This window comes from Mesorhizobium carmichaelinearum (assembly GCF_900199455.1).
GTDB lineage: Bacteria > Pseudomonadota > Alphaproteobacteria > Rhizobiales > Rhizobiaceae > Mesorhizobium > Mesorhizobium carmichaelinearum.
Map to the genome: position 1 here is coordinate 625595 of NZ_FZQR01000002.1, position 56789 is coordinate 682383.

Annotated in this window: 55 protein-coding genes and 2 pseudogenes (2 of these 57 running past the window's edge); 35 read left to right on the forward strand and 22 right to left on the reverse strand. The window is 63.9% G+C overall.

Annotated elements, in window-relative coordinates; all coding sequences use genetic code 11:
• From CKW40_RS06230 to CKW40_RS06260, 7 genes are all read right to left on the reverse strand, one after another.
• Positions 1 to 671, reverse strand: the 5' portion of a protein-coding gene (locus tag CKW40_RS06230; protein ID WP_095199018.1) for an amino acid ABC transporter permease. 304 nt of this gene lie to the left of the window's left edge; 671 of the gene's 975 nt are visible here — the first part of the coding sequence; the start codon lies at positions 669 to 671; its stop codon lies off the left edge, out of view.
• A 56-nt stretch (positions 672 to 727) separates the two neighbouring features.
• Positions 728 to 1561, reverse strand: coding sequence for a transporter substrate-binding domain-containing protein (locus CKW40_RS06235; RefSeq protein ID WP_095199019.1), 834 nt, complete (start codon positions 1559 to 1561; stop codon positions 728 to 730).
• A 264-nt stretch (positions 1562 to 1825) separates the two neighbouring features.
• Entirely contained in the window at positions 1826 to 2650 is an 825-nt protein-coding gene (locus tag CKW40_RS06240) for an alpha/beta fold hydrolase (RefSeq protein ID WP_095199020.1), read from the reverse strand.
• Positions 2651 to 2652: 2 nt separating this feature from the next.
• Entirely contained in the window at positions 2653 to 3729 is a 1077-nt protein-coding gene (locus CKW40_RS06245) for an LLM class flavin-dependent oxidoreductase (protein WP_095199021.1), read from the reverse strand.
• 27 nt (positions 3730 to 3756) lie between these two features.
• Positions 3757 to 5268, reverse strand: coding sequence for an aldehyde dehydrogenase (locus tag CKW40_RS06250; protein WP_095199022.1), 1512 nt, complete (start codon positions 5266 to 5268; stop codon positions 3757 to 3759).
• A 22-nt stretch (positions 5269 to 5290) separates the two neighbouring features.
• Positions 5291 to 6268, reverse strand: coding sequence for a flavin reductase family protein (locus tag CKW40_RS06255; RefSeq protein WP_095199023.1), 978 nt, complete (start codon positions 6266 to 6268; stop codon positions 5291 to 5293).
• 176 nt (positions 6269 to 6444) lie between these two features.
• Complete coding sequence (locus tag CKW40_RS06260; protein ID WP_095199024.1) at positions 6445 to 8244, reverse strand: helix-turn-helix domain-containing protein; 1800 nt, start codon at positions 8242 to 8244, stop codon at positions 6445 to 6447.
• A 165-nt stretch (positions 8245 to 8409) separates the two neighbouring features.
• On the opposite strand from CKW40_RS06260, the gene CKW40_RS06265 reads away from it, so the two are divergent.
• Positions 8410 to 9000 (forward strand): amino acid synthesis family protein, encoded by a 591-nt coding sequence (locus CKW40_RS06265; RefSeq protein ID WP_095199025.1) that lies wholly within the window; start codon positions 8410 to 8412, stop codon positions 8998 to 9000.
• A 74-nt stretch (positions 9001 to 9074) separates the two neighbouring features.
• On the forward strand, positions 9075 to 9575 hold the full coding sequence (locus tag CKW40_RS06270; protein WP_095199026.1) for a peptide deformylase: 501 nt from the start codon (positions 9075 to 9077) through the stop codon (positions 9573 to 9575).
• A 60-nt stretch (positions 9576 to 9635) separates the two neighbouring features.
• Here the strand turns inward: CKW40_RS06270 and CKW40_RS06275 are convergent, their stop codons facing one another.
• Complete coding sequence (locus tag CKW40_RS06275) at positions 9636 to 10853, reverse strand: NAD(P)/FAD-dependent oxidoreductase (protein ID WP_095199027.1); 1218 nt, start codon at positions 10851 to 10853, stop codon at positions 9636 to 9638.
• A 14-nt stretch (positions 10854 to 10867) separates the two neighbouring features.
• On the reverse strand, positions 10868 to 11632 hold the full coding sequence (locus CKW40_RS06280; RefSeq protein ID WP_095199183.1) for an HpcH/HpaI aldolase family protein: 765 nt from the start codon (positions 11630 to 11632) through the stop codon (positions 10868 to 10870).
• Positions 11633 to 11751: 119 nt separating this feature from the next.
• Here CKW40_RS06280 and CKW40_RS06285 point away from each other — a divergent pair.
• The 18 genes and pseudogenes from CKW40_RS06285 to CKW40_RS06370 form a co-directional block, all read left to right on the forward strand.
• Positions 11752 to 11829 (forward strand): annotated as a pseudogene (locus CKW40_RS06285) (NAD(P)-binding domain-containing protein); the annotation flags it as partial.
• 46 nt (positions 11830 to 11875) lie between these two features.
• Positions 11876 to 12688, forward strand: coding sequence for a shikimate dehydrogenase family protein (locus CKW40_RS06290; RefSeq protein ID WP_095199029.1), 813 nt, complete (start codon positions 11876 to 11878; stop codon positions 12686 to 12688).
• Entirely contained in the window at positions 12681 to 13487 is an 807-nt protein-coding gene (locus CKW40_RS06295) for an SDR family NAD(P)-dependent oxidoreductase (RefSeq protein ID WP_095199030.1), read from the forward strand. The genes CKW40_RS06290 and CKW40_RS06295 overlap by 8 nt, the downstream gene beginning before the upstream one ends.
• A 14-nt stretch (positions 13488 to 13501) precedes the next feature.
• Entirely contained in the window at positions 13502 to 13849 is a 348-nt protein-coding gene (locus tag CKW40_RS06300; protein WP_095199184.1) for a RidA family protein, read from the forward strand.
• 50 nt (positions 13850 to 13899) lie between these two features.
• Positions 13900 to 14688 carry a FadR/GntR family transcriptional regulator gene (locus CKW40_RS06305; RefSeq protein WP_179297844.1) on the forward strand — a complete coding sequence of 263 codons (789 nt, stop codon included), beginning with the start codon at positions 13900 to 13902 and terminating at the stop codon, positions 14686 to 14688.
• A gap of 291 nt (positions 14689 to 14979) precedes the next feature.
• Positions 14980 to 15690: an SDR family oxidoreductase gene (locus CKW40_RS06310; protein WP_095199185.1), complete on the forward strand. Its 711-nt coding sequence runs from the start codon at positions 14980 to 14982 to the stop codon at positions 15688 to 15690.
• Between the two features lie 12 nt (positions 15691 to 15702).
• The gene (locus CKW40_RS06315; protein WP_095199032.1) at positions 15703 to 16452 is read left to right on the forward strand and encodes an SDR family NAD(P)-dependent oxidoreductase; all 750 of its coding nucleotides are present in this window, start codon (positions 15703 to 15705) and stop codon (positions 16450 to 16452) included.
• Positions 16453 to 16534: 82 nt separating this feature from the next.
• Positions 16535 to 17482: a LysR substrate-binding domain-containing protein gene (locus CKW40_RS06320; protein ID WP_095199033.1), complete on the forward strand. Its 948-nt coding sequence runs from the start codon at positions 16535 to 16537 to the stop codon at positions 17480 to 17482.
• 103 nt (positions 17483 to 17585) lie between these two features.
• Positions 17586 to 18605 carry an amino acid ABC transporter substrate-binding protein gene (locus CKW40_RS06325; protein WP_143748252.1) on the forward strand — a complete coding sequence of 340 codons (1020 nt, stop codon included), beginning with the start codon at positions 17586 to 17588 and terminating at the stop codon, positions 18603 to 18605.
• A gap of 81 nt (positions 18606 to 18686) precedes the next feature.
• On the forward strand, positions 18687 to 19850 hold the full coding sequence (locus CKW40_RS06330; RefSeq protein ID WP_095199034.1) for an ABC transporter permease subunit: 1164 nt from the start codon (positions 18687 to 18689) through the stop codon (positions 19848 to 19850).
• Positions 19851 to 19853: 3 nt separating this feature from the next.
• Entirely contained in the window at positions 19854 to 20927 is a 1074-nt protein-coding gene (locus CKW40_RS06335; RefSeq protein ID WP_095199035.1) for an amino acid ABC transporter permease, read from the forward strand.
• Positions 20928 to 20939: 12 nt separating this feature from the next.
• Positions 20940 to 21704, forward strand: a complete 765-nt coding sequence (locus CKW40_RS06340; protein ID WP_095199036.1) for an amino acid ABC transporter ATP-binding protein — start codon at positions 20940 to 20942, stop codon at positions 21702 to 21704.
• A gap of 55 nt (positions 21705 to 21759) precedes the next feature.
• The gene (locus CKW40_RS06345) at positions 21760 to 23166 is read left to right on the forward strand and encodes an FAD-binding oxidoreductase (protein WP_095199037.1); all 1407 of its coding nucleotides are present in this window, start codon (positions 21760 to 21762) and stop codon (positions 23164 to 23166) included.
• Between the two features lie 115 nt (positions 23167 to 23281).
• Entirely contained in the window at positions 23282 to 24952 is a 1671-nt protein-coding gene (locus CKW40_RS06350; protein ID WP_095199038.1) for a thiamine pyrophosphate-binding protein, read from the forward strand.
• Positions 24949 to 27045, forward strand: coding sequence for a hydantoinase/oxoprolinase family protein (locus CKW40_RS06355; protein WP_095199039.1), 2097 nt, complete (start codon positions 24949 to 24951; stop codon positions 27043 to 27045). The genes CKW40_RS06350 and CKW40_RS06355 overlap by 4 nt, the downstream gene beginning before the upstream one ends.
• Positions 27042 to 28661, forward strand: coding sequence for a hydantoinase B/oxoprolinase family protein (locus CKW40_RS06360; RefSeq protein WP_095199040.1), 1620 nt, complete (start codon positions 27042 to 27044; stop codon positions 28659 to 28661). The genes CKW40_RS06355 and CKW40_RS06360 overlap by 4 nt, the downstream gene beginning before the upstream one ends.
• Positions 28658 to 29859 (forward strand): annotated as a pseudogene (locus CKW40_RS06365) (pyridoxal phosphate-dependent aminotransferase). The gene CKW40_RS06360 and the pseudogene CKW40_RS06365 overlap by 4 nt, the downstream one beginning before the upstream one ends.
• A gap of 3 nt (positions 29860 to 29862) precedes the next feature.
• The gene (locus CKW40_RS06370) at positions 29863 to 30675 is read left to right on the forward strand and encodes an NAD-dependent epimerase/dehydratase family protein (RefSeq protein WP_095199186.1); all 813 of its coding nucleotides are present in this window, start codon (positions 29863 to 29865) and stop codon (positions 30673 to 30675) included.
• A gap of 64 nt (positions 30676 to 30739) precedes the next feature.
• Here the strand turns inward: CKW40_RS06370 and CKW40_RS06375 are convergent, their stop codons facing one another.
• Positions 30740 to 31774: an aldo/keto reductase gene (locus CKW40_RS06375; protein ID WP_095199041.1), complete on the reverse strand. Its 1035-nt coding sequence runs from the start codon at positions 31772 to 31774 to the stop codon at positions 30740 to 30742.
• 183 nt (positions 31775 to 31957) lie between these two features.
• Between CKW40_RS06375 and CKW40_RS06380 the strand changes: the two genes are divergently transcribed.
• The 4 genes from CKW40_RS06380 (at position 31958) to kdgD (ending at position 36095) form a co-directional block, all read left to right on the forward strand.
• Positions 31958 to 33049, forward strand: a complete 1092-nt coding sequence (locus CKW40_RS06380; RefSeq protein ID WP_095199042.1) for a sugar ABC transporter substrate-binding protein — start codon at positions 31958 to 31960, stop codon at positions 33047 to 33049.
• A 141-nt stretch (positions 33050 to 33190) separates the two neighbouring features.
• Positions 33191 to 34258: an ABC transporter permease gene (locus CKW40_RS06385; protein WP_179297845.1), complete on the forward strand. Its 1068-nt coding sequence runs from the start codon at positions 33191 to 33193 to the stop codon at positions 34256 to 34258.
• A complete protein-coding gene (locus CKW40_RS06390; protein ID WP_095199044.1) occupies positions 34255 to 35082 on the forward strand; it encodes an ATP-binding cassette domain-containing protein in 828 nt (275 codons plus the stop codon). Before CKW40_RS06385 ends, CKW40_RS06390 begins: the two co-directional genes overlap by 4 nt.
• An 80-nt stretch (positions 35083 to 35162) precedes the next feature.
• Positions 35163 to 36095: a 5-dehydro-4-deoxyglucarate dehydratase gene (kdgD, locus tag CKW40_RS06395; RefSeq protein ID WP_095199045.1), complete on the forward strand. Its 933-nt coding sequence runs from the start codon at positions 35163 to 35165 to the stop codon at positions 36093 to 36095.
• A 42-nt stretch (positions 36096 to 36137) separates the two neighbouring features.
• Here the strand turns inward: kdgD and CKW40_RS06400 are convergent, their stop codons facing one another.
• A complete protein-coding gene (locus CKW40_RS06400) occupies positions 36138 to 36869 on the reverse strand; it encodes a FadR/GntR family transcriptional regulator (protein WP_095199046.1) in 732 nt (243 codons plus the stop codon).
• A 137-nt stretch (positions 36870 to 37006) separates the two neighbouring features.
• Between CKW40_RS06400 and CKW40_RS06405 the strand changes: the two genes are divergently transcribed.
• Positions 37007 to 37855 carry an NAD-dependent epimerase/dehydratase family protein gene (locus tag CKW40_RS06405; RefSeq protein ID WP_244571097.1) on the forward strand — a complete coding sequence of 283 codons (849 nt, stop codon included), beginning with the start codon at positions 37007 to 37009 and terminating at the stop codon, positions 37853 to 37855.
• Here the strand turns inward: CKW40_RS06405 and CKW40_RS06410 are convergent.
• Positions 37852 to 39456 carry a GMC family oxidoreductase gene (locus CKW40_RS06410; protein WP_095199048.1) on the reverse strand — a complete coding sequence of 535 codons (1605 nt, stop codon included), beginning with the start codon at positions 39454 to 39456 and terminating at the stop codon, positions 37852 to 37854. The genes CKW40_RS06405 and CKW40_RS06410 overlap by 4 nt on opposite strands.
• A 215-nt stretch (positions 39457 to 39671) precedes the next feature.
• Here CKW40_RS06410 and CKW40_RS06415 point away from each other — a divergent pair, with 215 nt between their 5' ends.
• The 4 genes from CKW40_RS06415 (at position 39672) to CKW40_RS06430 (ending at position 44377) form a co-directional block, all read left to right on the forward strand.
• A complete protein-coding gene (locus CKW40_RS06415) occupies positions 39672 to 40754 on the forward strand; it encodes a sugar ABC transporter substrate-binding protein (protein WP_095199049.1) in 1083 nt (360 codons plus the stop codon).
• Between the two features lie 158 nt (positions 40755 to 40912).
• Positions 40913 to 41896, forward strand: coding sequence for an ABC transporter permease (locus CKW40_RS06420; RefSeq protein WP_095199187.1), 984 nt, complete (start codon positions 40913 to 40915; stop codon positions 41894 to 41896).
• A 5-nt stretch (positions 41897 to 41901) separates the two neighbouring features.
• Positions 41902 to 43404, forward strand: a complete 1503-nt coding sequence (locus CKW40_RS06425) for a sugar ABC transporter ATP-binding protein (protein ID WP_095199050.1) — start codon at positions 41902 to 41904, stop codon at positions 43402 to 43404.
• 4 nt (positions 43405 to 43408) lie between these two features.
• Entirely contained in the window at positions 43409 to 44377 is a 969-nt protein-coding gene (locus CKW40_RS06430; RefSeq protein WP_095199051.1) for an ABC transporter permease, read from the forward strand.
• Positions 44378 to 44460: 83 nt separating this feature from the next.
• Here the strand turns inward: CKW40_RS06430 and gloA are convergent, their stop codons facing one another.
• On the reverse strand, positions 44461 to 44871 hold the full coding sequence (gene gloA, locus CKW40_RS06435) for a lactoylglutathione lyase (RefSeq protein WP_095199052.1): 411 nt from the start codon (positions 44869 to 44871) through the stop codon (positions 44461 to 44463).
• Positions 44872 to 45032: 161 nt separating this feature from the next.
• Between gloA and CKW40_RS06440 the strand changes: the two genes are divergently transcribed.
• Positions 45033 to 46469, forward strand: coding sequence for an FAD-binding oxidoreductase (locus tag CKW40_RS06440; protein ID WP_095199053.1), 1437 nt, complete (start codon positions 45033 to 45035; stop codon positions 46467 to 46469).
• A 3-nt stretch (positions 46470 to 46472) separates the two neighbouring features.
• A complete protein-coding gene (locus CKW40_RS06445; RefSeq protein ID WP_095199054.1) occupies positions 46473 to 47279 on the forward strand; it encodes a FadR/GntR family transcriptional regulator in 807 nt (268 codons plus the stop codon).
• Positions 47280 to 47455: 176 nt separating this feature from the next.
• On the opposite strand, the gene CKW40_RS06450 is transcribed toward CKW40_RS06445, so the two are convergent.
• Complete coding sequence (locus tag CKW40_RS06450) at positions 47456 to 48283, reverse strand: S1 family serine peptidase (RefSeq protein WP_095199055.1); 828 nt, start codon at positions 48281 to 48283, stop codon at positions 47456 to 47458.
• Between the two features lie 457 nt (positions 48284 to 48740).
• On the opposite strand from CKW40_RS06450, the gene CKW40_RS06455 reads away from it, so the two are divergent.
• Positions 48741 to 49454, forward strand: a complete 714-nt coding sequence (locus CKW40_RS06455; RefSeq protein ID WP_095199188.1) for an SOS response-associated peptidase — start codon at positions 48741 to 48743, stop codon at positions 49452 to 49454.
• A gap of 19 nt (positions 49455 to 49473) precedes the next feature.
• On the opposite strand, the gene CKW40_RS42780 is transcribed toward CKW40_RS06455, so the two are convergent.
• A complete protein-coding gene (locus CKW40_RS42780; protein ID WP_143748253.1) occupies positions 49474 to 49938 on the reverse strand; it encodes a hypothetical protein in 465 nt (154 codons plus the stop codon).
• 395 nt (positions 49939 to 50333) lie between these two features.
• The gene (locus CKW40_RS06465) at positions 50334 to 50615 is read right to left on the reverse strand and encodes a hypothetical protein (RefSeq protein ID WP_244571098.1); all 282 of its coding nucleotides are present in this window, start codon (positions 50613 to 50615) and stop codon (positions 50334 to 50336) included.
• A 133-nt stretch (positions 50616 to 50748) separates the two neighbouring features.
• On the opposite strand from CKW40_RS06465, the gene CKW40_RS06470 reads away from it, so the two are divergent.
• Together CKW40_RS06470 and CKW40_RS06475 are read left to right on the forward strand one after the other, a co-directional pair.
• The gene (locus CKW40_RS06470) at positions 50749 to 50928 is read left to right on the forward strand and encodes a hypothetical protein (RefSeq protein ID WP_056584989.1); all 180 of its coding nucleotides are present in this window, start codon (positions 50749 to 50751) and stop codon (positions 50926 to 50928) included.
• A gap of 112 nt (positions 50929 to 51040) precedes the next feature.
• On the forward strand, positions 51041 to 51250 hold the full coding sequence (locus CKW40_RS06475) for a hypothetical protein (protein ID WP_020628784.1): 210 nt from the start codon (positions 51041 to 51043) through the stop codon (positions 51248 to 51250).
• Positions 51251 to 51287: 37 nt separating this feature from the next.
• Here the strand turns inward: CKW40_RS06475 and CKW40_RS06480 are convergent, their stop codons facing one another.
• Positions 51288 to 52193 (reverse strand): NAD(P)-dependent oxidoreductase, encoded by a 906-nt coding sequence (locus tag CKW40_RS06480; RefSeq protein WP_095199058.1) that lies wholly within the window; start codon positions 52191 to 52193, stop codon positions 51288 to 51290.
• A 124-nt stretch (positions 52194 to 52317) separates the two neighbouring features.
• On the opposite strand from CKW40_RS06480, the gene CKW40_RS06485 reads away from it, so the two are divergent.
• Entirely contained in the window at positions 52318 to 53058 is a 741-nt protein-coding gene (locus tag CKW40_RS06485) for a FadR/GntR family transcriptional regulator (RefSeq protein ID WP_095199059.1), read from the forward strand.
• Between the two features lie 17 nt (positions 53059 to 53075).
• On the opposite strand, the gene CKW40_RS06490 is transcribed toward CKW40_RS06485, so the two are convergent.
• The 5 genes from CKW40_RS06490 to CKW40_RS06510 form a co-directional block, all read right to left on the reverse strand.
• Entirely contained in the window at positions 53076 to 53798 is a 723-nt protein-coding gene (locus CKW40_RS06490; RefSeq protein ID WP_095199060.1) for an ABC transporter ATP-binding protein, read from the reverse strand.
• The gene (locus tag CKW40_RS06495; protein ID WP_095199061.1) at positions 53795 to 54517 is read right to left on the reverse strand and encodes an ABC transporter ATP-binding protein; all 723 of its coding nucleotides are present in this window, start codon (positions 54515 to 54517) and stop codon (positions 53795 to 53797) included. The genes CKW40_RS06490 and CKW40_RS06495 overlap by 4 nt, the downstream gene beginning before the upstream one ends.
• Positions 54514 to 55527: a branched-chain amino acid ABC transporter permease gene (locus CKW40_RS06500; RefSeq protein ID WP_095199062.1), complete on the reverse strand. Its 1014-nt coding sequence runs from the start codon at positions 55525 to 55527 to the stop codon at positions 54514 to 54516. The genes CKW40_RS06495 and CKW40_RS06500 overlap by 4 nt, the downstream gene beginning before the upstream one ends.
• Complete coding sequence (locus CKW40_RS06505; RefSeq protein WP_095199063.1) at positions 55524 to 56396, reverse strand: branched-chain amino acid ABC transporter permease; 873 nt, start codon at positions 56394 to 56396, stop codon at positions 55524 to 55526. Before CKW40_RS06505 ends, CKW40_RS06500 begins: the two co-directional genes overlap by 4 nt.
• A 79-nt stretch (positions 56397 to 56475) precedes the next feature.
• Positions 56476 to 56789, reverse strand: the final stretch of a protein-coding gene (locus tag CKW40_RS06510) for an ABC transporter substrate-binding protein (protein ID WP_244571106.1). It continues 892 nt past the right edge of the window; only the last 314 of its 1206 coding nucleotides appear in the window; its start codon lies beyond the right edge, outside the window; it ends in the stop codon at positions 56476 to 56478.

Genomic DNA, 56789 nt, shown 5'->3' on the forward strand with positions numbered 1-56789 from the left:
TCCCATTGGCCGCGATCGATGCTTTGTATGCCGGAGCGGAAGATCTCGGTCATGTAGGCGCCATAGCAGAGCGAAAGCGCCAGGATGCCGGCAGGCACGGCATTGATGACGAAGCCGAGTTGCGGCAGGCCGAGATAGATCAGGTAGACCTGCATGAGCAGCGGAAGGCCGCGGAAGAAGGAGGTGTAGAAGCTCGCGATCGCGTAGGCGAAGCCATTGCTGGAGAGCTTGGCGACCGCGCCCGCCACCGCGATGACCGAAGCGATGACGATGGAGATCGCCGAGACATAGAGCGTGGTGACAACGCCCTGGCTGATCAGGAACGGCAGTTTCTCGCGGATGAAAGGCAGGCTGAGATGAAACGTCTCGAAGAAGGCGATGAACAGGAGCAGCAGCTCCAGCCAGACGATGCCGATCTGGAACTTGATCGGCGCGAACCCGATCAGCACGACGTTCAAGGTGAAGATCACGGCTATGGCGAAGGCAATGGCAAAGCGGCCGTAGAGGCCACTCACCGACGGTTCGCCGATCACCGGACGCATCAGTTCGGCGAAGCTGGTGCCCGACATGTTGAAAGCCATGAAGAGCAGCAGAACGACGCCGAACATCGTCGCCACGAACCAGGGTTTGTGGACGAGGATTTCGGCTTCGACGGTATCCGGATAGAGCATCTTTGAGCACCGGCTGTTCGGCGGCCTGCCCGGGGGCAGGCCGCCTTTGAAGGGAGCTAGTTTGTCTTCGAATAATCCTGGCCGTACCACTTTTCGGAAAGCTTGCTCAGCGTGCCGTCCGCCTTCATCGCTTTCACGGCGTCGGCTATCTTGGCGGAGAGTTCGGGATCGCCGCGTTCGATGGCGATTGCCAGCGGCTCGTAGAATACCGGATCGCCGACCTGCTTGATCGGATAGCCTGCCTTTACCGCATCGAGGATCGAGGGCAGCGACGACACCACCGCGTCCAGGCGCACGCCGTCGCCGAGGCGAAGGTCGTCAAAGGCGGTCGTCGAATTCTCGTAGGAGTGGACTTCCTTCGGATTGAGCTTGTACTCGAATGGCGGCGCGCCGGCGGCATCGAGCGTCAGATCCTTCTTGGCATAGGCCTCGAAAGTGGAGGTGCTGGTGGCGCCGACCACCTTGCCGTCGAGATCGGCCAAAGTCTTCGCCTTGCTGTCCTTGTGCACGGCAACGGCCGCCGGTGTGTAGTAGTAGACCGCTGGAAAATCGAAGATCTCGGCGCGCTTCTTGGTCGGCGTCATCGAACCGGCATGCATGTCCCAGCGTCCCGCCCAATTGCCTGCCGTGATGATATCCCAGCCGGGCGTGACGAACTCGACCTTGACGCCAAGGTGCTTGCCGATCGCCTTGGCGACGTCGACATCGAAGCCGTCCAGCTCATTGCTGGCATTCACGAAGGACTGCGGCGCCCAGTTGGCGTCGGTCGCCACCTTGAGCGTGCCGGCCGCCATCACGCGGTCAAGCACAGCGCCGGCGTGAGCAGGATATGCGCCAAGCGCAAGCGCCATCGCGGCCATCGTCAGCTGTCGTCTGTTCCAGATTGTCATGTGCGTATTCCCCTGTTGTTGTTCATTCACTTGCGGTCACGATGGTTCAGCCGGTCGTGACGTCGCAATTTCGTGCCGGCCAGGCCGGCGTCTTCTCCCAAGGCTCGCGGATTTAGCGACGTCGCGGTCGCTCCGGTCTTCCGATGTCGCGGAGGATGTTTGCCGTCGCCATTCCCCCGATCACAGGGAAGGCCCCGGCCTGATGCCGGCGAAGTGTCATGTGAAGCTTGGGGCGGGCGTTGCTCTCCTGCCTCGCGAAGGTTGCTATCCATGGGCCGCCGCCCTCTTGCCACTTTGATCCAACAGGAAATCGCCCATCACGGCGGCAACCCGAGCCGGCGCCTCGATCAGGATCGAATGGCGAAGTCCGGGCAGGATGGCGAGTTGCGACCCTTGCAGCTGTTCGTGCATCAGCCGTGCCATGCGCGGGCTGGAACCCTGGTCATCCTCGCCGGTCACGATCAGCGTCGGGCAAGTGATGCGGTCGAGAATGCCGCCGAAATCGGTCTCGGCCAGAACACGATAGGCGGCCGCATAGCAGTCGCGATCGTTCTCGGCATCCCGCCGGCGCAGCTCCGCGATAATTTCCGGGTTGCTGTCCTGAAATTCTTCCGTCAGCCAGCGCGACAGCGAGGCGGCGTGATGCGCCGAGGCGTCGCTTGCCATCAGCGCCGCCAGCCGGCCGCGCACCGCGTTTCGTTCCTCGGGCGTGCGGCCGGCGACCGTCGACAGCAGCACCAGTTTTTGCAGGCGCTCGGCATGCGTCAAAGCCAGGCGCTGCGCGATCAGGCCACCCAGCGAAAACCCGGCCAGATGGAAGGTGGCAAACCCGACATGGTCGGCCAGCGCCAGCGTCTCCTTGACGAAATCATCGATCTCGTAGCGGCCTTTGACCCGACTGGAGCGGCCATGGCCGCGCAGATCGAAAGTGAGGACCGCGAAGCGATCCTTCAGCCGCCCGGCCACGCCATTCCAGGCTTCGAGGTAGGAGCCGACGCCATGGATGCAGACCAGCGGCAAGCCGCCCTCGCCGTCCAGGCGCCAGTTGAGCAGCACGCCCTCGACATCGAGCTGGCCGGAGCGCGCCATGGTCACGCCCTCGCCGCCTGGCGCACCTTGTCGCGCTCGCGCGCGGCAAAAACCGGCATCACCTCGTCGACCCACAGCTTGATCGTCTTCTTCTGCAATTCGAACGGCAGGTTGAAGGTCAGGCCGAGGCAATATTGGTCGACGCCCGCCGCTTCATAGTCGAGCAGCTTCTCGATCACCTCGTCCGGCGTGCCGAACATCAGGTTGCGGCGGATGTTCTCGGGATTGTAATTGTCCTTGCCCTTGACGCTCTCGTAGGGGACGGCTTCGGGAAAGCCGTTTTGCACGGTGCCGATGTTCTGGAACAGGTTCTCGAAGGCGCGGCCGTAGTCGATGGCGTGCCCGACCGCGATCTCCCAATCCTGCGCCCGTTCGTAGACGCAGGTGCGCCGCTGCATCATCAGGCGCGGGCGCGACACCTCAGGATGATCGGCGACGGCCTTGCGGAATTTCTCGCCGAGCACCGCGATTTCGGCCGCCGGCGCCGACAGGGGCGTCGACAGGATCGAGGCGCCGATGCCGACGGCCCAATCAAAGGTGCCCGGGTCTCGCGCCGCCACCCAGATCGGCGGATGCGGCTTCTGCAGCGGCTTCGGGACGCCGGCGGCGAGCGGGAACTTCCAGTAGTGGCCGTCATGGGCATAATCCTGCGCCCACAGTTTCTTCACCGCCGGCACCAGCTCCTTCAGATAGGCAACGCCTTCCTGCTGCGGCATGCCGCCGGCCATGCGGTCGAACTCATATTGGTACGAACCGCGCGCGATGCCGAACTCCAGCCGACCGCCGGTCAGGTGATCGCAAAGTGCCGCCTCCCCTGCCAACCGGATCGGGCTCCAGTAGGGCGCGACCAGCGTCGAGGTGCCGAGCCGGATCTGCTCGGTATGCTGGGCAAGCCAGGTCAGCGTCATCAGCGGGTTGGGCGAGATCGTGCATTCGATCGTATGATGCTCCGCCGTCCACAGCGTCTCGAAGCCGCCCAGGTCGGCCATGCGCGCCAACTCCAGGAGATTGCTCTTCACCTTCGACATCGGCATGTCGGGCGAAAAGCGCTCCATGGTCAGCGAAACGGCGAATTTCATGTCGGTCTCCCCAGTGCGTCGGGTTGGTCAGCGAAGGCGGATAATGAAGGGGTCCTGCATGGCGCCGGAGTAGTCGATGACGACGTTCTTCAGGCGCGAGAACTCCTCCATGGCGTCGAAGCCGCCGCGCCGGCCGTAGCCGCTCTCCTTGAAGCCGCCATTGGCGGACATGAAGGAGGAAGCGCGGTAGGTGTTGATCCAGACGGTGCCGGCCTCGACATTCCTGGCGAAACGCAGCGCGCGGTTGATGTCGCGTGTCCAGATGCCGGAGGCCAGCCCATAGCGTGTGTCGTTGGCGAGCCGGATCATCTCGTCTTCCGACGAGAACGGCATGACACCGACGACCGGGCCGAACAGCTCCTCCTGCATGAACTCCATGCCGTTGTCGGCATCAGTCATCACGGTCGGTTCGAAATACCAGCCGCCGGCAAGCTCATCCGCCTGCGGCCGTCTCCCGCCGGCCGCGATACGAGCGCCCTGGCGCACGCCAGAGGCGACATAGGTTTCCACCTTGGCAAGTTGGACCGACAGCGCCAGCGGTCCGATGTCGGTTTCTTCCAGCATCGGCAGCCCGACGCGCACGCGCCTCGTGCGCTCGACCAGCGCCTCGACGAAACGGTCATGGACGCTGGCCTCGACAAAACAGCGCGAACCGGCGACGCAGCTCTGCCCCGCGGCCGCGAAGACACCCGACACGACGCCGTTGACGGCATGGTCGATGTCGACATCGCCGAAGACGACGTGAGGGGATTTGCCGCCGAGTTCCATTGAGCAGGGAATGAGATTCTGCGCCGCATTGGCGGCTATCCGCCGCCCCGTCACCGTCGATCCGGTGAAGACGAGTTTTGCAATGCCAGGATGGCGCGTCAGCGCGTCGCCGGCCACAGCACCCGTGCCAGTCACGACGTTGACGACCCCGGCGGGAAAGCCTGCCTCCATGATCAGCTCGGCCAGAGCGAGCGTGGAAGCACTGGCATGCTCCGACGGCTTGACGACCACCGTGTTGCCCAGCGCCAGACATGGCGCCAGCGTGCCGGTGAGCAGCATCAGCGGCGAGTTCCACGGCGTGATCATGCCGACGACGCCGATCGGCTCGCGCAGGTTGAAGTTGAGCATGTCGAGCTTGTTCACCGGTATGGTGTCGCCGAGCAGCTTGTCGGCCATCCCGGCGAAATAGGTGTAGCTGTCGGGCATGGCGCGCATCTGCGCCCGCATTTCCTTGAGCAGCTTGCCATTGTCGCGCGTCTCGATCAGCGCCAGTTCGTCCGCATTTTCCAGCACAAGTTCCGCCAGCCGGCGAACGAGCTTGCCCCGATCGGTCTGGGTCATGCGCCGCCAGGCTGGATTAGCGAAAGCGGAACGCGCTGCCTCGACGGCCGCGCCGACATCCTCGGCGCCGGCCTCGGCGAACTGGTACCAGGGCTTGCCGGTGGTTGGGTCGAAACTGTCGATGTACTGCCCGCTCTTCGGCGACACGAACGCGCCATTGATGAACAGGTTCTGGCGCGAGCCTTCGAGCGATGCGACCGTCGTTTTCATGCTGTCTGTCCTGCGTGGAACATCATTCGGACGCGGCCTGCGTCCACGATTGCGACTGGCCGTCGATCATGGCGACGCGGCCGCCGTCGCCGGTGTCGATGTAGATGCCGAAGCGCTTGTCCTGGCGCTCGCGCGCATAGCGGCGCAGCATGGCGCGCAATTCATGCGTGGCGATCCGCTCATAAGGCAGCGCGTCGACGGAAAAGAAGGCATGACCATCCGGCAGCGCGGCCTGCGCGCTCTCACGGCTCAGTTCGGCGCGGTAGATCAGGTAACCGGGATCGCTGTCGGCGACGTCGAACACCGAATAGAGGAAGGTGTTTTCAGGGACGAGGCTCAGCGCCTCGCCGCCATCCAGCACAAGCTGGCTATCGGCCTTGCGCCGCCGCGCCGTCGGCAGCACCCAGCTTCCCTTGCCATCTGTGCGCAAGAGGATCCGGTCACCAGCCTCGACGAGATAGCCGATGATCATGTCCTGCGAGGCCAGCCAGCCGGCGGGCAGCGGATCCTTCACGCTGGCGTAACGGCCGCGGCAAAATCCGAGCGGCGCCGATGGACTGGTGCCGAAAGCCTGGACCTGGCCAATCAGGATGATGTGGTCGCCGGCCTCGATGCGGTTGTGAACGGTGCAGTCGAACCATGTCAGGCTGTCGGTGAGGACCGGCGCGCCGGTGTGGGCGCGGTCATGGTTGACCGACTGGAACTTGTCCGCCGCTTTCGACGCGAACACCGAAGAAACATCGGCCTGGCCTTCATGCAGGAAATTGACGGCGAAGGACCGCGTTTCGTTGAAAGCGGGAAAGCTCGCCGCCGCCTTGCCGACGCAGACCAGGAGCAGCGGCGGATCAAGCGAGACCGAGGTGAAGGAGTTGGCGGTCATGCCGCGCGGATTGCCGTCGCAGTCGCGCGTGGTGATGACGGTGACGCCGGTAACGAAAGTGCCGAAGGCACGACGCAAGGCGATCGGGTCGATCGTCCTTTGTGCCACCGCGTCCGCCATTGCTTATCTCCATAGTGTCGGATGAAAGCTAGGCAGGAGCCGGCCGGCGTTCTTCCTCCGGTCTGTAGGAAAGATGGCGTGGCGTGCTGCTGCCATCCCGAGCAAGCATGGGCACGGCGAGCCCGTGCCCGGCAGCGAATGCTTGGCAGCGGTAGCGATGTCGGGATGGAGTGGTTCTAGCGGACGGGCGGCATGCGGCTGTCGATGATGCCGCTGAGACGGATCGCCAGTTCGACCGCGAAGCGCTGTTCGGGCGTGTCGAGCCGGATCCCGAACAGTTCCTCCATGCGCGACAGGCGATAGCGCAAGGTGGTGACATGCAGGCCGATGGCGTCGGCGCAGGCCTGGCTGCGACAGCCCTCGCGCAGATAGGCAAACAGCGTGTCCAGATAGGGCGTGCCGTGCTCGCGATCATGCGCGATCAGGGCGCCGACACTGTCCTCGACGAAGCCGCGCACGTCGGGGGCGTCGGCGGCGGCGACCAATATCGGCAGCGGGCCGAAATCCTGGCCGGCAAAAACACCGGTGCGTCCAAAGGAGCGACCGATCCGGATCATGCGGCGGCACCGCTCCCAGGCGATGGGATAATCGGCCAGCGCGGCACAGGCTTCAGACAGCACCACCACCGGCTCGCGTTCGAAATAGCGGCCGAGCTCGGCCGCGATCCTGTGCGGCAATTTCGCGAAGCGCGCGCCGTCCTGTCCGGCATCGGCCGGGACGAGGCAGACAAGGCCGTCTTCCACCGCTATGGCCGTGCCGGCAATGCCGGCCTGCTGCAAAAGACGCACCAGCGCATGATGCGGATCGGCAAGACCGATGGCACCGTCCTTCACCTGCTCGGCGAGATCGACGACGATCATCTTGTGCGCAACCGTCAGGTCGAGCCCCAGCCGGCGGGCGCGATTGACGATATCGGCCTCGTCGCGCCAGCGGCGCTCCGTCACTTCCAGAAACAGTTCCGTGAGCGACCTGGTCTCGAAGCGAAAGCGGACGAAACTGCGCATCATCTGCACGCTGAGCGCAAATTTGGTGCTGTCGAGCAGCATCTGCTCGAGCTGGCCCGATGCCTGCGGCGTCGGGAAAATCATCAGCGCGCCAACCACTTCGGCGTCGATGGTAAGCGGTTCGATGCGCACCGAAAGCTTGAGCTGGCGCTTGCCGTCATCGACGAACAGCGTCTCGGTGTGGCGTCCGTCGGACGCGCCGCGCGCGATCTTGAAGATCTGCCGGCTCAGTGTTCCGCTCACCGCCTGCTGCCACGAGGCGATGTCGAAATGCGCCTCGCTCGGGGAACGGCCAGCGACGACCAGATTGGCATGGAAATCGATCACCACCACCGGATTGGGCAGAAGTTCGCTGACCTTCTCGGCGAGCGAGACCACCGACCCGTCCGACAAGGCCTGCTGCAGAAGCGAGGTGTGCGCCGAGAGGGCGCGTTGCAGGCGTTCGCCGGCCTGCTTCTCCTGGCGCAGCCGATGCTGCTTCTCGACCGCGATCTCGCCCAGATGCACGATCATGCCGATGAAGGCGATATCCTGCGCCGTCACTTCGGTGATTTCGCGCGAGACGACGGTCAGCACCATCGGTCGGCCGTCTTCGTCGACGCAGTTCATCGGCATGACCAGCACGCTGCGGTAGTCGCGCTCGAAGGCCTCGCGGCGATAGCCCGGGAACTCCTCCGACACCCGCGCGTCCCTGATATAGACCGGCTCATTGCGGTTGAGCGCAACGATCGAGGGACTGGTGGCGAGTTCCCAGCGATCCGGCAGCGTGCGCTGAATGAGCGTCGGGTCGTGGCGCACGATGACATAGGCGTGGCCATGCGGGGCATCGATGCCCATGATCGACCCCAACGTCCATTGGGCATGTCGGCAGGCCGCCAGCACGAGGTCGCGCAGCACGGACTGGAGATCGCCGCCCGAATTGATGAGGCTGGCGGCGTCCCGCAAGGAGAGAATTTGCGACTCGTGGTCCACGCCTGATTTTCCGCCACTCGCGAAGGGCGAATTTAAGCCGTCGCGGATATACGAACGCTACACCGCTTCCAAGCGGGGCGCACGCCGATTCTTCCTACGAACCGGAGGAATACCCGCCGATTGGCGCGCATTAGATTTGAGCTTCCACGTGGAGAGGCCAAAATCATGGAATTGCGGAAGATCTGTACCTTCATCGAGGAAGTACACCTTGAAGGCAGCAAGGTGGCCGCCAGGCCGGTGACATCGATCGTCGTCGCCGCCGTCCTGGGCAATCCATGGGCCGGGCGCGGCTTCGTCGAGGATTTGCGGCCGGAGATCGTAGCCATTGCGCCTCGGCTGGGCCAGGAGCTCACGCGTCGCCTGATCGGGCTGATGCCGGCCGCGCGCATCGAAAGCTACGGCAAGGCCGCGGCCGTCGGAACCGCCGGTGAGATCGAGCATGCCTCCGCCATGATCCACACGCTGCGCTTCGGCAATGTTTTCCGCGACGCCGTCGGCGGCACGACCTATCTCGAATTCTGCAACACACGCAACGCGCCGGGCGCGCTGCTGTCGCTGCCGATGATGCACAAGAGCGAGAACGGCCGCCGCTCGCATTTCATCACCGCCAACTTCCAGATCGCCGACGGCCCGGCCGCGGACGAGATCGTCGTCGCCATCGGCGCGGCGGATGGCGGCCGCATCCATCCCCGCATCGCCGACCGCTTCCAGGACATGGCCGAGATGGAGAAAGAGCGGGGCGCCGTTCAAGCCTGACATTTTGCCCTGCCGGCTTGGCCTCTCGATCGCCTGGCGTTAGCCTCTGTGCTTGCCGAACGCGGGAGTGACATGTGACGATACGGCCAATCGTGAGATTTCCCGACCTTCGTCTGCGCTCCGTCGCCGAGCCCATATCGGTCTTTGACGAAGACCTGCACCGGCTCGCCGGCGATCTAGCCGACACAATGCGCGCCGCTCCAGGCATCGGAATCACCGCGCCTCATATCGGCATCCTGAAGCGGCTGGTCGTCCTCGAAGTGTCGCCGGCGGCGAGCCTGCGCAGCTACGTCAATCCGACCATCCTTTGGGCATCGGGCGAAATGATCCGCCATGTCGAAGGCAGCGTGTCCATGCCAGGGGTTACCGAGGAGATAGAACGGAATGCACGCGTGCGTATCGGCTACCAGACGCTCGACGGCGAAGAAGGGGTCGAGGAGGCCGAGGGCCTGCTCGCTGTCTGTCACCAGCACGAGATCGACCAGCTCAACGGTTTGTTCTGGATCGAGCGACTCTCCCGCCTGAAGCGGGAGCGGCTTGTCAAACGCTACCAGAAACAGCAACGGGGCTTTTAGTCGATTGCATCCAAGCATCCGCCGTCGCCAGGCCGGGCAAAGTCCAGATGACCCCTCGCCTCAGATCACGGCTTCTTCCAGGAACGGTTCGTTGCGCGCGATGCGTTCGTAACAGAACGGCGACAGGTCGAGTGTCTGGAAAGTGCCGTGCACGATGAGTTCCGACACCGCCCTGCCCACGGCCGGCGACTGTTGCAGCCCGTGTCCGGAGAAGCCGTTGGCGAACATGAAGTTGGTCACCTCCGGATGGAAACCGACAATGCCGTTGTGGTCGAGCATGTTGTATTCGTAGTGGCCGGTCCAGCTGGTCTGGACCTTCAGCGCGTCGAAGGCCGGAATGCGGTGCCAGAGCGCCGGCCAGATGTAATCGTCAAACTCCTCGAAATGCATTTCGAAGTCGTCGTAGTCCGCCGGCCCATCGCCCTGAGGCGTGTTGCCGGTGAGGAAAAGCTCGCCTTCCGGCCGCACGAAAGTGCCGGAGAGATCGATGACATTGGGCATGCGGCCGGGGATCGGAGTGGCGCTGGCGAAGACGAAGCTGTAGCGCTTGTACGGCGCGACGGGGATGGACAGACCGGCCATGGCGGCGACCTGCTGCGCACGCGGACCGGCGGCGTTGACCAGGGTTTCGCAGGAAATCACCTCGCCGGTCGCAAGCCTGGCCGCGACGATGCGCCCATCGGCGAGTTCCAATCCGGTCACGGCGTTGTCGATATACTCGACGCCGCTGGCGCGGGCGGCGCGGCGGAAGCCGTTGAGCAGGCCCATGGAATCGAACCAGCCCTCTTCGCGCGAGCCCCAGGAGCCGCCGCCGAGGTCCTCGACATTGAGCCAGGGGAAACGTTCCTTCAGCGGACCCGGCTCGAGGAAGACGGTATGGGCGCCAAGGCTGCGCTGCAGATCCACCCTTTCGCGCGCCGCCTCGACGCCATCGGGTGAGCAACAGTAGAGATAGCCATATTCCTTAAAGCCGAGATCGGGCGCCGGCTCGTCCTTGTAGAAGGGCGCCATCCGCTCCGGAAAACCACGGATGATGTCGATGCCGAACTGGCTGATCTTAACATTGATCGGATTGGAATATTGCTGGCGGATGGCGCTGGTGGAGAGCGCCGTCGAGGAAAAGGTGTAGCTCGAGTCGCGCTCGACCACGAGGATCGAGGCGCCGTTGCCCAGCGCCTGGCTCAGCCAATAGGCCGTCGACGAACCGACAACCGCACCGCCGACGATGACGATGTCGTAGGCCGTGCGCGACGGCGCCTTGTAAGGAGGAATTGCCACGGTCTGTCTCCGGTCTACTGGTTGAATGAAGCGATTAGGGCATCCGAGCCCCGCGCCAAGAGGCCAAGGTCCGAGCCGACGGCAACCATGGTGAAACCGTCGGCGAGGTAGCGGTCGGCATCGGCCTTTGCCGGCGCCAGTATGCCGCTGGCCTTGCCTGCCGCGGCGGCCGCCTTGCGCACATTGGCGATCGCCTCCTGGACAGGCGCGGCACCCGGATTGCCCATCGCACCCATATTGGTCGAGAGATCGCCGGGGCCGACGAAGAGGACGTCGACGCCGTCGACGGCGGCGATCTCGGCGGCATTGGCCACCCCTGTCTCGCATTCGATCTGCACGGCGAGAAGCTGCTGCTCGCGCGCCTTGGCGTGGTAGCCGGCGATGCGGCCGAAGGCGTTGGCACGGTGACCGACCGAGAAGCCGCGGACGCCGCCCGGCGCATAGGTCATCGCCGCGACGATGGCGCGGGCCTGCTCTGCCGTGCGCACATTGGGGATCATCAGGCTGCGCGCACCGATATCCAGCGCCTGCTTGATCAGATTGGGGTCGTCGGACGGCAACCTGACGACGGGTTCGCTGTCGAAGCCGCCCATCACCTGGAGCTGCGCCATGATGCTGCGCAGATCGTTGGGGCTGTGCTCGCCGTCGATCAGCACCCAGCCGGCTCCGGAGCCGGCGACGATCTCCGTGGTGAGGGCCGAAGCCAGCGAGCACCAGATGCCGATATGAGCCCGACCGGCCGTCACGGCGGCCTTCAGAATGTTGCGGCGCTCCTGCATTTCGCGGTCGGTCTCCAGCCAAAGAAGATGCATTGAAATTTATATGATGTCCTATATCATATGGCTGACTTTGGCTGCAAGGCCGGTTTCACCAGCGATGTCTCCCAGGGAGTTTGCACATGAGGATCGGCTTCATCGGGCTTGGCGTCATGGGGGCGCCGATGGCGCGCCATCTCGTCGATGCCGGGCAGGCGCTCGAAACCTTGAGCGACCATGAACTGTCAAACGGAAAGGAATAAATCGATGCGCGGAACCGGCAAGGCCGATGTCTTCGTCATGCTGGCCCATCCCGTGGGCCATGCCAAAAGCCCCGGCATGTTCAACGAGATCTTCGAGCAGAAGGGGCTCGACAGCCTTATGGTGCCGTTGAGCTGTCGTCCCGAGGATTTCGACACCTTCTGGGCCGGGATTACGGCGGCCGAGAACATCCGCGGCGTGATTATCTCGGTGCCGTACAAGGTCGCGGTCTACCACAAGTGCTCGGCCGCGCATGACCGCGCGGCGCGGGTCGAGAGCGCCAATTCCGTGCGGCGGCTGCCCGATGGAAGCTGGTACGCCGACAATTTCGACGGCGTCGGCTTCATCGACGGGCTGAAGGCGGGCGGGCACCAGATCGCCGGCCGCCGCATTCTCCAGGTCGGCGCCGGCGGCGCCGGCGCGTCGCTGACCTACTGTCTGGCCGAGGAAGGCGCGGCGGAGATCCGGCTGACCGACATCGACAGGGGACGCGCGGAGAAGCTGGCCGCGCTGGTCGGCAAGTCTTTTCCAAAATGCCGTATCGAGATTGGCCAGCCCGATCCGTCCGGCATGGACATGGCGATCAACGCCACGCCTTCCGGGCTGAAGGCCAGCGATCCGCTGCCCATGGATGTGACGAAGCTGACGCCTGACATGACGGTCGTCGACATCATCATGGAACCGGCCGAGACCGCTCTGCTGAAGGCGGCGAAAGCGATCGGCTGCCGCGTCCAGCCCGGACGCCCGATGATGGACTTCCAGGTTGAGGCCATGGCCGAATTCTTCGACATCGAGCGCAGGGATCGCAGCCATGGCTGAGACATTGACGGCCGTCGTCATCGGCGGCACTTCCGGCATAGGCCGCGCCATCGCCTTGCGCTTCGCCGAGGACGGCTACCAGGTGGTCGTTGCCGGCCGGGACGCGATACGGGGCAAGGAGGCGGCCAGCGCCTGCGAGGCGGCGGGTGCGCCGCGCGCCCTGTTCATCCAGACCGATGTCGCCGAAGCCACCTCGGTGGAGGCGCTGGCTCAGGCCGTCAGCGCAGCGTTCGGCACGCCTGAAGTCGTCGTCAACTGCGCCGGTATCCTGCAGAGCGGCAAGCATGTGCTCGACCAGGACCTGGACGAGGACGAGAAGATGTGGCGGGTGAACTATCGCGGCACGCTGCTGGGCTGCCAGGTGTTCGGCCGGCTGATGTCGGCCGCAGGGCGCGGCGCCATCCTGAATGTCGGCTCGCTCGCCTCCTTCGCGCCGCTGTCGCTGCCCGCCTACACGCCTGGAAAGCATGCGGTCCTGGCGCTGACGCAGATCCTCGCCGCTGAACTCGGCCCGCATGGGGTGCGCGTCAATGCGGTCGCGCCCGGCTACACACTGTCCGATGGGCTGAAGGCCAGGATCGCCAAGGGCGAGCGCAACCCCGAAGCCATCCAGGCGACCACGGCGCTGCGCCGCTTCGTCGAGCCGCGCGACGTTGCCGAGGCGGCGCTGTTCCTCTGCTCGGACCGTGCGGCGTCGATAACCGGCGTCACCTTGCCTGTCGACGCCGGCTGGCTCGTCCAGGCGCCCTACGCCCAATATCTGCAAGGCAATCCCATCCGGCAAACGCCGGCAATGTGACGAGGGAAAAATCCGTGAGCGATATCAAGCGTTTCGACTTCGACACCCGCATCCACCACGGTGTCATCCACAATGGCACGCTCTATCTCACCGGCCAGGTTGCGAGGCCGGGTCAATCCGCGGCTGACCAGATGCGCGAGGTACTCGGCAAGATCGATGCGCTGCTCGCCAAGGCTGGCACGGACAAGACCCGCATCCTGCATGTGCAGATGTGGCTCGACGATGTCAGGGATTTCGACGAGGTCAACACGGTGTGGGACGCCTGGATGCCGAAGGAGTATGCGCCGGCGCGCTCTTCCGGCGAGGGACGGATGGCCAAGCCCGGAATGCTGGTCGAGCTGATCGTCACCGCGGCGGTTTGAATGGTCCTGCCGGTTCGGGCATCATCGCGAATCGGGCGAGAGGGAGACTGATGACGAAGCGCAAGCCGCTTTCCACCGTCGTGGCGGAGAGCCTGTCGGAAAAGATCCGTTCCGGATCGCTGCTTCCCGGCGCGCAATTGCCGACCGAGGCGGAGCTTTGCGCCGAATACGATGTCAGCCGTACCGTGGTGCGGGAAGCGGTGGCGCGATTGCGCTCCGACGGCATGGTCGTGCCGCAGCAGGGGCGCGGGATGTTCGTCAGCGAAACCCCAGTGCCGCGCAATTTCTCGATCCCCGACGAGGCGTTGAGGACCTTGCCGGAAACCATCGCTCTGCTCGAGCTGCGGTTGAGTGTCGAAGTAGAGTCCGCCGGCTTGTGTGCGGAACGGCGAACCGAGGCGGAGGCGAACGCCATCCGCGCGCTGATGGAACAGGTCGACGCCCAGCAGGCCGATCCGGCCATCGTCCAGATCCACTACGACTATGATTTCCACCTGGCGATCGCCAAAGCGGCGCGCAATGAATTCATCCACGGCTTCCTCGCCTATCTCAGGCCGATGATCGTTCCGCGCTTCCAGCTCGGCTATGTCGTCACGCCAGAGCGCAAGGACAGCTACTACACGCGCATCCACAACGAGCACAAAGCCATCGTCGACGCTATCGAGAGGCAGGACGGCCGCGCCGCGCGCCAGGCCATGCGCAAGCATTTGCACAACAGCCTCGGGCGCGTGCGCGCGCTGGCCCGGGCTTCTGGCGTCGAGGCAACGGAGGCGGAGCAGAAGGCGGCGGCGGCCTCGCTGTTCACCGATATGAAAAGGCCCTCGCCGGCCGGCGGATAAGGTTCGGCGGCGTCGATCGCGCAGGCCTTCGGCGGCGACCAGATTAGCGACACATTGCGAAAGCCATGTTTTTGCGCCGCCGGTTGGCCGAATCCGTTTTTGGCGGGCTTAAGCCGCCGTTTTCTCACCGTTTCCTCGGATTTTCAGCCTCGGCGCCGGGCTGACCATCCGTCCGGTTTGCGAGCGGGAAAAGAAAATTCGAAAGTTTATCTTTCCTTTTTGCTGGTTTTCTTGGTTTCGCGGCGCCGGCCAGCGCCGCACATTGAAATCCAGGCAAACGGGGAAGCCCAGGTGACGACAGCCTTCATCACAGGAGCGACAAGCGGCATAGGGCGGGCCATGGCGATCGCGCTGAGCGATGCCGGCTACGAGGTCTATGCCGTCGGGCGCAGCCAGGCCGCGCTCAAGGCGCTGCAGGGCGAGCGGCCCGGCATCGTGCCGATCGCCGTCGACGTCACCGATCGCGAGGCGCTGGAAGCGGTTCTGGCGGATCTCACCATCGACGTGCTGATCAACAATGCCGGCATCATGCCGCCACTCGGCAATTTCGCCGACCTGAAGATCGCAGACATCGACTCCACGCTGGAGATAAACCTCAGCGCGGCGATCCTGCTCACCCGCCTCGTCGTGCCGCAGATGCGCGAGCGGCAGTCCGGCCACATCCTGTTCACCGGATCCGTCGCCGGCCACGCGGCCTTCTCCAACATCGCCGTCTACGCAGCCACCAAGGCGGCGATATCAGGCTTTGCCGCAGCACTCCGCGCCGACCTCTCCCCGTCAGGCATACGCGTCACCGAGATCGTCGCCGGCCGTGTCGAGACGCAGCTCTACCAGGACATCCTCGGCGCCGAGGCGCGTGCCGCCATGTACGCCAGCAAAGTGGTGCAGCCGGACGACGTGGCCAGGATGGTGGTCGCGGTGCTTGCACTGCCCGCATGGGCCGACGTCACCCGTTTCGACATCATGCCGACCTGGCCGACATCGCCAAGCGGCACCAAGTAAGGAAAACTTTAGATGAAGGATCTTTCCGTTTTGATCGTTGGCGGCGGTGCCGGCCTCGGCGCCCTCCTGGCCGAAATGGCCGTGGCGGCCGGGGCGGCGAAGATCGGCATCATCGACATCAATCAGGAGGCCGCCGAATCCGCGCTCGCGCCGGCGAAGGCCAAGGGCCTGCCGACCGCTGCTGCTGCCTGCGACATCCAGGTCGGCCCGCAATGCCACACCGCCTTCGATGCCATCGTTTCCAAGCTCGGGCGCATCGATACGCTGATCAATTGCGCCGCGATCTATCCGCGCCGCCCGCTGCTGGAAATCAGCGACTCCGATTGGGATGCCTCCAACGGCATCAACATCAAGGGCACCTATCACATGATGGTGGCGGCGGTTCGCCATATGCAGTCGCAGGAGCCGAAGGCGCATGTGCGCGGCCGCATCGTCAACCTGACCTCCGTCGACGCCTTCAAGGCGCATCCGCAGAACGCCCATTATGCGGCGACCAAGGCCGCCGTCGTCAGCCTGACGCGGTCCTTCGCCCATCACGTCGCCAAGGACGGCATCCTGGTGAACTCGGTGGCACCGGCCGGCATGGCCACGGAGAAGGCCAAAGCCCTTGGCTTCCTGGAGGAACTGGCCAAGGCAAGCCCGCTCGGCCGTGGCGCCGAGCCGACCGAGATCGCCGAGTGGGTACTGATGACGGGTGGCCCGAAGAACACTTACATGACCGGCGAAAACGTCATTGTTTCAGGTGGTTATATCTACGCCTGAGGCGGCTTTCTGCAGCCACCGGCGACTGAAATACCGCAGTGCATGATCAACGGAGCCTCGAGCGGAAGGAGCGGAATTTTCGATGACCGGCAAGCTGCGCCTTCCCTCGCTGAACGCGCTTCGCGTCTTCCACGCCGTAGCGCAGCACAAGAGCTTTCGGCAGGCCGCGGACGAATTGCTGGTCACGCCGCAAGCGGTCGGCCAGCAGATCAAGCTGCTGGAAGACACGCTTCAGGTGACACTGTTCGAGCGCAAGGGCCGGTCGATCGAACTGACCGAGTCCGCCATCCTTCTGTCGCACTACGTCAAAGCCGGCTTCGACGAGTTTTCGGAAGGTGTACGCCGCGTCACCAAGTCGACCTACCGCGACCGCATCAACCTCAATGCCAGCCCGTATTTCGCCACGCACTATCTGCTGCCCAGGCTTTCGCTGTTCCGGGAAATCCTGCCGGGTGCGGATCTGCGGCTGACGACGATGGTCGACCTGCCCGATTTCGGGCGCGACGACATCGATATGACGGTGCAGTGGGGCTACGGCAACTGGCCGGACTACGAGACCACGCTGCTGGTGCCAGACCCGAAGATCATCTGCTGCACGCCTGATATCGGCGAGAAGATCAAATCGGCGCACGACCTGACGAAGTTCACGCTGCTCGACACCGTCAAGTCGAAGCGCCTGTGGCCGGACATATTGCGCCACCTTGGCGTGGAACTGACGAAGGGCGACCGCAGCATAAGCTTCGATGACGCGGCAACCATGCGCCGGGCGACCCTGCAAGGCATCGGCGTGGGCCTGGTCTCCGTCATCGACGCCGAGGAGGATTTCAGGGCGGGCATGCTGGTCGCGCCGATCGGTCGCGACGCCATCACCGATATGCGGCCGGAGGAAATCCCCGGCTTCTATCTCGTCGTCCCGCGCGGGCATCTGCGCGTGAAGGCGGTTGCCGCCCTGCATCGATGGCTGGCCCAGCAGGATTGGCGAAGCGACCTCACGATCCCCTTGCCGAAACCGACCCCGCTTTCCGACTAGCAAGCGGCTTTTCGACCGGGCTCCAGAAAGTTTCTTTCAGAGCTCCAACAACAAAAAACGGAACAACCTCAACAGTGGAGACAACAAACATGAAGACGATGAAATGGGGGCTGCGGCCCTGGCCCTTGGCCTCGTGCATTTTTCAGCGCCGGCGCAAGCTGCTGGCGGCAAGACGCTCGAAACGGTCAAGGCACGCGGCGTGCTGAATTGCACCGGCCATGACGGCTCCTATCTCGGCTTTGCCGAGGTGGACGACAAGGGCAATTGGAAGGGCATGGACATCGACCTCTGCAAGGCAGTGGCCACGGCGGTGTTCGGCGATCCGACGAAGCTGAAGGTCGTCCCGATCAGCTGGGCGCAGCGCTGGCCGGCGTTGCAATCGGGCGATGTCGACATCATCATCAAGGCGTCGGGCGGAACGCTCAGCCGCGACACGGAACTCGGGCTGCAGTTCTCCACGTCCTACTACCTCGGCACGACCAAGGTGATGGCGCACAAGGAACTCAATCTGAAGTCGCTCAAGGATGCCGCGGGCGGCACGATCTGCATTCCCGCCGGCACCTCGCAGGAGCAGCAGGTCGCGGCCTATACGGCCAAGCTCGGCATCAAGCTCGAACCCGTGCTGATCGAAAAGACCGAGGAGCTCGAACAGGCCTATTTCTCGGGACGCTGCGATCTCTATGCGCAGTGGGGTCCGACGCTGGCCATCGCGCGCATCGCCAAGGGCAAGGTCGAGGACCATGTCATCCTGCCCGACGTGCTGGCGGTCGAGCCCGAAGTGATGATCATGCGGCAAGGCGACGACAATTGGGTCGACATCGCCAACTGGACGCTGAGCACGCTGATCTTCGCCGAACAGGAAGGCATCACCTCCAAGAATGTCGACGAGATCAAGGCCAAGCCGACCTCGCCGCAAGTGGCCAAGTTCCTCGGCGTGACGCCAGGCATGGGCAAGGGTCTCGGGCTCTCCGACGACTGGGCCTACAAGGTGATCAAGAATGTCGGCAATTACGGCGAAATCTTCGATCGCGACCTCGGCAAGGGCTCGCCCTACAAGATGGACCGTGAGCTGACCAATTTGTGGAACAATGGCGGCGTCCTGTTCCCGCTGGTCATCGACTGATCCGCTCTTAAACACATCCCGCTCTAGGCTCTGCCCGGCTTTACCGGGCGGAGCCGGCGACAATTCGGGAAAGATTGGTCAATGAGCAGCCTGCTGAGAAATCAGAAGGTCCGCAACGCGCTGTTGCAGCTTCTCTATGTCGGTTCGATCGCAGCGCTGGTGCTTGCCGGTGTCGTGATCGCACGGCGGAATCTGGCCGAGCAAGGGATCACCTCCGGCTTCGACTTCCTGTTCAAGTCGACGGGCTGGGATGTGAACTTCACGCTGCTGCCCGCCACGGCCAATGATCCCTATTGGTGGTTCTTCCTCATCGGCATCACCAACACGCTGTTCCTGGGGACCGTCGGCCTGATGCTGGCGACGATCGTCGGAACAATTGTTGGCTTGGCACGGACCTCCAGCAACGAATTGGCGCAGCTGCTTGGCCGCACCTATGTCGACATCTTCCGCAACATCCCGCTGATCCTGCAGGTCTTCTTCTGGTACGCGCTGATCACGCATTTGCCGACACCGCGCGCCGCGCATGAGGCCTGGGGCTTCCTGCTCACCAGCCGGGGGCTCTACATCCCGTTTCCGAATGTCGGCGGCGGGACAATGGCGCTGGCCCTGTTTGCCTTGCTCGCGGCCATAGCGCTGCCGCTCTGGCTGGGCAGGACATCACAGCTCAGCCAGGCGATCGGTCAGCGGCGTGGCATCCAATTCGCCGGCGCGGCGGCAGCGCTCGCCTGCGCGGCGATCATTCTGGCGATCGGCCGCCTGCCGGATGCGCCGTTCATCGACTTTCCGGCGCTGCAGGGCCTGAACCTCAGGGGTGGCCTGCGCATTCCGCCGGAGTTTTCCGCGCTGGCCATCGCCATCGCGATCTATGGCGGCTCCTACATCGCAGAGATCGTGCGCGGTGGCTTCCAGTCTGTCGGCAAGGGTCAGATGGAAGCGGCGCTCTCACTGGGGCTCAGCCCGTGGCGGGTGTTCACGTTGGTGCGGCTGCCGCTGGCGCTGCGCGCCATGTTGCCGATCCTGGCCAACCAGTATGTCTGGCTGATGAAGGCGACCACGATGGGCATTGCGGTGGGCTTCACGGATTTCTTCATGATCGTGGCGCTGACGATCAATCATTCCGGCCAGACCCTCGAAGTGATCGGCATCCTGATGGCGGGCTTCCTCGCCATCAACCTCTCGCTGGCCGCCCTGTTCAACCGCCTCAACAAGGCCATTGCCCTCAAGGGCAATCAGCTGAGGGGCTGAGCCATGGAGATTGTCGCTCCCCCCGCCCCCGGAAAGCTCAAAGATCTGAGGCGACGCTTCTTCGCGACGCCGCTTCAGGCCGTGATGTCGCTGATCTCCCTGGCGATCATGGCTTTCATCGTCTGGAAGCTGCTGAACTGGGCGGTCTTCTCGGCTGTCTTCACCACCAGCGGCGGGCCAGAGGCCTGCCAGGCCGCGGCCGGGGCCTGCTGGTCGGTCATCGCGGCCAGGTGGCGCATCATCTTTTTCGGCCTCTATCCCTATGAGGAGCAATGGCGCTCGGCGCTGGCCTGCGTGGCCGTGGTGGTGATGACGGTGCTGAGTTGCATTCCAGCCTTCTGGACGGGCCGCCGCATCGCCCTGGTCTGGGGTGTCGGAACCACCGTCTTCTACGTGCTGATGAAAGGCGGCGTGCTCGGCCTGCCCTTCGTCGGCGAGGAAGCGTGGGGCGGGCTGGCGCTGACCCTGTTCATCTTTGTCACCACCTGCCTGATCGGCTTCCCGCTGGCGATCTGCCTCGCTTTGCTGCGCCGCTCGGAACTGCCCTGGATTTCCCGCACCACCGGCCTGATCATCGATGGGGTGCGCTCGCTGCCGCTGATCTCGATCCTGTTCACATTCGCCATCGTGCTGCCGTTCGCGCTGCCGCAATGGCTGCAGGGCGACAAGCTCTACCGGGTGATCCTGGGTTCGGCGCTGTTCTTCTCCGCCTACCAGGCGGAGATCGTGCGCGGCGGCATGCAGGGCGTTGCCAAGGGACAGGAAGAAGCCGCCATGGCGCTCGGCATGCGCTACTGGCAGCGCATCGGCCGCATCTTGCTACCGCAAGCGATGCGCAACGCGCTGCCGGCGACGATCAACCAGTTCGTCATCTCGTTCAAGGAAACCTCGCTGGTGGTCATCGTCGGCTTCTTCGAAATCCTGGCCTCCGGCAATGCCGCCCATGGAACCGGCGAATGGCGCTTCGCCTATGTCGAGGTCTATGCCTTCATCGCCTTCATCTACTTCGTCTTCGTTTTCAGCCTGTCCCGCTACGGCGCCTTTCTTGAGCGCCGCATGTCGGTCAGTGAACGCTAAGGAGGCGCGGACATGATTTCAGGCAATTCGACCCAAACGGCCGGTCCAGCGCTCCGCATCGAAAATCTCGACAAATATTACGGGACGTTCCGCGCGCTGCGGAGCGTGAACCTGTCGGTGGAGCGCGGCGAGAAGATCGTCGTCTGCGGTCCCTCGGGCTCGGGCAAGTCGACCATGATCCGCTGCATCAATCGCCTCGAACAACATAACGCAGGTCGTATCACTGTGCTCGGCACAGAGCTCAACGACGATGTCGGCAACATCGACGAGATCAGGCGGGAGGTCGGCATGGTGTTCCAGCACTTCAACCTGTTTCCGCACATGACGGTGCTGGAGAACTGCATGCTGTCGCCGATGATCGTGCGCAGAAAGCCGCGCGCTGACGCCGAGGCAACCGCCCGGCGCTATCTGGAGAAGGTCCGCATTCCCGAACAGGCGATGAAGTTTCCCGGCCAGCTTTCCGGCGGCCAGCAGCAGCGGGTGGCGATCGCGCGGGCGCTGTGCATGCAGCCGCAGATCATGCTGTTCGACGAGCCGACCTCGGCGCTCGATCCGGAAATGATTTCGGAAGTGCTCGACGTCATGGTGACGCTCGCCTCCGAAGGCATGACGATGATCTGCGTCACGCATGAGATGGGCTTTGCCCGCCGCGTCGCCGACCGGGTGGTCTTCATGGATGGCGGCGAGATCGTCGAGGAGGCGCCACCGGAAGAATTCTTCACCGCGTCCCGCAACGAGCGCACTCGACAATTCCTGTCGCAGGTGCTGGGTCATTGAACGGCATTTTTGAAGATGCAACGTTCAGCACGATGCACACCCTTCAGGTATTTCCATGACTGACCCCACAGCCGCATTGCGCGCGATCCTCGGACCGAAAGGCTGGCTTTCGGGCGACGATGCCGCGCCCTACCAGCGCGATTGGCTCAACCGCTATGGCGTCGCGCCGCTGGGTGTTGCGAGGCCCGCGACCACCGCCGAAGTGGCCGCGGTCGTCAAGGCGTGCCGGGAGGCCGGGCTGGCGGTGGTGCCGCAAGGCGGCAATACCGGGCTTTGCGGCGGCGCCGTCGCGGAGCAGCCGAACGCGGTGATCGTCTCGCTGTCACGCATGGCGGCGATCGGCGAACCGGATCTCGACAGCGGCTCGATTGCCGTCGAAGCGGGCGTCGTGCTCGCCGCGCTGCACGAGGCGCTGGAACCGCATGGCCTGATGTTTCCCATGCATCTCGGCGCCGAAGGCAGCGCCAGGATTGGCGGCCTGATCGGCACCAATGCCGGCGGCAGCCAGGCGTTTCGCTTTGGCATGATGCAGGATCTCGTGCTCGGCCTCGAAGTGGTGACACCGGACGGCACCGTGTGGGACGGACTGCGCGCGGTGCAGAAGGACAATGCGGGCTATCAGCTGCGCAAGCTGTTCTGCGGCGCGGAAGGAACGCTCGGCATCGTGACGCGCGCGGTGCTGCGGCTCTATCCGACGCCAAGGCAGCAGGCGAGCGCACTTCTCGTCATATCCGACTTTGCCGCTGCCGTTTCGTTCGGCGCCTACCTGCGCGGCGAGGCAGGGGAATTTCTGACCGGCGTCGAATTCTTCAGCGATGTCGGGCTGGAACTGGCGCTCAAGCACTTGCCCGATCTCGCCTATCAGCTGGAGACACGGGGCGATGTCTATCTGCTCGTCGAGCTGGCTTCCGGCTCGCCCCGCGTTCCCCTGGACGACATCCTGAATTCGGCATTGGAATGGGGCATGGAGCAAGGGCTGGTGCTGGATGGCGCGCTGGCGACGTCGGGCGCGCATCGGGCGCAGTTCTGGCGGCTGCGCGAGGAACAGCCGGAGGGGCAGCGGCTGGAAGGCGAACAGCTCAAGCACGACATCTCGGTGCCGCCCGGTGCGATCGCCCGCTTCATTGAGGCTGGTGCAAAAATCTGTCAGGAGATTCTGCCCGGCGTGCGGATCAACCCGTTCGGGCATCTCGGCGACGGCAACATCCACTACAATCTGTCGCCGCCGGAAGGCCGTGGCGATTTCGACGGCAAGGCCGGGCAGTTTGCCGAGGCACTGTCGGCGCTTGCCACGCAAATGGGCGGCAGCTTCGCGGCCGAGCATGGATTGGGCCGTGCCAAGATCGCCCTGGCCGAGCGCAATCGCGGTTTGGTGGAGCGAGACCTCATGGCGCGGCTGAAGGGCGCGTTCGATCCGCTGGGCACGATGAATCCCGGTGTTCTGGTGCGTTCGCCACAGTAAAGAAAAACTTTCGAATAGTCCGCATTTCTTGATTTCGCCCCGACCCGCCAGAGTGCAGGTATAAACCGAAGGGCAGGCTCGGTCCGCTTGCCGCCAGCTGTAAGGATATCGAAGCATGATCCGCAATGGCGGCCGCCTTCTTGTCGAATGCCTGATCGCTCTGGGCGCGAGCAAGAGCTTCGGCGTACCGGGTGAGAGCTACCTGGCCGTTCTCGATGCGCTGCATGACACAGAGGGAAAGCTGGACTATGTGCTGTGCCGCAATGAGGGCGGCGCGGCGTTCATGGCTTCCGCCTACGGCAAGCTGACGGGATCGCCGGGCATCTGCTTCGTGACGCGCGGCCCGGGCGTCACCAATGCCAGCATCGGCGTCCATACGGCCATGCAGGACAGTTCGCCGATGATCCTCTTCGTCGGCCAGGTCGGCACCGACATGAAGGGCCGCGAGGCTTTCCAGGAGATCGACTACCGGGCCGTTTACGGCACCGTCGCCAAATGGGCGGTCGAGATCGACGACGTCGCGCGCCTGCCGGAGATCGTCGCGCGGGCCTGGACCACCGCCTTGACCGGACGGCCTGGCCCCGTGGTGGTCGCGCTGCCGGAGGACATGCTGACCACGCTGACCGAAGCCGCTCCGCTCAGCGGGCCGGCAGCGATTTTCGAGCCGGCGCCGAGCGTGGATGCGATGGCTGCGGCATTCAAACTGCTGGCGGCTGCGGAAAAGCCGGTTCTGCTCATGGGCGGTGCCAACTGGACGGAGGCTGGACGTACGGCGCTGCAGGCTTTCGCCGAGGCGTCCGACATCCCGGTCGTGGCCGCCTTCCGCTATCAGGATCAGTTCGACAACCATTCGCCCGCCTTCGTCGGCGAGGCCGGTGTCGGCATGGTGGCGCATGTGAAGAAGCTGATCAGCGACGCCGATGTGATCCTGGCCGTCAATGTGCGCTTCGGCGAGATGACCACGGACGGCTATACGCTGCTGTCGGTGCCGCAGCCGCGCCAGAAGCTGATCCACGTCCATGGCTCCGACCGCGAGATCGGCAAGATCTATGTGCCTGTCATCGGCATCCATGCCGGCCCGAACGCCTTCGCCAAGGCTTTGACGCCGGTCAAGGGTACATGGGCGGAGTGGCGCGCGGCAGCGCGCAAGGCCTATGAAGGGACATTCGCGGCACCCGTCCAGCCGGGCCCGGTGGATATGGTGGCGGTCAGCGCCTGGCTGCGCGAGATCTTGCCCGCCGACGTCATCCTCACCAACGGTGCCGGCAATTTCACGGTATGGCCGAACAAGTTCTTCAAGTTCGGGCCACAGGCGCGGCTGCTCGCGCCGCAGTCCGGCGCCATGGGCTACGGCCTGCCGGCGGCGGTCGCGGCAAAAGTCGCGTTCCCGGAGCGCACCGTCGTCTGCTTTGCTGGCGACGGCGATTTCCAGATGAATTGCCAGGAACTCGGCACCGCCATGCAGGCGGGCGCGCAGCCGATCGTGCTGATCATCAACAACGGCATCTATGGCACGATCCGCGCGCATCAGGAGCGCCACTATCCGGCTCGCGTCTCGGGAACCTCGCTCGAGAATCCCGACTTCGTGGCGCTGGCGAAGGCCTATGGCTTCCACGCCGAACGGGTCGAATCCACCGGGGAATTCGCCGCCGCCTTCGGGCGGGCGCTCGCCTCGGCGACGGGCGCCGTCCTCGACATCGCCATCTCGCCCGAAGCGCTGACGCCCCGGCAGACCCTCTCCCAGATTCGCGAAGCCGCGCTCGCTTCGCAGAAGGCCAAGGCATGACCTCCAGAACCGACGACATCCGTCTTGGCGCTGATATAGGCGGCACGTTTACCGACATCGCTCTCGACCTCCGGGGAAAGCTGTTCTCGACCAAGGTACTGACCAATTATGCGGCGCCCGAGCAGGCGATCCTCGACGGCATTGTCGTCGTCACGCGCGATGCCGGCATTTCGGCTGCCGAGATCGGCATCATCATCCACGGCACGACGCTCGCCACCAACGCCCTGATCGAGCGGCGCGGCGCCAAGACCGCGCTTGTCACGACCGAAGGGTTCCGCGACGTGATTGAGATGCGGACCGAAAACCGCTTCGAGCAATATGATCTGAACCTGCAGCTGCCGACACCGCTCATCCCGCGCGAGCATCGCTTCACGGTCAAGGGCCGTATCGGCGCCGAGGGACAGGAGTTGCGGCCGCTCGATGAAGCCGCACTGGAGGAGATTGCCGGACGGATTGCGGCAGGCGGCTTCGGCTCGGTGGCGATCGGCTTCATCCACGCCTACACCAATCCAGCCCATGAGCGCCGCGCGCGCGAAATCCTGTCCCGCAAGCTCAGCATCCCGATTTCGATCAGCGCCGAAGTGTCGCCGCAGATGCGCGAGTTCGAGCGCTTCAACACGGTCTGCGCCAATGCCTATGTGCGGCCGCAAATGGCCGACTATCTCGCCCGCTTCCAGACGCGGCTGAAGGAGATGGGCGCCGAATGCCCGGTCTTCATGATCCATTCGGGCGGCGGCCTGATTTCGGTGGAAACCGCCTCGGAATTCCCAGTGCGCCTGGTCGAATCCGGCCCGGCCGGCGGCGCCATCTTCGCCGCGGATATCGCCAGGCGCTTCGGCCTGGAAAAGGTCGTTTCTTACGACATGGGCGGCACCACCGCGAAGATCTGCCTGATCGAGGATTTTGCGCCGCGCACGGCCAGAACCTTCGAAGTGGCGCGCACCTACCGCTTCTGCAAGGGCTCGGGCATGCCGATCTCTATACCGGTCATCGAAATGATCGAGATCGGCGCCGGCGGCGGCTCCATCGCCTGGGTCGACGCCATGGGCCGTATCCAGACCGGGCCGGAAAGTGCCGGCTCGGAGCCGGGGCCCGCCTGCTACGGCCGCGGCGGCAAGCGCCCGGCGATCACCGACGCCGATCTGGTGCTCGGCAAGCTCGACCCCGACAATTTCGCCGGCGGCGCGATCAAGCTCGACACGGCGGCGTCGGAACAGGCGATCCTGCGCGATGTCGGCGAGCGGCTGTCACTCGACGCCATGTCGACGGCCTTCGGCATCTGCGAGGTGGTGGACGAGAACATGGCCAATGCCGCCCGCGTCCACGCCGTCGAGAACGGCAAGAACATCTCCGACAATCTGATGATCGCCTTTGGCGGTGCTGCTCCCCTTCACGCGGCAAGGCTTTGCGAAAAACTCGGCATCGAACGCTGCATCGTCCCCAAGGGCGCGGGCGTCGGATCGGCGATCGGTTTCCTCAAGGCGCCGTTCGGCTACGAGGCGCTGGCGTCGAAGCTGACCCGCCTGTCGCGGTTCCAGCCGGCCGAGGTCAACGCCTTGCTTGGCGACCTCAAGGCATCAGCCGAAAGCTTCGTGCGCAGCGGCGCCAGCGGCAGCATCACCTGCGAAATCACCGCCTTCATGCGCTATGCCGGCCAGGGCTGGGAAATCCCGGTGCCGCTGCCCGATGCGCCGTTCGGCGAGGATGCCGTCACAGGGCTCAAGGAGCTGTTCGAGGCAAATTACCAGCGCTTCTTCGGCCGCGCCATCGAAGGGCTCGACGGGCTGGAGATCGAGATCGTCACCTGGTCGGTCAAGGCGACGGATATCCGGCCTGATGTTGCCAGGCACGAGCTTACGAGCGGCAAGCGGACCAGCAACCCGACCACGACCCGCGCGGTGTTCGATCCGGCAAGCGGCGAGCCGCAGACTTACGGCATCGTCGAACGCGATACGCTTTGCGCGGGTGACCGCGTCGCGGGGCCGGTGGTCATCGTCGAACGCGAGACCTCCACCGTCGTCACCACCAGCTTCGACGCCGTCATCCAGAGCGACGGCGCCATCCTTCTGATCCGCAAAGGCAGCCAGTCATGAGCGACATCAGCGACATCCGCATGCAGGTGATGTGGAACCGGTTGATCTCGGTGGTCGAGGAGCAGGCACTGACCTTGCTGCGCACCGCCTTTTCGACCTCGGTGCGCGAGTCCGGCGACCTGTCTGCGGGCGTGTTCGACCCGCGCGGCCAGATGCTGGCGCAAGCGGTGACCGGCACGCCCGGCCACGTCAACACCATGGCCGAGGCCGTGCTGCATTTCATGAATGAAATCCCGCGCGACACAATGTTCGAGGGCGACACCTATGTCACCAACGATCCCTGGCTGGGCACCGGCCATCTGCACGACATCACCATGGTCTCGCCGTCCTTCCTGAATGGCGAGCTGGTGGCGTTTTTTGCCTGCACCGCGCATGTCGTCGATGTCGGCGGACGCGGCTTCGGCGCCGACGCCAAGTCGGTCTACGAGGAAGGCATCCAGATCCCGATCATGAAGTTCGCCGAGAAGGGCAAGGTCAATCTCGACCTCGTCAGGATCCTGCGCGCCAATGTCCGCGAACCGAACCAGGTCGTTGGCGATTTCTATTCGCTCGCCGCCTGCAACGAGGTCGGTCATCGCCGCCTCGTCGACATGATGAAGGAGATCGGGCTCTCCTCGCTCGACGGGCTCGGCGACTTCATCTTCTCGCGCACACGCGACGCCATGCTCGAGCGCATCAAGGCGCTGCCGAAAGGCAGTTGGTCGAACGAACTCGTCACCGACGGCTACGACGCGCCGGTGAAGCTGGTGGCAAAAGTGTCGGTCCGCGACGATCATGTCGAGGTCGATTTCACCGGCACCGATCCGATGAGCCGGTGGGGCATCAACTGCCCGATCATCTACAGCAAGGCCTATGCCTGCTACGCGCTGAAATGCGTGGTGGCGCCCGACATCCCCAACAACGCCGCCTCGCTCGCCTTCTTCACCGTGACCTCGCCGGTCAACATCCTGAACGCGGTGCGGCCAGCACCCGTGGCGCTCAGGCACATCTTCGGCCACATGGTCCCCGATCTGGTGCTGGGCGCGATCTCCCAGGCCATGCCCGGCAAGATCCTCGCCGAGGGCGCCGGCGCGCTATGGAACATCCACATCTCGGTGCGGCCGGTTGCGGGCGGCCAGGGCCGCCGCGCCGAAGTGCTGATGTTCAACTCCGGCGGCATGGGCGCGCGCCCTGGCATCGATGGCCTGTCGGCGACGGCTTTCCCTTCCGGCGTCCACACCATGCCGATCGAGGCGACGGAGCATACCGGGCCGATCGTCATCTGGCGCAAGGAGTTGCGGCCGGACTCCGGCGGCGACGGCGAATTCCGGGGCGGCCTCGGACAAGTGATCGAGATCGCCGCGATCGAGGGCCATGAGTTCGACTTCTCGGCGATGTTCGACCGCGTCAATCACCCTGCCCATGGACGCAATGGCGGTGAGCCCGGCGTGGCCGGCGTCGTCAAGCTGGACGACGGCACGCAGATGCGGCCCAAGGGCTGGCAGCATGTTCCGGCCGGACGTCGGCTGATCCTCGAATTGCCGGGCGGCGGCGGCTATGGCGATCCGGCCAAACGCAGCGTCGAGGCGCGAGCGAACGACCAGTCCAAGGAATATATTTCGGAGAACGGCAAATGAGCTACATTGCCTCGCGCCTGTCGGCGGTGAAGCCTTCGGCTTCCATGGCGGCCTCGCAAGCCGCCAAGGCGCTGCGCGCCAAGGGCGTCGACGTGATCGATCTCGGCTTGGGCGAACCGGATTTCCCGACGCCCAGCCACATCATCGATGCCGCCCATTTCGCGGCGAAGGCAGGACAGACGCTCTACACCGGTGCTGCCGGCACGGCCGAGGTGCGCGACGCCGTCGCCGGTAAGTTCCGCCGCGAGAATGGGCTGGATTACACGGCCGATGACATCGTGGTGGCCAACGGCGCCAAGCAGATCATCTTCAACGCGCTGATGGCGACGCTGGAGGCTGGCGACGAGGCCATCCTGCCGGCCCCCTACTTCGTCTCCTACCCGAAATGGTGAAGCTGCTCGGCGGCACGCCTGTCACCGTCGAATGCCCGGAGACATCAGGCTTCCGGCTGACGCTTGATGTGCTGGAGAAGGCCATCACGCCGAGGACGAAGTGGCTCTTCCTCAACATGCCGGGCAACCCGTCCGGCGCGGTTTACTCCGAGGCCGATCTCAAGGCGCTGGGCGCGGTGCTGGCAAGGCATCCGCAGGTGCTCATCCTCTCCGACGAGATCTACGAGCACATCCTCTTCGACGGGCGCGAGTTCGTCTCCTTCGGCAAGGCCTGCCCTGAACTCAGGGATCGCACGCTGATCGTCAACGGTGTCTCGAAATCCTATGCGATGACCGGCTGGCGTGTCGGCTATGCGGCGGGACCCGCGCCGCTGGTGAAGGCGATGTCGACCATCCAGAGCCAGTCCTGCACCTCGGTGTGCTCCATCGCACAGGCGGCGACGGTCGCCGCGCTCAACGGCCCGCAGGACGAGGTGGTGCGCTTCCGGCAAGCGTTCGAAGCGCGCCGCGATCTGGTCGTCGATGGCATCAGGAAGATCAACGGACTGACGCTGTCACCGCCGGACGGCGCCTTCTATGCCTATATTGGTTGCGCCAATCTGATCGGCCGCAAGACGCCCGGGGGCGTCGTGCTGGAGGACGACGCGGCAGTGGCAAACTATCTCTTGAACGAAGGCCGTGTGGCGTCGGTGCCGGGTGCAGCCTATGGACTTTCACCCTATTTTCGTATCTCGACCGCGACCAGCGAAGAGGTGCTGACCGAGGCGATCGTGCGGATCAACGCCGCCGTCGCGCAAGTGGAGTAGATGATGCCGCATTATGACCGTATCCTGATTACCGGTGCTGCAGGCCGCCTCGGCTCGGAACTGCGCAAGGGGCTGGTGCCGCTGGCGAAGACGATCCGCTTGGCGGGGCGCGAACCGTTCGCCGATCTTGCCCCGCACGAGGAGGAAGCGGTGTTCGATCTCGCCGACATGGAAGCGACGATCGCGGCCACCAAGGATTGCGACGCGATCGTTCACTTCGGCGGCGCCCCGCTCGAATGCGAATGGCAGACCATCCTCGATTCCAGTATCCGCGGCTCCTACCACATCTACGAAGGCGCCCGGAAACACGGCGTGAAGCGCGTCATCTACGCTTCCTCGGTGCATGCCATCGGCTATCACGAGGTCGAGGCGCATATCGGCGTCGACGCGCCGGTGCGTCCCGACAGCCTCTACGGTGTCTCGAAGAATTTCGTCGAGAGCCTGAGCCGGCTCTACTGGGACAAGTTCGGCATCGAGACGGTCTGCCTGCGCATCTTCTCGTCCTTTCCCGAACCGGCGGACCGGCGCATGCTGTGGTCGTACCTCTCCTTCGCCGACTGCGTGCGGCTGGTCGAGGCATCGCTGACCGCGCCGCGCGTCGGCCACACCATCTCCTTCGGCATATCCGACAACAAGCTAAAGATGGTCGACAACAGCGGCGCCAACCATCTGGGATTCACCCCGCAGGACAGCGCCGAGCCGTTCCGTGCCGCCGTGGAGGCCAAGACCCCCGTTCCCGACCCGAAACGGCCGTCGGTAAAATATCTCGGCGGCTGGTTCTGCGAACTTGGCCACCCGGACGACAAGCCGGCGTGACGGCAGGGCGATGCGCCGTCCGAGGCGTTTTCGACCTTGCCGCTGACCTGCCGGCGATCTCCAATCACGCCGCAGGAACGGGCGCGCCGGCTTCGATAAGTCCCTCTCGTTTGAGATCAGCCCACAGGGCCGAGGGAATGTCCTCGCGCAGATAGGCCAGATTCTGCTTCAGCTCCTCGGCCGAGCGGGCGCCCGGGATGACGCTGGAAACCAGGGGATGGCCGAGCGGGAACTGGAGTGCGGCGGCCGGCAGCGAAACCTTATGATTGATACAGACGGCCTCGATGCGGCGGACGCGTTCAAGCACCGGCTCGGGTGCTGCCCTGGTGTTGAAGGTCGCGCCCTTGACGGCGCCCGTTGCCAGGATGCCGGAATTGTAGGGGCCGCCGATGATGATCCTGGTGCCGCGCTGCTCGCAGAGCGGCAGCAAGGTCGCCAGCGGCTCCTGTTCGAGCAACGTGTAGCGGCCGGCGAGCAGGAAATAGTCGAACGCACCTGCCACGACGAAATCAGACAGCATCTGCCATTGGTTTATGCCGACGCCGACCGCCTTGATGACGCCTTGCGAGCGCAGTTCGTCGAGCGCGGGATAGGCGCCGTCCATGGCTTCCTTGAAGCGGCTTCTGGCGTAGGGATCTTCGCCGGGAGCGAAATGAATGGCTTCGTCGGGATCGTGGATCGAGACCATGTCGACATAGTCGGTGTCGAGGCGCTTCAGCGTTCCCTCGAGCGAACGCATCACTGCGTCGCGTGAATAGTCGAACTCGGCACGGAAGGAGCCGGGCTGGTCCCACAGTGCCGGCTTCAGCTCCTCCGGCGGAATGGGCACGAGGTCGTAACCGATCTTGGACGAGATGACGATGTCGGCACGCGGCAGCGACTTGATGGCGAGACCCAGACGCGTCTCGCTGACGCCAAAGCCGTAGACCGGTGCGGTGTCGAAATAGCGGATGCCATTGTCATAGGCCGCCTGCACCGTCTTTACCGCCGCATCGGTATCGACGGCGCGATACATGTTGCCCAGCCCGGTGCCGCCGAGCCCGATCGTCGTCACCTCTACGCCATTCTTCGCCACAGCCCTGAATTCGATTTCAGCCATTTTCTCTTCCTGTGATCTTGGTCGTCCATCGTGCCGGCCAGAGGGCCGTTTTCCCGCGCCATTCAGATCGCAAGGCCCGTCCTGAATTCGGCGACGAAAGACCATTGACACAAAAGTTGTCATATAACAATGTAACCAGACGACAAATGTAGCGACACCTACAAAGCGACAAGGGAGGAACGTATGGACGACGAAACGAAGAATCACACCGAGATGGTGAATGCCGCCATCTCCAGGCGCAGTGCCTTCGCACTGGCCGGGAAGCTCGGCCTCGGTGCGGCGGGCCTCGCCAGCGGCCTGGCGGGCGCCGGCCTGGCCGGCGGGATCAGCGCCGCGAAAGCAGCCGATTCATCGCCCGGCCTGCCGAAGAAGCCCTACAAATTCCACTTCGTCTGCCATGTGACGCTCGACCAATTCTTCACGCCGACGGTCTACGGCATCCAGGATGCCTGTGCCGCCTTCGGCTGCAGCTACCAGTGGACGGGGTCGCAAAAGAACGTCGTCTCAGAAATGGTCAGCGCCATGCAGACAGCGATCGCGCAGAAGTCTGACGGCATCGCGGTGTGCCTGGTCGACCCGACGGCCTTCGACGCCGCCACCGACATGGCAGCCCAGGCCGGCATCCCGGTCGTCGCCTTCAACGCCGACGTGCCGGTCGGCAGCCCCAACAGGCGGCTCTCCTATGTCGGCCAGCCGCTCTATCAGTCGGGCTACAACTCGGCGCTGAAGTGGCTGAAGCTGATCCCCAAGGGTGGCCATGTCATGCTGTCGATCGGCGTGCCGGGCTCGCTCAACACGCAGCCGCGCCTCGACGGCTACATCCAGGCGATCAAGGACTCGAACAGCGGCGTCACTTACGATGTCGTCAACACCGGGCCGGATCCGGCAACGGAAATCTCGCGCGTCGAGAGCTATTACCTCAGCCACAAAAACGTCAACGGCCTGTTCGGCACCGGCGGTTCCGACACCTATGCCTGCGGTTTCGTGTCCAACAAATACGGCCTGGTGAAGGGAGGCGGCGCCGTGGCCGGCTTCGACCTGTTCCCGCAGACGCTGGACTTCATCAAGGCCGGCGACGTCAACTTCACCACCGACCAGCAGGCCTATCTGCAGGGCTTCCTGCCGGTGCAGCAGATGTATCTCTACAAGCTCTCGGGCGGCCTCGTCGGGCCGGCCAACAGCGACACCAGCCAGGCCTATGTGACCAAGGACAATGTCGACGCCTATGTCGGCAAATCCCGCTTCGAGGGCCGCAGCGACGTCGAGCCGACCTGACACGGTCAACCCCGTGAAACGCCTGCCCTCGCCGCGTCATTTCACTTGATGTGGCGGGGGCAGCGACGGCTGCCGGCTCGGCTGCTTCACCTCATCGCCGATCCGCTTCTTCGCCCAAAGTTCGAAATCAGGAAGACAAGAGTGCCGCCCACAGAAACCAAGCCTGCGAAGAAGACCGGCGTCAAGGTCCCGCACACGATGACCGAGAGGCTGCTGATTCTGCTTTCGCGCTATCGCGAGGCCAGCATCGCCGTCGTCGCCATCGTGCTCGTCATCTATTTCCAGTTCGGCAGCGATGGCGGCTTCCTGTCGCCGCAATTCATGAGCGTGGTGCTGCGCGACACCGGTCGGCTTGGCCTGATCGCCGCGGCGGAAGTCATGCTGATGATCACCGGCGAGATCGACCTGTCACTCAGCGCCATCTTCTCGATCGCCCCCTATGTCATGGCGCTGCTGTCGGTCACCTATGGCTTGCCGTTGGCCGTCGGCGCGCTGATCGGCGTGCTGATCGGCATATTGGTCGGCGCCATCAACGGCATCATCACCGTGCGCTTCAAGGTGCCGTCGCTGATCACCACCGTCGGCATGCTGTTCTTCCTGCAAGGCATCGTCGTCTCGATCTACAACAGCCAGCCGATCGTGGCGCCAGTCGAGCAACCCTTCAACGCCATCTTCGGCCAGAGCCTGTACCAGCCGTCGGACGCGCTCTTGTCCTGGCATGGCATCACGGCCTTCACGCCCTTCCTGTGGGCGGTGGTGCTGGTTCTGGTGTTGGCGCTGGTGCTCGCTCGCACCACCTTCGGCCTGCACACCATTGCAACCGGCTCCAACATCATCGGCGCGCGTGAGATCGGCGTGCGCACCGACCGCATGAAGATCTACAATTTCATGATCGCCGGCGGCTTCGCCGCCTTTGCCGGCATCATCAACACGGCGCAGTTCACCTCGGCCGACCCGCAGGCCGGCAGCCCGTTCCTCACCTTGCAGGCGATCGCGGCGGCGGTCATCGGCGGCACCTCGCTGCTCGGTGGTTCCGGCACGGTCATCGGTGCGCTGATCGGCGCCTTCGTGGTCGCCTCGCTCAACAACGGCCTGGTGATGATCGGCGCCCAGGCCACCGTGTCCGACATCTATCTCGGCGCGGCCATCATAGCGGCGATGATCCTCTCAATCCAGGTCGACCGCCTGCGCACACGGAGGCGCGTATGAATTCGCAAGCTATTCCACCGCTCGCCCCCGATGCTCCAACCGTTCTGGAGATGTCCAACATCTCCAAGAGTTTCGGCGCCGTCACGGCGCTGGTCGACGTCTCGATCAAATTGCGCCAGGGCGAAGTCCTGGCCCTGGTCGGCGACAATGGCGCCGGCAAGTCGACGCTGATCAAGATCCTGTCCGGCTTCCACCAGCCCGACACCGGCACGATCGTCTCGCAAGGCAAGGAGGTTCGCTTCGCCTCGCCGCGCGATGCGCGCGCCCAGGGCATCGAAACCGTCTATCAGGACCTGGCGCTGATCGGCGACCTCAGCGTCTTCCACAACATGTTCCTCGGCCGCGAGTACCACAAGCGCTTCCTCGGCCTGAACCTGCTCGACAACAGGAAGATGCGCGAACAGGCGCAGCTCTATCTCGATACGCTCGGCATCACGATCCCCAGCGTCAACAGCACGGTCGACCTCCTGTCGGGCGGGCAGCGCCAGTGCATTGCGGTCGCCCGCTCGATCTATTCGTCGCCGAAGATCCTGGTGCTCGACGAACCGCTGGCGGCACTCGGCGTGCGCGAGAGCGCGCATGTGCTGGGCTTGATCCAGAATTTGCGCCAGCAGCGCCAGGTCTCGGTGATCCTGATCGTCCACAACTACAACCAGATTTTTGAGGTCTGCGACCGCATCAACTTCCTGCATTCGGGCGAGGTCGCGTTAGACGCCTCCACGGCCGACACCAGCGAGGAGGAACTGATCCGCATCGTCAAGTCGGGCTTGGGCAGCAGGGCGATCGACGCCGCCGCGGCCGAAGTGCGGCCCGGCCTCGTATGAACCTGCCGGCAAGCCACAGCTGAACCAATCCTTGCCGGTCCGACCTCCCATCGGCCGGCCCCTCGCACGGAGTACTTGTTTTGACATTCTCACCCACCGAACTGACCAGATCCCTTGGCCGCGGGCTGCTGTCCTTTCCGCTGACCTTTTTCGACGATGACGGCGGCTTCAACGAAGACGGCTATCGCGCCCATGTCGCCAGCCAGGGCGCTGCCGGCGCGAGCGGGCTTTTTGCCGCCGGCGGCACCGGCGAATTCTTTTCGCTGACGCTGGAGGAGTACAAGCGCGTCGTGCGGGCGGCTTCGGACGAAGTGCCCGATACGATACCGCTGCTGGCCGGCGTCGGTTATGGCACGCATATGGCGGTCGAGTTTGCCAAGGCCGCCGAGGCCAATGGCGCCGACGGCCTGCTGGTGCTGCCACCCTATCTGGTAAAATCCGAGCAGGACGGCTTGCGCCGTCACCTCACCGCCATCTGCCGTTCGGTCGGCATCGGCGTGATCGCTTACAACAGGGACAATGCCATTCTGACGCCCGAGACGCTCGAGCGTGTGGCGCAGGATTGCCCGAATCTGATCGGCTTCAAGGACGGCGTCGGCGACATCGAGTTGCTCACCGCCACGCGCTATCGCATGGGCGACCGGCTGGTCTTCATCGGCGGCATGCCGACGGCCGAAGTCCATGCCAGTGCGGCAGCCGCCATCGGCATGACAACCTACTCCTCGGCAATCTACAATTTCGCACCCGAGATCGCGCTGCGTTTCTTCAATGCCTTGCGCGCCGGCCACAAGACGGAAGTCGACGACCTCATCCGCTCGTTCTTCCTGCCTTATCTTGCCATCCGCAACCGGCGCGCCGGTTATGCCGTCTCGATCGTCAAGGCCGGCGCGCGCATCGCCGGCATCGATTGCGGCCCGGTCAGGTCACCGCTTCTCGACCTGACGCAGGACGAAGAGCGGCAGCTCGCCGATCTCATGCAGTCCTGCAAGATGCCGGTCGCAGAGCTGGCGTAGCGCGGGATGATTTGCGGGAGCGGATCGAAGACCGACGGCGCGCTACGACCTGGCCGAGCCGTCGACCATGCGGCGATAGCGTTCCCGCCCCGCTTCCAGATGCTCGCGCAAGGTGAAGCGGGCGGCTTCGACATTCTGCCGCTCGATGGCCTGATAGATGCGGCGATGCTCCATCTGGACCTGCTCCAGATAGTGCCGCCGCTGCTCCGGCGTTTCGTCGCGCGGGCGGATCGACTGGCGCGGAATGACGACAGGTCCGAGAAAATGCATGAAGCGTTCGAAATAGGGATTGCCGGTTGCCGACGCGATCGCCCGGTGGAAGGCAAAATCGGGCTCGATGGCGCTCTCGCCCGCGGCGATCGAGGCGTCGATGGCGTCGAGGCAGTCGCGCATGCGGGCAAGGTCGTCGTCGCTGCGCTTCTCGGCGGCAATGCCGGCGGCTTCCTGTTCCACCGCGAGCCGAAGCTGCAGCACGTTCTGGACTTCGGTCAGCGAGTGCAGCTCGTCGGAGACGATACGAAACGTGGTGTTGGCCTCATGGTCGGCGACGAAGACGCCAGAGCCCTGGCGGCTGACGACAAGGCCCTCCGATCGAAGAGAAGCCATGGCTTCGCGGATCACCGTGCGGCTGACACCGAATTGCGCGATCAGTTCCTGCTCGGTCGGCAGTTTCTCGCCGCTGGTCATATGGCCGGCACGTATTTCGCGCGCAAACCAGTCGGCAACCTGCGCCGTGCGGCTGATCTGCGGGGGAAGGCCAAAGGAACGTTTCATCGCCACCAAGCAATAAACGAACCGCTGTCCTTGGCAACCCATTATTTATACGGTGATATGATGACATTTGTGGCGCGTTGGCCGCGACCAGTCTTCATTCGCCTTGCCAGCTCCGCGGAAACATGTCGGCGGTATCGATGAAAGGACAGGATGTGATGATGCTGACCGACAAACCGGTGCTGTTGACCGGCGCCTCCGGCGCGATCGGGCGCCTGCTCTCCGCCAGGCTGGCGGCACTGGGCTGGACCTTGCGGCTCACCGATGTCGCGCCGTTGCCGATCCCGCTGCCGCCAAACGCAAGCTTCACCATCGCCGATCTGGAGGACCAGCAGGCGGTGAACGATCTGGCTGAGGGCTGCGGCCTGATCCTGCATTTCGGCGGCATCTCCACCGAGCAATCTTTTGAGACAGTGCTCGGCCCCAATCTTCGCGGCGCCTACCACATCTACGAGGCGGCGCGCCGGGAGAAAGCGCGCGTCGTGTTCCCGTCTTCCGTGCACGCGGTCGGGCTCTATGAGCGGACGGAGATTCTCGACCAGGACTGTCTGCTCAGGCCCGACGGCTATTACGGCCTGTCGAAGGCCTATGGCGAGATGCTGGCGCGGCTTTATTTCGACAAGCATGCCGTGGAAAGCGTGCTGATCCGCATCGGCTCGGTGCTGCCCGAGGTACCGGACGAACGGATCCTGTCGACCTGGATATCGCATGACGATTTTGTGCGCCTGATCGAGCGCTGCGCCGAGGCGGAGCGTGTCGATTGCTCGGTCATCTGGGGCCAGTCCAACAACAGCCGCGGCTTCTGGCGGCACGATGCCAGGCTGAAGCTCGGCTGGGTGCCGCGCGACAGTTCCGACGACCAGGCCGAACGCGTGCGCGGCAAGGTGACGGACAATCCGGTGGTCGAGCGCTACCAGGGCGGCAAGTTCATCGTGGTGGACTACAGCCGCTCAGACTTTCCGCCGCGCGAGATGTTTCAGGACGACTAGGCCGTCACCGCCGGCAGCGGGCCTCGCCCGGCGATCAAATCCGCCGCTTTCTCGGCAATCATGATCACTGCTGCATTGGTGTTGGACGAAACAATGCTTGGCATGACCGAGCTGTCGCAGACGCGCAGGCCTTCAACACCGCGCAGGCGAAGCTCGGGATCGACGACGCTGTCGGCATCACCGCCCATCCGGCACGAGCCGACCGGGTGGTAGGCGCTGCGGCCGTGTTCGCGGGCAAAGGCTTCGAGTGCGGCGCGTCCCTGCATGGCCGCGCCCGGAAGATGCTCGCGACTGATGTATTTTGAAAAAGCCGACTGCGACAGGATCTCGCGGCTGATCTCGATGCCGTCAATGGCGCGCTCGAGATCGTAGCGCTCGGCGAAGGGATTGGGATCGATGATCGGCTTGTCGCGCAAATCCGCCGAGCGCAGCGTGACGCTGCCGCGCGAACGGGGGCGGACATGGTAGGAATTCAGCGTGCAGCCATTGCCGCCGGGAACCGAGCCGATGCCTTCCTCGACACCGGCGCCGGGCAGGAAATGGAACTGGATGTCGGGCGTCTTCTCGGCGCGGTCGCCCCACCAGAAACCGCCGGCTTCGACGATGTTGGAGGCCACCGGCCCCTTGCCGAACAGCGCGTATTCAAGGCCGGCGACGGCCTGCCAGCGCTTCTTCTTGTAGCGGTCGATGCCATGCGGTCCGTTGAGCTCGGCGACGACGTCGACATCCATGTGATCGTGCAGGTTCTGGCCGACGGCGGGCAGATCATGGACCACCTTGACGCCGTGCTCGCCGAGATGCGCGGCCGGGCCGATGCCCGACAGCATCAAAAGTTTGGGTGAGCCGATGGCGCCTGCGGTGACAATCACCTCGCGCTCGGCGCGCAAGAGTTCGGTGCGGCTGTTGACGATGATCTCGACGCCGATGGCGCGGCCGTTCTCGACGACGACACGGCTGACTGTGGCATCGGTGCGCAGCGTCAAATTCCTGCGGCCAAGCGCGGGTTTGAGATAGGCGACGGCCGTGCTCGAGCGTTTTCCCTGACGCGTCGTCGTCTGATAAAATCCCGTGCCCTCCTGTTGGCCGGCATTGAAGTCGGCGCGGAAGGGAAGACCGGCCTGTTGCGCCGCCTTGACGAACACCCGGGTCAGCGGATGCGGCGCGCCGCTGGAAACGCCGAGCGGGCCATCGATGCCGTGCTCACGGCCCGCGAAAGTGTCGTTGCCTTCGCAGCGGATGAAGTAGGGCAGCACCTCGGCGTAGCTCCATCCCGCGCAGCCATTGTCGGCCGCCCAGCCGTCGTAATCCTGCGGGCAACCGCGCGTGAACACCTGGGCGTTGATCGAGGAGCCGCCGCCCAGCACCCGCGCCTGCGGATAGACCATGGTGCGGCCGTCGATCGCCTTGCCGGGGGCCGTGTCATAGCCCCAGATCAGCGGTCCCGACGTCATCTTGAAGAAGCCGACCGGCAGATGGATGTAGCGGTCGGTGTCGGGCGGGCCGGCTTCGAGCAAGGTGACCGACACGTCCGGATCCTCGCTCAGCCGGGCGGCCAGAATGCAGCCGGCCGAGCCGCCGCCGACGATGATGTAATCAGACATTCTCGCTCCCTTGCAGAGCCGAAATCATCGCCCTGCTCTCCTCTACGCAACGATCTCAAGTCGCTTGTGCCGCGTCAAGAGAAAGGGTATGGTTATCGTGTTGAAGGGTTGTCGTACAAGTGGAGGAGCTTGGCAACCCTTCGATCGGAGGTCCCGGCCGCGCTGTCAGCGCATGCCGCCGGGCGGAAACAGAATTCAATCGGGAGGTTCGATAAATGAAGGACAGGACAGATTTTACGCTTACCGGCGCGATCAGCCGCCGGACGCTGATGATGGGCGCCACCGCCGGCGTGGCGGCGCTTGCCATGCCGAATGTGTTGCGCGCCGCCGACAAACCGACGCTGGTGACATCGATCCGCTCGTTGTCCAACCCCTACCACGCGGTGTGGAAGACGGGTGCGGAGGCCTACGCCAAATGGGCCGGGCTGGAACACGTCACGCTGGTTTCGGAAGGCAACAGCGAGAAGGGCATTGCCGACATCAAGGCGATGCTGGCCAAGACCGGCGGCAACATGGTGCTCAATTCCGATCCCAACGACACGCCGGACGCGCGCCCCATCGTCGAGGCCTGCGCCAAGGCCGGCGCCTATGTCGTGACGCAGTGGAACAAGCCGGCGGATCTGCATCCGAAGGACTTCAACCCGAACTATGTCTCGCATATCGAGTTCGACGGCATCGCCAGCGGCAAGACCATCGCCGAGATCCTGTTCAAGACCATCGGCGGCAAGGGCGGCATCGTGGCACTCGGCGGCCTGATCTCGACCACGGCGGCGATCGAACGCAAGAAAGGGCTCGACGCCGCGCTGGCCGCCAATCCCGACATCAAGCTGCTCGACTTCCAGGTCGCCAATTGGAAATCGACCGAGGCCTTCGACCTGATGGGCAATCTGCTCACCCGCTTCGGCGACGACATCAAGGGCATCTGGGCCGCCAATGACGATATGGGCTCGGGCGCATTGGAAGCGCTGCGCGCCGAAAACCTTGCCGGCAAGGTGCCGATCGTCGGCGTCGACGGCATCAAGACGGCGGTCGACGCGGTGCGCACCGGCGAGTTCGCCTGCACCGTCACCTCCGATCCGTTCTGGCAGGGCGGCATGGGGCTCGCCATCGGCTACAACGCCAAGATCGGCAAGTTCGACCCGACCAAGGAGCCGCCGGAACACCGTGAATTCTACGGCAAGGCGGTGCTGATCTCGCACGACAATGTCGAGGAATATTACAAGACCAATGTCGATTCCAAACCGGAGATCGACTGGAACGATCTGTGGGGCCGGGTGACCGGAGCGATCCGGACCTGACCGCCGGGCGGGCCGCTGCTCCCTGGCGGCCCGCTATCTTTTTACGGCCACTGCGGATGCCTGTCCGCGATGGCTGTCATCAGCTGACGGGAAGCGGTTTCTTGACAATCCATACAGAACCCCTGAAGTCCGTTTCGGACATCGAGCGGACGACGCTTATGACATTGATCCTTCGCCGGATCGCCACCCTGTTCGGTGGCAGGCGCTGGCGCAGCCTGGCGCCGCTGGCGGTGCTGATCGTGCTCTGCGTACTGATCGCCATCGCCAATCCCAATTTCATCGAGCTGCGCAATCTGGTGCGGCTTGCCAACTCCGCCGCCGTGCCGCTGACGCTGGCGATGGGGCTGACCTTCATCATCCTGATGGGCAGCATCGACCTTTCGGTCGAAGGCACGCTTTCGGTGTCGGCGATGGTGGTGGTGCTGCTCGCCGCCAATGACGCCAACGGCAATGATTATGGCTGGTGGGCGGTGCTCGCCGCCGTGGTCGCCGGCACTGCAATGGGTTTCATCAGCGGGCTCGTCCAGACCATGCTGCGCATCCCGTCCTTCATGGCGACGCTCGGCATGTGGTTCATCGGCCTTGGCCTGTCGGTCTATATGCTGGGCGGCTCGGCGATCCGCCTCAACGACGCCTCGATCCGCGACTTGGCACTGCACCGCTTCCTTGGCTTGCCGGTGGCGGTCTGGGTCGCGTTTGCAGCGTTCCTGCTCGCCGCTGTCATCCAGTACCACACCAAGCTCGGGCGCCACATATTGGCGATCGGCGGCGACGAGGATGTCGCCAAGCTCTCCGGCGTCAACGTGGTGCGCGTGCGCATCACCGCCTTTGCGCTGGCCGGTTTCTTCTTCGGCATATCAGGCGTGCTTGCCGCCGCACAGCTTGGCCAGTCGCATGCGGTCATCGGTGACGGCAGGCTGTTTGCCGCCGTCACCGCCGTGGTTGTCGGCGGCACCGCGCTGACCGGCGGCGAAGGCGGTGTCGTCAACACGCTGATCGGCGTGCTGATCGTCACCGTGCTTGCCAACGGCATGATCCTGCTCGGCATCTCGCCCTACATCCAGCAGACCGTGCAGGGCCTGATGATCATCGCCGCGGTGGCGCTGTCGCTCGACCGCGTGCGCTTGAGAATCGTCAAGTGAGCGCCATGTTGAACGCGTCCCACATCATCAAGACCTTTCCCGGCGTCCAGGCCTTGCGCGACGTCTCGATCGAGGTCCGGCCCAACGAGGTGGTCGGGCTGATCGGCGAGAACGGCGCCGGCAAGTCTACGCTGATGCGCGTGCTGGCCGGCAGCTACCGGCCAGATGGCGGCAGCCTGACGCTCGACGGCGAACAGCTTCGCATGCGCAGCCCGCGCGACGCGGCCCGATACGGTATCGGCATGGTGTTCCAGGAACAGTCGCTGGTGCTCAACCTGACGGTCGCCGAAAACATCTATCTCGGCGAGGAAGACCGCTTCACCCGCTTCGGCATCGTCAACTGGCGGGCCATGAACGCGGCGGCGCGCCGGCAATTGGCCAAGATCGGCATCGACATCGATGTCACGGCGCGCACCTCCGAACTCACCTTCGCCGCGCGCCAGATGGTCGAGCTCGCCAAGGCGCTGACCTTGGAGGAAGTGGTCGAACGGCAGTTGCTCATCCTGCTCGACGAGCCGACCTCGGTGCTCAACGCCGCCGACATCGAGGTGCTGTTCGCGCGCGTGCGCTCGCTCAAATCCCGTGCCAGCTTCGTCTTCGTCTCGCACCGTCTCGATGAGGTGCTGGCAATATCGGACCGCGTCTACACGATGAAGGACGGCGCGGTCGTCGCCGAGCACCGCGCGGCCGAGGTCACCGCGCCGGAGTTGCACGAGATCATGGTCGGGCGCGGGCTGCAGGCGGAATATTACCGCGAGGCCCGCCAGCAGCAGCCGCGTGAGACGGTCATGGTCGAGGCCAAGGGGCTTGGCGCGAATGGTGCCTATCACGGTGTCGACCTGAAAATCAGGGCCGGCGAGATCGTCGGCATTGCCGGCGTGGTCGGCTCCGGCCGCGAGGAGGTGACGCGCACCATCGGCGGCTTCCTGCAGCATGATGCCGGCGAGATGAAGATCGCCGGTGATGCCGTGCATTTCGGCTCGCCGGAACCGGCGGTGCGCAAGGGGATCGGCTATGTGCCGCGCGAGCGTAGGCTCGAGGGACTGGTGATGTTCCTGTCGATCGCGGAAAACATTTCGCTCGCCGATCTCTCCAGCGTCATGCGCCATGGCGCCATCGACTATGGCAAGGAGCGCCGGCTTGCCGCCGACTGGATCAAGCGGCTGCGCATCAAGGCGCCCGGCCCCGATGCCGCCTGCCGCAAGCTCAGCGGCGGCAACCAGCAGAAGGTGGTGCTGGCGCGCTGGATGACGGCCGGCTCGCGCATCCTCGTCCTCGACCATCCGACGCGCGGCCTCGATGTCGGCGCCAAGGAGGAAGTCTACGAACTGGTGCGCGATCTCTCGGCGCAAGGCGTGGCGATCCTTCTGATTTCCGACACGCTGGAAGAGACGATCGGCCTGTCGCACCAGGTGCTGGTGATGCGCGATGGCGAGATCACCGCGCGCTTCGACGCCAGCCCCGGCAAGAAGCCGAACCAGGTCGACCTGTTGCGAGCGATGGTGTGAGCTGATGAACGAACCTTTTCCTTTCCGGCAGGTGTTCGAAGGTAAGTGGACGCAAGGCGCCATTCCGCTGGTCCTGCTTGTCGCGCTGTTGCTGATCATCGAGATCGCCGCGCCCGGCTTCCTCACCGGCGAGACCGTGTCGCTGCTGTTTGCCAACACCGCCGTGCTGTTCATCCTGGCGACCGGCGTCACCTTCGCCATCCTGCTCGGCGGCATCGACCTGTCGATCCAGGCGGTGGCTTCGCTGGCGAGCGTCATCCTGGCGCAATTGCTGCCCTCGCTCGGGCTTGCCGCCTTTCCCCTGGCGATCCTGTCCGGCCTCGCCTTCGGCACGTTGAGCGGTATCGTCCATGTCAAGCTGCGCGTGCCGTCCTTCGTGGCAACGCTTGCCACCGGCGGCGTCGTCACCGGCCTGGCGCTCTGGGTCTCCGATGGCCGCGCCATCACCATCGAGGAGGCGGGCCGCGAGAACACCGCCTGGATCAATGCCAGCGTCGCCGGCCTGCCGGTGGTGGTGCTGATTTCGGCGGTCATCGGCATCGCCGCTTTCCTCGCGCAGCGCTACACGCGCTTTGGCCGCCAGGCGATCGCCGTCGGCGCCGGCGAGCCGGCCGCATGGGCGGCGGGCATCAATGTCGACCGCACCAAGATCATCGCTTTCGCCGCTTCCGGCATGCTGGCTGCTGTCGCCGGCGTGGTGCTGGCAGCACGGCTGTCGAGCGGCTCGCCGGTGCTTGCCAACCAGCTTTTGCTGCCGGCCATCGCCGCCGTCATCGTCGGCGGTACCGCCATCACCGGCGGGCTGGGCGGCGTGGCGCGCACGGCGGTCGGCGCACTGATCATCTCGATCGTGCGCATCGGCATGACCTTCGTCGGCGTCAACATTTTCCTGGAAAACATGGTGTTCGGCGCGGTGCTCATCGCCGCCGTCGCCATCACCATCGACCGCAGCAAGATCGCGGTCATCAAGTGACAGATCGATCCGCACCGCCTCCCAAGCCAGCGCGGACAGGACGGGGTCGCATCACAAGCCCGATGCGGCCCCGCTTGGGCGGATCACATCGTGTCGAGGCCGATCAGTTCGATCTTGTAGCCGTCCGGATCCTCGACGAAGGCGATGTGGGTGGTGCCGTGCTGCATGGGACCTGGCTTGCGCGGGATCTTGGCGCCGCGCTTTTCGAGTTCGGCGCAGACGGCGTAGATGTCGTTGACGCCGAGCGCCAGATGGCCGAAGCCGGTGCCGACCTCATAGGGCTCTTCCCTGCCCCAGTTCAGCGTCAGCTCGACGACGGCTTCCTTGTCCTCCGGCCCATAGCCGACAAAGGCGTTGGTGAACTTGCCGCCGGGATAATCGTCGCGGCGCAGCAAGGTCATGCCGAGAACCTCGGTGTAGAAGGCGATCGACTTGTCGAGGTCGAGCACCCTGATCATGGTGTGCATATAGCGAAAGCCCGGGGCGTCGCTCATTGGGAAAGTCCTCCGAATTCAGGGATTTGCGGGTCTGACCATCCACATCAAACAGCTGGTTGGAACGTGACCTCGCTTGATGTTCTAAATCAGGGTTGTATGATAACACGACAAGAATGGTGGTTGTCCAGTCGTTTTCCCCAGGGGTGCAGAGTCAATTCATGAATGTCGCCACCTCCGCATCGCTAATCACGGCCCTTGCCGGCGTGCTGCCGAATGGCGGGCTGCTGGCCGAGCCGCAAGACCTGGCGCGCTACAGCCGCGACTGGTCCGGCGACCATTTCGGCCGGCCGCTGGCGGTGGCGCGCCCGGCCTCGGTCGAGGAGATGTCGGCGCTGATGCGGTTCTGCCATGCCGAGCGCATTCCGGTCGTGCCGCAAGGCGGCCTGACCGGCCTTGTCGGTGCCGCGGTGGCGGCCGACGGCGGCGAGATCGTCATCTCACTGGAGCGCATGAACAGGATCCGTTCGATCAGCCCGATCGACTTCGCCATGGTGGTCGAGGCCGGCTGCATCCTCGAAGACGCCAAGCGTGCCGCCGAGGACAACGACTGCCTGCTGCCGATCACCTTCGGCGCGCAGGGCAGCTGCCGCATCGGCGGCAATGTCGCCACCAATGCCGGCGGCTTCAATGTGCTGCGCTACGGCATGACGCGCGACCTGGTGCTCGGCCTCGAAGTGGTGCTGGCCGACGGCCGGATCTGGAATGGGCTGAAGGTGCTGCGCAAGGACAATCGCGGTTATGACCTCAAGCAGATCTTCATCGGCTCGGAAGGCACGCTCGGCATCGTCACCGCGGCGGCGCTGAAACTGTTCCCCAAACCGACGCAGATCGAGACCGCGCTGGTCGGCCTGCGCTCCGTCGAGGATGCGATGGCGCTTTATGCCCGCGCCCGGCGCGATTGCAGCGACCTGCTCACCGCCTTCGAACTGATCCTGCGCGGCGGCATCGAGATCACCATGCGCGAGGGCAAGGATTTTGCCGACCCGCTCAACAAGCCCTACCCGGCCTATGTGCTGATCGAGGTGTCCTCCGGCGGGCTGATCGACCTGTCCGCCATGCTTCTGGGCTTTCTCGGCGGCGTCGCCGATCTCGTCGAGGACGGCATCGTCGCATCGACGCGGGCCCAGGCCGAGCGGCTGTGGCTCTACCGCGAGATCATGGTCGAGCGGCAGGGCCGTGGCGGCCGCTATCTGCGCACCGACGTTTCAGTGCCGATCTCGAAACTCGCCGATTTCGTCAGCGACTCACTGGCCGCGCTAGAGCAGGCGCGGCCGGATGCGCTCGCCGTCACCTATGGCCATGTCGGCGACGGCAACATCCATCTCAATGTCGTGCCGCCGGAGGGCATGGGCGCTGAAGCGATCGAGCATCTGTTCGAGGAAGCCGAGGCGGAAATCTTTGCCGTCGTCGACCGCTATGGCGGCTCGATCAGCGCCGAGCACGGCATCGGCCGGGTCAAGCAGAAGGCGTTCCTCGAACGCATCGATCCGGTGACGCTGGACCTCGCCGCAGGCATCAAGCAGGCGTTCGATCCGCGTCACATATTGAGCAACGGCCGCATTCTGGCGTCCGCATCCGCCGTCGACTATAGGTGAGCGATGACGCTGAAACTCGACAAGGTCAATCGCGGTCCACACCTCTCCACTCTGGTGGCGAGTTCCATCTCGCGCGAGATCGCGCAGGGGCGGCTGAAGCCCGGCGACCAGCTGCCGACCGAGCAGGCGCTGGCGACCACCTTCGGCGTCAGCCGCAACGTGGTGCGCGAGGCGATCGCGCGGCTGCGCTCGGAGGGCCGCATCTGGTCGCAGCAGGGGCGCGGCGCCTTCGTGGTGGAGAGCACCAACCCGACGGTGCTGACCATCGACTATGAGGCGCTGCAGCGCGCCGATTCCTTCCGCAACCTGTTCGAACTGCGCGGCATCCTCGAAGTGCAGGCCGCGGCCCTTGCCGCCAAGCGGCGCTCGGAGACCGATCTTGCCGCGATGGGCGATGCACTGGCCGGCATGCGCGCCGCCCCCTATGGCAGCGTCGCCTGGCTGCGCAGCGACCTCGAATTCCACCGCACCGTCGCCGAGGCGACGCGCAACAGCTACATGGGCCAGTTCCTGGTCTTCGTGTCCGAACGCGTGCGCGAAAGCATTCTTGCCGCCGGCAACCAGCAGAAATCCGACGACATGGCCCGCATCACGCTCGGCGAACACGAACGCATCCTGACCGCCATCCGCGCCGGCGACGCCGAAGGCGCGCAAGCGGCGATGCGGGATCATCTGGCGGGCGCGGCGCTACGCGTGGGGTTGCATGATGGGGAGGCGGCTGCGGAGCCGGCGTCTCCGGCGCAGGAGGTGCCGTCTCCGGTGCGGCATTCGAGATTGCGGAAGGCTGTGCGCGGGCGGGCTAGGGGGTAGAGCGTTGCGGTGAAACTCACCTCGCCCGCTTCTCGATCAAGTTCGGTTTTCGGTACAATCGCAGCACCGCTCAATGATTGAACGCGTCATCCCTGCGCCTTTCAACTTCCTATCTGCCATGCTTTCGTCTTGGGCGCTCCCGACGGAGGCCGCTCGGAATCCTCCCACTTTAGCTATTACTTAACTGTTTCATCCATTTCTGCAACAAGCTCCGGCTTTTCAAGAAGATCAAACACACGCTCAATTGGGACAACCACAGCGAACCCAGTATTGCGTTCGTCAGTATCCGGCCCGGGGTCAGCATCTTCATCATGTGGGACAGCTATCTGGTCCTCTGCAGACCGAACCAGATGGTATCCTATCATCACCCCGATAGGAAATTCTGGAATGCGCGCGCCTTTAAGCGTTTGCATCGATCCGTCCTCGTCAAATCTGAAACGTGGCACATTCACAAATACCGGAGAGCCACTTAATCCCAAGATTGACTTGGTTTCGACCAAATACGCACTAATATATCCACCACTGTTACTCCGAACAAGTTCGTCGTCCGGCATCCGCGCGATATTGCCTATGCGAACGACGGGGACGTTCCTGGTGATACCGTGATGGGATGAATAGAGGCCGACCGTGGCTACCTCATCGCCTAGATCGGGACGCAACTTTCGTTCCAACGCATCCAAATGCACGGCGCGCCCTAGCGGCAGGCAGAATTGATCCATTGTGTCGGGCAGCGCTATGCTGATTACAGCCAAGTCATGAATTGGATCGCTCAACTGCATGAGGTCAAGTGGCAGGACAATTGGGCCCCGCTCCTTTTGATTCAGGCGGACGACAGCCTGTGACCCTGCCAGATCGATGACGTGCTTCGCGGTTATAACAAAATTGAAGAAACTACCTTTGTATTCTATGTTGCCCAAAAAGCCCGTGCCAAGAGGGTTGAACCTGCCGCCAACTTCTGTCCCAATGAAGACGACAGTTTTGGGAACGTCAGAATGGACTCGCACTCACACCCCCAGGAACGGCGCCGCAGACAATGGCATGGGCTGTAAGGTCGCGCAACGCGCCCTCGGGTCAATCTCACACGGACTGATAAAGACTTTTCCTAACACCGCCTCATCTGTTCGTGTTCACCGGCCTGTTACGGCCTTGATATCACGGATTCGGCTATGTCATGCACAAACTGGGATTATAATCCTAGATATATACCAAACGCGAGGATGCAGATCAACAATTCGCTTGCGCCCGAAATCCGCTATCGCCGCGTCTAAATCAGTCCAATCCCCATCACACCTCCTAAGCCTCGACCAGCGACACCCGATTCAACCCCGCGACAATATCCGACAACGCCAGCACGAACTTCTCGCAATGGGCCTGTGGTGACGGCGGCAGCATACCCGTTGCGCACCTTCCGTCCGAATTTTTCGGCTAGTCGCCGATGCGCTCTCACGGCAGAGTGTGACCATGTGCAACCTCTACAACATCACCACGTCGCAAGAGGCCATCCGCCAATGGACCCGGACTTTGCGGGACATTTTGGGCAACCTTGAGCCGTCCATCGACATCTACCCCAACCAGCCCGGCCCAGTGGTGCGCAATGCGCAGGACGGGCAACGGGAACTGGCCAACCTGCTGTGGGGCATGCCGACACCTGTTGAGCGGATGAAGGGGAAGGCCGATTACGGCACAACCAACATTCGCAATCCCCAATATGGCCATTGGCAACAGTATGTCGGCGTCGAAAACCGTTGCGTGGTGCCGGTGACGAGTTTTGCGGAGCCCAGCCCGACACAAGGCGACAAGGACCTTGAGACGGGCATCCAGCGGAACTACTGGTTCGCGCTTAATGAGGACCGCCCGCTGTTCTTCTTCGCTGGCCTCTGGACGCCGTGGCAGGGCGTGCGCAAGGTCAAGGATGGTCCCGGCGACTTCGAGCTCTACGGCTTCATGACGGTAGCGCCCAACGCTCTCATCAAGCCCATCCACGAGAAGGCCATGCCGGTGATCCTGAGGACGCAAGAGGAAACCGAGACGTGGTTGACAGCGCCATGGTCGGAGGCGAAGCGGCTACAGCGCACAGCGCCGGATGATGCCTTGGTGATTGTCGAGAAGCCGGCCACGCAGATTAAGTTCCCGACGCAGCTTACGAATAAGGACGGCCAATTGCCGTTGCTATAGCCGAAATATGGTAGGAATTTCACAAAACCAGTCCGAAGAACTTGGAAATGGCAAGCGCAGCTTCGCTCAATTTGACTGCGTCTGGCACGATCTCCAGTATCCCCTTCCATATTCCCCCGAGCGTGACCTTACTACTTTTCTCCTTCATGTTTCTATTAAGATCGTTGAAGGCCTGCTTAGCTTCCGAAAGTTCTAAATTGTCGAGATATCCTGCGAATATCAAAATCGCATCCTCCAATTCTATGCCGTTCTTCTTCATGATTTTGGCGGAGTCTCGTAGATAATCTCCATTAATAACATTCTGCTCAACGTGCGCATTTCCAGATGCAATCGTGTTGTATGTGTTGTTTGTAACGATTTTCTTTCCGATCTCTTTTGCATCGACTGCCGAAATTAGCTCACTCATTTTCATCTTAACCTCTTTTGCTTGGCTTATCGCCTCCTGGGATCGTTTTTCGGAGAGAAGCTCTCTGTGAACGTCCATCCAGTACTTATCTTTATTTATGCAATACGAAATAACCAATAGATACGGCATTAAAATGATCGCTGTCGATATAATCAAATATATATACGATACTCCTATAAATTCGAAAAGTGTTTCCCAAATTCCTCCTTTAAAATAAATTACTATAAACAGGTATAGGCCTATCGCCACTAAGGAAGGAAGCATTGAGATTGCCAGGAACACTCGACCTAAGATTACATATCTTTGGGATCCCTTCGGCGCATAGGCCCGGTAGTATGCTAGGCGCCTACCCAATTCGACGCTTTGGAGTTGAACCATGTGTGCATATGTCCATCAGGGATAATATCAGAGCCTAGTTTATTAGCTATAATAAGCGCTTGTAGTCGAAAGTCTACGAATGGCGGGTAGCTGCCTTATCCATCGTCCATCCAGATGACACGTCGCACCATTCGGACTTCAACAAGCCGCCTCACGCGTATCTTCATGCCCTCCGAGGCGCTCGGCAGCAGGATGTCCACGTCGAGCTCGCGACGCCCGCACCGCTCGCAGCGCATGTGCCGGTCAACGTCCCAGAACGGAATGTCGCCGACAAGCTTGGCTAGGTCTCCAGGCAGATAATGGCGCGTGATGTTGCAATTGAAGCAGCGGACGCGGATCAGCTGACCGACCTCATGCGCTTTGCTGAGGGTCTGCACAAGGCGTCGGGGTTTTCTGGGCTGCTCCGGCATATTAGAAAATAGGAATGAGTTCCTCGCCGAGTCAATTCGCCCTTGACATTTATGTTCCCTTTTTGTTCACTGTGATCCTGCAGCGTTTGGAGTCATCGCCATGGACCGTATCGTGACACTCAACAGTCGCCAGGAGGCCGCCCTCCAGGCTCACGCCGAGGATTTCATCGCCGTCCACAAGGGCGATGTGATGAAGGCGCTCAAGGAAATGATCGTGCTCAACGGGCATCTTCAGGAGCGGCTTGACGCCCTCACGGCCCCTCGCCGGGCGACACGCTAGAGCCTTTCACCGTTTCGTCGAAACGGCGAACCGCTCTAACTCTTTGTTTTGACGCAATTCCAGACGGAAAACCGCTCACACTTTTCCTGGAATTGCTCTAGGAGGAACCGCAATGGGCACGATGCACTTTGACGACGAAGCCAAAGCCGAGTTGCATTCAGAAGCCGTGAAGCTCATCGCGCGCTACGACAGTCCGCTTGAGACCGTGAAAGCGCTCATGGCTTACAATTGCGAGTTGGAGACCCAGATACTCGCCATCGCCCACCGGCATCCGGGGATAGTTTCAATCGGCTACGATCCCACTCCGCCTGTGCTGGGGTGATTGCTGGTGACTGGCCGGGATAGTCGGCCCTGCCCCATCATGCCGTTGGTGGCTCGACCAACGACACTCCGTTGAGCCCCGCGACGATGTCCGACAGCGCCGGCACGAACTTTTCGCCGTGGCCTGTCGTGACCGCCGTCGCAAAGCCGTTGCGCACCACGGCACCCACCGGGTTGGCAACACCGGCGGCCTGCGCGAATGACGCAAGATAGGTCATGTCCTTCAGCGCGTTGGCGATGGCGAAGCGCTGGGCGTTTTCGTTGCGGTTGAGGACGAAATCGAAGAAGGCCTGGTAGAAGCCGCAATCCATGCGGCTGCCTGAGATGACGCTGTTGAAGACCTGCGGCGTCAGGCCGGCCTTGGCGCCAAGCGTCAGCGCTTCCGAATAGATCGCCGAATAGCCCATCGAGACGAAATTGTTGAGCAGCTTCATGGTGTGGCCGCTTCCGGTCGGGCCGGTGTGGACAACGCGCGCGGCGAAAGCTTCGAGCACCGGGCGCGCGCGGGCGATCGCCTCGGCCGGGCCGCCGACCATGACGTCGAGCTTGCCCTCGGCGGCCTCCTTGGGCGTGCGCGCCAGCGGCGCGTCGATCAGGGTGACGCCAAGTGCTGTGAGCTCGGCGGCAAGGGCTGTCGTCGACGACGGGTTGGAGGTCGAGCAGTCGATGATGAGCAACGGCCTGGCTGCCATGGCAAGCCCATCCGGGCCCTTGACCAGCGCTTCGACCTCGCGCGAGCCGGTGACGCAGAGGATGACGATGTCGCAGGCGGCGGCGAGTTCGCGCGGGCTTGCCGCCTCGGTGGCGCCGGCGGCGATCAGCCGGTCGGCGGCGGTGCGGCTGCGATGCACATAGACCGTCAGCGGCCAGCCCTTGCGCAGCAGATTGTCGGCCATGCCGGCGCCCATCGCGCCCAGGCCGATGAAGCCAATGCGTTCTTTCATGCAAACCTCCTATGTCCCGCGCCGGCGGGCTCAACTTTCGTCACCTTGCGGCGGGCACCTGTCGATGCAATCCTTGCGGGAGAATCGGCCTTTGCCGGAGAATCGAACCGAGGCTGTATCCCCGATGGCGGAGCCCATGCTTTTCGATGCCATACCGCAGGCACCCAATCTGCGGACCGGGCTCGTCAACACGCTGATCGCGCAGATCGAATCCGGCGACCTGGCGCCCGGCCAGCGGCTGCCGACCGAGCAGGAGATCGTCGCCGCCACCGGTGTCAGCCGCACCGTGGTGCGCGAGGCGCTGGCCGCTTTGCGGGCGCGGGGGCTGATCACCACGCGGCAGGGCCTCGGCGCCTTCGTCGCCAAGGATCCGCTGCCCAGGACCTTTTCCATCCTGCCGGATGATCTGGAATCGATCGACGAGGTGTTGCGCGTGCTGGAATTGCGCATGGGCATCGAGGTCGAGGCGACGGGGCTTGCCGCCGAGCGGCGAAGCGAAGCGGCACTGGCGCAGATGAGCGCGCGGCTCGACGCGCTGGAGGCAGCGGTGCGTGCCGGAGGCTCCGGCTCGGAAGAGGACTTTGGTTTCCACCGCGCCATCCTCGCGGCGACGCAGAACCCGAATTTCACCCGGTTGTTCGACACGTTCGGCAGCGCCATGATCCCGCGCCAATGGACGCGGCTCGACCGGATGACCGAAGCCGAGCGGGAAAAATATCTCGAGCGCATGCAGCGCGAGCATCGCGCCATCCTCGCCGCAATCGAAGCCAGGGACGTCAACGCGGCGCGGCGCGCCATGCGCAGCCATCTGGCCAAGAGCTACGCCCGCTTCGAGGATCTGCGCGACAAGGCTGGCCACGACTGAGCGATTGCTGATCCCGCTCATCCGGCGACCCCACCGAGATAGAGTTCGCGCATCAGCGACATGTCGCGCAATTCAGCGATCGGCCCGGAGACGACGATGCGGCCGTTCTGCATGAGATAGCCGCGCGAGGCGACGGCGAGCGCGAGGCCGGCATTCTGCTCGACCAGCAGCACGGAAGCGCCGAAACGCGCACCGATATCCAGAATGATCGCCTTGATCTCCTTGACCAGCAGGGGCGACAGGCCAAGCGACGGCTCATCCAGCAGCAGCACGCGCGGCCGTGTCATCAGCCCGCGGGCGATCGCCAGCATCTGCTGCTGGCCGCCGCTCAGCGAGCCGCCCCTGTCGCGCCGCTTGGTGGCGAGGATCGGAAAGAAGGCCAGCATGGTTTGAAAGTCGACTTCCACGGCGGCCTCGTCGCGGCGGGCATAGGCGCCAAGCCGCAAATTCTCCTCGACGCTCATGTCGACGAAGATTTTTCTGCCCTCCGGCACCAGCACGACGCCGCGCCGGGCCATGACATCGGCGGCCAGCCCGGTCACCTCGGCCCCATCGAAGGCGATGCTGCCCGCGCGGGGTTTGATCAGCCCGGCAATCGCCTTGAGCAGCGTCGACTTGCCGGCACCGTTGGGGCCGAGGATGGTGACGATCTCGCCTTCGGCCAATGTCAGCGAGACGCCGCGGTTGACGATGGTCGGCCCATAGCCGGTGACGACTTCGGAGACGGCGAGCAGGCTCACAGATCGCCTCCGAGATAAACGTCCAGCACCTTGGGATCGGCAAGCACCGCCTCGGTCGGGCCGTCGGCGATCTTCGAGCCGAAATCGAGCACGGCAAGCCGCCGGCACAGCATCTGCATCAGCTTCATGTCGTGGTCGATGACGCAGACGGTGATGCCGTGCCCAGGAAGCTGGCGGACAAGCCCGACCAGGGCCGTGGTTTCGCGGTCGTTGAGGCCGGCTGCAGGCTCGTCGAGCAGCAGCAGCGATGGCCGCGTGGCGAGCGCCAGCGCGAGGCCGAGCAGGCGCAGGCTGCCGAACGGCAGCACGCCGGCTTTTTCGCCGCCGAGCGCGCTCAAGCCGACGAAGTCGAGCAGTGCCTGCGGCGTCGGCCACGGATTGGCGGTGCCCCCTGCCCGCGCGTGCTCGCCGGCGATCTGGACATTCTCCAGCACGCCAAGCCCGGCAAAGGCCATGGCCTGCTGGAAGGTGTACCCGATGCCGGCCCGCGATATGGCGTGCGGCGCCAGGCCGGTGATGTCGCGTCCGCGAAACAGCACCGTGCCGCCGCTCGGCTTGTGGACGCCGGTGACGACGTTGAACAGCGTCGTCTTGCCGGAGCCATTCGGGCCGACGACACCGAGGATTTCACCCTCCTCGATGGCGAGGTCGACGCCGGCCAGAGCCGTCACGCCGCCGAATTGTTTGCTGAGGCCGCTGATCGCCAAGATCGGGCTCATCGCCGCGCCTCCGACGGGGCGGCATCGCGCTCCGCCTCCTGTTTCGCCTTGCCGGCGAAAAGGCCGCGCAGCGCCCGCACGATGCCGCCAATCAACCCATCCGGCAGAAGCATGATCACCGCGATCAGGCATATGCCGTAGACGATGCGCGACTGGACCGGGTCGAGGTTGAGCACTTCGGGCAGGAAGGCGACGAGGATACCGCCGGCGAGCGGCCCCTCGATCAGCCTGGCGCCGCCAATCATGACCATGAGCGCCAGGTAAATGCTGGGGAAAGAAGAAAATTGCGAGGGCGAGATGTGGCCGAGAAAATAGGCCAGCAGCACGCCGGAGACGCCGGCAAAGACGCCGCTGACGACGAAGGCGCCGATCTTGTGGCGGCCGACATTGATGCCGAGCGAGGCGGCCAGCTTTTCGTTTTCGCGGATGGCGCGCAATGTGCGGCCATAGGAGGAGTGGATGATCGCCCAACTGGCCACCGCCGCTACAGTCACGAAGGCAACGACCATCAGATAGTAGCGCGTCAGCTCGGTCACATCGGCGCCGAACAGGGTGACCGGCCCGGCGATGTCGAGCCCGGTGGCGGCACCGGTATAGTCGCCGCCATTGGTGAGCACGATGGCCAGTAGCTGGCCGAAGGCGAAGGTCATGATGACGAAATGATGGCCGCCGACGCGCAGTGATGGGACGCCGACGATCATCGCAAAAATTGCGCTCGCAACGGCGGCCACCGGCAGCGCCACCCAAAAGCCGACGCCAAAGTCCCGCGCCAGGATCGCTGCGGCATAGGCGCTGACGCCGACAAGGGCCGCATGGCCCATCGACAATATGCCGGTCTGGCCGAACAGCACCGACAGGCCGTAGAGCGCAATGACGTTGATGCCGGCCGAGATCGCCAGCGACAGGAAGCGGTTGCTCGGCGAAAACAGCGGCACCAGCGCGATCAATGCGAGGATGACCAGCACCGGCAGCAGCGACCGCAACGGCTTGAGGGCGGAACCGGCATTCATGACGCCATCCGGGGTCCGCTGGTGCCGCCGAACAGGCCGTGCGGGCGCACGATCAGCACCAGGATCATCAGGACGAAGGAATAGGCGTCGGTCCATTGCGAGAAGCCGTAGCCGGCGCTGAAGCCCTCGACGATGCCAAGGATGAGGCCGGCGGCGACGGCGCCGTAGATGTTGCCGAGGCCGCCGATCAGAGCGACCGCAAAGCCCTTCATCACCATGGTGCCACCGGTGAAGGGCGTGATCGGAAACAGCGCGATCAGCAGGGCGCCGCCGAGCCCGGCCAGCGCGCTGCCGAGCACGAAGACGCCGGTGATGTAGCGGCGCACCGGAATGCCCATCAAGGCGGCCGTGTCGCGGTCCTCGACACTGGCCCGCAGCGCGCGGCCGTAGCGGCTGGCGGTGATCATACGGAAGCTCAGCGCCACCACGGCTATGGTGATCAGAATGACCATGACGCGCACGGACGCGATGCGCACGCCGGCGATCTCCCAGACCGTGGTCAACGGACGGGGAATGCTCTTCTGGTTGGGGTTCCAGAACAGCACGACGACATGCTGCAAAACGACGATGAGGCCGAGCGAAACGATGAAGCCATTGGTCGGCCGCTCCAGCGTGAAGCGGAACAGGCCGCGTTCCAGCACATAGCCCATCAGCCCGACCGCCAGGATCGAAAGCATCACGGCAATGGGAAAGCCGAGGCCGGCGCTGACGGCAAGCCAGGTGACGATGCCGCCGATCATCAGGAACTCACCATGGGCGAAATTGATGATGCCGGTCAGGCCGAAGATCAGGGTCACGCCGATGGCAATGAGCGTGATGACGCTGGCGATGGAAAGGCCGTTGAGGATTTGCTGGATGAAAATATCCACGGCGATCGAGACCTGCCTGTTTCAAGAAGGATGTTTTGGCGGCGAGTGGCGCCGCCAAAACAAGGATTGCTTCAGCAAATCAGCTCTTCGGCGCTTCGGCCGGCGGCTGCTGCATGGCGCAGGAGATGGCGCCGCCGGGTGCCGCGGCGCAGACTTCCGTTGCGTGGGTAACCTGATGCGTCGGATTGAACGTCAGATCATCCGAGACCACGCCCTGGTGGTGGAGGCTGAGCAGCGCCTCGACCGTCTTGTCCGGATCGAAGCTGTCGGCCTTCTGCCAGGCTTCGACAAGGAAGTGGACATAGTCATGGTAGAGCAGCGACACCGACGAGGTCACGCCATGCGGCGCGCCGGCGGCGAAATAGGCCTCGAAATAGGCCTTGGCCTTCGGGT

Bases quoted from the DNA above. Each gene is read 5' to 3' on its own strand.
- CKW40_RS06235 (WP_095199019.1), bottom strand. From the start codon at position 1,561: ATGACAATCTGGAACAGACGACAGCTGACGATGGCCGCGATGGCGCTT.
- CKW40_RS06240 (WP_095199020.1), bottom strand. From the start codon at position 2,650: ATGGCGCGCTCCGGCCAGCTCGATGTCGAGGGCGTGCTGCTCAACTGG.
- CKW40_RS06245 (WP_095199021.1), bottom strand. From the start codon at position 3,729: ATGAAATTCGCCGTTTCGCTGACCATGGAGCGCTTTTCGCCCGACATG.
- CKW40_RS06250 (WP_095199022.1), bottom strand. From the start codon at position 5,268: ATGAAAACGACGGTCGCATCGCTCGAAGGCTCGCGCCAGAACCTGTTC.
- CKW40_RS06255 (WP_095199023.1), bottom strand. From the start codon at position 6,268: ATGGCGGACGCGGTGGCACAAAGGACGATCGACCCGATCGCCTTGCGT.
- CKW40_RS06265 (WP_095199025.1), top strand. From the start codon at position 8,410: ATGGAATTGCGGAAGATCTGTACCTTCATCGAGGAAGTACACCTTGAA.
- CKW40_RS06280 (WP_095199183.1), bottom strand. From the start codon at position 11,632: ATGCAGGAGCGCCGCAACATTCTGAAGGCCGCCGTGACGGCCGGTCGG.
- CKW40_RS06290 (WP_095199029.1), top strand. From the start codon at position 11,876: ATGCGCGGAACCGGCAAGGCCGATGTCTTCGTCATGCTGGCCCATCCC.
- CKW40_RS06295 (WP_095199030.1), top strand. From the start codon at position 12,681: ATGGCTGAGACATTGACGGCCGTCGTCATCGGCGGCACTTCCGGCATA.
- CKW40_RS06305 (WP_179297844.1), top strand. From the start codon at position 13,900: ATGACGAAGCGCAAGCCGCTTTCCACCGTCGTGGCGGAGAGCCTGTCG.
- CKW40_RS06315 (WP_095199032.1), top strand. From the start codon at position 15,703: ATGAAGGATCTTTCCGTTTTGATCGTTGGCGGCGGTGCCGGCCTCGGC.
- CKW40_RS06320 (WP_095199033.1), top strand. From the start codon at position 16,535: ATGACCGGCAAGCTGCGCCTTCCCTCGCTGAACGCGCTTCGCGTCTTC.
- CKW40_RS06325 (WP_143748252.1), top strand. From the start codon at position 17,586: ATGGGGGCTGCGGCCCTGGCCCTTGGCCTCGTGCATTTTTCAGCGCCG.
- CKW40_RS06330 (WP_095199034.1), top strand. From the start codon at position 18,687: ATGAGCAGCCTGCTGAGAAATCAGAAGGTCCGCAACGCGCTGTTGCAG.
- CKW40_RS06335 (WP_095199035.1), top strand. From the start codon at position 19,854: ATGGAGATTGTCGCTCCCCCCGCCCCCGGAAAGCTCAAAGATCTGAGG.
- CKW40_RS06340 (WP_095199036.1), top strand. From the start codon at position 20,940: ATGATTTCAGGCAATTCGACCCAAACGGCCGGTCCAGCGCTCCGCATC.
- CKW40_RS06345 (WP_095199037.1), top strand. From the start codon at position 21,760: ATGACTGACCCCACAGCCGCATTGCGCGCGATCCTCGGACCGAAAGGC.
- CKW40_RS06350 (WP_095199038.1), top strand. From the start codon at position 23,282: ATGATCCGCAATGGCGGCCGCCTTCTTGTCGAATGCCTGATCGCTCTG.
- CKW40_RS06355 (WP_095199039.1), top strand. From the start codon at position 24,949: ATGACCTCCAGAACCGACGACATCCGTCTTGGCGCTGATATAGGCGGC.
- CKW40_RS06360 (WP_095199040.1), top strand. From the start codon at position 27,042: ATGAGCGACATCAGCGACATCCGCATGCAGGTGATGTGGAACCGGTTG.
- CKW40_RS06370 (WP_095199186.1), top strand. From the start codon at position 29,863: ATGCCGCATTATGACCGTATCCTGATTACCGGTGCTGCAGGCCGCCTC.
- CKW40_RS06375 (WP_095199041.1), bottom strand. From the start codon at position 31,774: ATGGCTGAAATCGAATTCAGGGCTGTGGCGAAGAATGGCGTAGAGGTG.
- CKW40_RS06380 (WP_095199042.1), top strand. From the start codon at position 31,958: ATGGACGACGAAACGAAGAATCACACCGAGATGGTGAATGCCGCCATC.
- CKW40_RS06390 (WP_095199044.1), top strand. From the start codon at position 34,255: ATGAATTCGCAAGCTATTCCACCGCTCGCCCCCGATGCTCCAACCGTT.
- CKW40_RS06400 (WP_095199046.1), bottom strand. From the start codon at position 36,869: ATGAAACGTTCCTTTGGCCTTCCCCCGCAGATCAGCCGCACGGCGCAG.
- CKW40_RS06405 (WP_244571097.1), top strand. From the start codon at position 37,007: ATGAAAGGACAGGATGTGATGATGCTGACCGACAAACCGGTGCTGTTG.
- CKW40_RS06410 (WP_095199048.1), bottom strand. From the start codon at position 39,456: ATGTCTGATTACATCATCGTCGGCGGCGGCTCGGCCGGCTGCATTCTG.
- CKW40_RS06415 (WP_095199049.1), top strand. From the start codon at position 39,672: ATGAAGGACAGGACAGATTTTACGCTTACCGGCGCGATCAGCCGCCGG.
- CKW40_RS06420 (WP_095199187.1), top strand. From the start codon at position 40,913: ATGACATTGATCCTTCGCCGGATCGCCACCCTGTTCGGTGGCAGGCGC.
- CKW40_RS06425 (WP_095199050.1), top strand. From the start codon at position 41,902: ATGTTGAACGCGTCCCACATCATCAAGACCTTTCCCGGCGTCCAGGCC.
- CKW40_RS06430 (WP_095199051.1), top strand. From the start codon at position 43,409: ATGAACGAACCTTTTCCTTTCCGGCAGGTGTTCGAAGGTAAGTGGACG.
- gloA (WP_095199052.1), bottom strand. From the start codon at position 44,871: ATGAGCGACGCCCCGGGCTTTCGCTATATGCACACCATGATCAGGGTG.
- CKW40_RS06440 (WP_095199053.1), top strand. From the start codon at position 45,033: ATGAATGTCGCCACCTCCGCATCGCTAATCACGGCCCTTGCCGGCGTG.
- CKW40_RS06445 (WP_095199054.1), top strand. From the start codon at position 46,473: ATGACGCTGAAACTCGACAAGGTCAATCGCGGTCCACACCTCTCCACT.
- CKW40_RS06455 (WP_095199188.1), top strand. From the start codon at position 48,741: ATGTGCAACCTCTACAACATCACCACGTCGCAAGAGGCCATCCGCCAA.
- CKW40_RS42780 (WP_143748253.1), bottom strand. From the start codon at position 49,938: ATGGACGTTCACAGAGAGCTTCTCTCCGAAAAACGATCCCAGGAGGCG.
- CKW40_RS06470 (WP_056584989.1), top strand. From the start codon at position 50,749: ATGGACCGTATCGTGACACTCAACAGTCGCCAGGAGGCCGCCCTCCAG.
- CKW40_RS06475 (WP_020628784.1), top strand. From the start codon at position 51,041: ATGGGCACGATGCACTTTGACGACGAAGCCAAAGCCGAGTTGCATTCA.
- CKW40_RS06480 (WP_095199058.1), bottom strand. From the start codon at position 52,193: ATGAAAGAACGCATTGGCTTCATCGGCCTGGGCGCGATGGGCGCCGGC.
- CKW40_RS06485 (WP_095199059.1), top strand. From the start codon at position 52,318: ATGGCGGAGCCCATGCTTTTCGATGCCATACCGCAGGCACCCAATCTG.
- CKW40_RS06495 (WP_095199061.1), bottom strand. From the start codon at position 54,517: ATGAGCCCGATCTTGGCGATCAGCGGCCTCAGCAAACAATTCGGCGGC.
- CKW40_RS06500 (WP_095199062.1), bottom strand. From the start codon at position 55,527: ATGAATGCCGGTTCCGCCCTCAAGCCGTTGCGGTCGCTGCTGCCGGTG.